Here is a 57,671-nt window from a genome sequence, read left to right on the forward strand (position 1 = left end):
CTTCAGAAGTATTGAGGCGGCCCTCACTTCGGTTGCGCGCAAACGGTTTGGTGAGCATGAGGAAATCAAAATCGTCATCGACCGCAAAACCGGTTTGATTACCGGTTATCGGGGCGAACAATCCATCGATCCGGAACAACTGACACGGATCGGTGCCCAGGCTGCCAAGCAGGTCATCCTCCAGAAAATCCGCGAAGCGGAACGCGACGTCCTCTATGATGAATATCAGGAGCTTCTGGATCAGATTGTGACGGGCACGGTGCAAAAGGTCGAGCCCCGTGCCGTCATCGTCAGCCTCCCGCGGACAGAAGCGATTCTTCCCAAAAGTGAACAGATTCCTGGCGAATCACGCCATCCGAATGAACGCATCCGTGCCCTGGTCACCGAAGTGAAAAAGGTGGGACCGCGGCTTAAGGTGGTTCTCAGCCGCATTCGTCCTACTTTTGTCGTGCGACTTTTCGAGCAGGAAGTCCCTGAAATCAGCGACGGCATTATCGAGATCAAGTCGATTGCGAGGGAACCCGGTTATCGCACCAAGGTAGCCGTCGTCAGTCTGGACCAGCGGGTCGATCCCGTGGGAGCCTGCGTGGGACTCCGCGGCAACCGCATCCGCAACATCGTGGAGGAATTGAACGGGGAACGGATTGACATCATCCGCTGGGACGATGATCTGATGGTGCTGATTCCCAACGCCCTCCAGCCAGCCAAGGTGGAGGAGGTGATTCTCTGCCAGATGCTGGGACGGGCCATCGTCCTGGTTCCGGAAGACCAGCTCTCCCTGGCCATCGGTCGATGGGGACAGAATGTGCGTTTGGCCAGCAAGCTGGTGGGATGGGACATCGAGATCATGACCCGCGACGAGCTCAATGAGCAGCTCGAACAGGCCCTACTCGGCTTCGCTTCCCTGGACGGCGTGTCGGAAGAACTGGCAGACCGGCTGGTGGGGGAAGGTTTTCTCTCCTACGATGACCTTTCCGTGATCGAGCCGGAGGATCTGATGGAAATGGGAGGCCTGACCGAGGAACAGGCCATGCATATCATTGCTCAAGCGGAAGCGAAGGCGGAAGAAGCGGAACAGCTTGCGGCCGAGGAACGGCGACGCCAGCGCCAGCTTGAACGTGAGCGGGCGGCCGCCCAGGCCGAAGGAGCACCCCCCGAGCCACCTGCCCCCTCCCCGGAGGAAATAAGCGAGGGTGACGCGGCTGCCGAAGAAGACTCCACGGCCGAGGGTGTGACTTCCGAGTCAGAGGAGGCATCGGCCTGAGGGGAGAACATGGGGCAGCCTGCCTTTTTGGCTGCTAAACCGCCTTTTTGGGCTGGTCATGGAGCTGCCAAGGCGGAAGGAAAGAAGGCTACCGAAGTAGAGGGTTCCCCTCGCCTACGGAACGGGGCGGGCAAAAAAGCCTCGCGATAACACTCCCCATGGATTTTGGAGCCGGTAAATCGTCTCTCCTGGGCCGATAAACAAAAAGAGGGATACCGGGTAAACTGGATAGGGAAAGGCAACATCCGATCCCACTCCGAGCGCTCCACGGGGTGGGTTGTCTGCGGATCGATCCGCGGTCTGGCGGAGGAGGCTGCCGATGCATAGGTAAAGGTCAAACAGGAGACGGGATTTCGCGAAACATCGCCGAAATCCGGAGGGGTTTACGTGGCGCAACGGATCTTCAATCTCGCGAAAGAGCTCAAAATCGAGACCAAAGAATTGCTGGAGGTCTGCCAGGAGTTGAAGCTCCAGAAGACCTCCGCTTTGGCCAGCCTCACTGACGAAGAAGTCTCTCTTGTCAAGGAGTACCTCAAGCGCGGCAAGGGCGGGCGAGATCGGATGGCCGCCACGGCGGGCCCGACGGCTGGCCCCATTCCGGCCTTTCGCCGGGAAGATTACATTCCCCCGGCAGGCACGGCCCTGGGAAAGGTGCCCGTCCTTGACAAAAAAGTCGAGAAACTAGCGCCGACTCCAACCCAGCGCAAAGAACCTGAGAAACCAGAAAAGAAAGAGGAACCGAAGCCGGTCGCACCTGCGGTACCCACCCCCGTTCCAGAAGAAGTCCCGGTCGCTTCCGTGGCGGTAGAAACGGCGCCACCTCAAGAGACGCCCGAGGTCGCCCCCCTAGCAGAAGCCGTTCCGCCCGAGGCTTCGCCGCCTGTTGTGACTGCGGAAGTGACCGCGGGACCGACAGAGGCAGCAGCTGCGGAGGCACCGCCGCCGGAAATGCCGCCTGTGGCCGAGCCCGTTGTCTCCGTCGAGACAATTCCCCCGGGTGAGGTCCTGGAGAGCGAGCTTGTTGTTGAGCAAGAGAGGGCGACGGCCGCTTCGACTCCCCCGGTCCCCCAGGCCGAGGAGACTACTCCAGCGGGGGCCCAAGTGGAGGTTCCCCCAGCAGGCGCGGACATTGGGGCGGCACCTGCGGTCCCCGTCGCGGAAAGTCAGGCTGAAGCGGTGGCCACGGCTCCCGCGGAACCCTCAGAAAAAGCAGCGGAAGGTCAGCCCCCCTCCGAAACTGCTCCGCCCAAGCCCAGTGTCCCGCCGATCGATCCTGAACGGATCGCCGCGATTCGCCCCATTCCCGAGTTGCGTCGTACCAGACGCGAGGGTACCACTCCGCCCGGTACCCCCAAAAAGGAGAAAAAAGGCAAATCCGAACCGCCTCTTCCGCGGTTAGTTAAATTGGCGCCGATGCCGCAGCCTAAACCGGCGCCAGTGGCAAAACCGAAGGAGCCACCCCCGCAAAAACCGGAGATCCGTCTGCCTCCGGATGCCATTCGGGCATCAAAGATGGGGGCAATGCCGCTGGCAGGGCATCTGCTGCGGCAACAGGAGGAAAAACGAAAGGGCAAGAAAAAAGAGGAAAAGGAGAGCCCCGAGGAAGCCCTGCCGGTCCTCCCCCGGCAAAAGGGACGCCGTGGTAAAGTAGAGGATAAAGAGGAGCTCCTGGAAAAGGAGGCCACGCCAGGCAAGCTCAAGCGTAAGAAAGAGGTGGTCGCGGTCGAGGAGGAGGAAGACCTCGAACCCGAAACGACCACCACGCAACAGACCCGACTCCGTCGTACACGGAGTGTCTCAACGGCCGCACCTCGGAAAAGCAGCGTGGTTTTGGAACTCCCTTGCACGGTTCGTTCGTTTGCGGAAGCCCTGGGCCTCCCCGCTCAGAAGGTCCTCGCCAAGCTCTTTGAAATGGGGACCCTCGCCAACATCAATGCCACTCTGGATCAGGCGACGGCCGAGCTGCTCGCCGCCGAACTGGGAGTGGACGTCACCTTCCGCGCCGAAGCCGATCCGGAAGAAGAAATTGAAGCCATCTGGAACGCCCCTGATCCAGAAGAGTCGCTCCGGCCGCGGCCTCCTGTCGTCACGTTCCTCGGTCACGTGGACCACGGTAAGACATCCCTTCTGGATAAAATCCTGGGCCTCAACGTGGCCGCCAAAGAGAAGGGTGGAATCACCCAGCATATCCGCGCTTATCAGGTGGAAAAGAACGGCCGCCCAATCACGTTTTTGGATACCCCCGGGCATGAAGCATTCACGGCCATGCGGGCCCGCGGTGCCAACTGCACGGATATTGTGGTCCTTGTGGTGGCGGTGGACGACGGGGTGATGCCTCAAACAGAAGAGGCGATCAGCCACGCCCGGGCAGCTGGTGTTCCCATCGTGGTGGCGCTAAACAAGGTAGACCTCCCCGGTACGCGACCGGAACGCGTGATGCAGCAGTTGACGGGTCTGGGATTGGTCCCCACCGAATGGGGCGGCGATGTGGAAATGGTGCGGACCAGTGCCCTCACCGGGCAGGGCATTCCGGAACTGCTCGATACACTGATCACGCTGGGCGATATCTTCGAGTTGAAAGCCAACTACGATCGGCCCGCGTGCGGTACCTGTCTGGAAGCCTCTCTCCAGCCCGGTCGGGGCGTGGTGGCCAAATTCCTGGTGCAGAAGGGAACCTTGCGGCCGGGGGATATCGTGGTCTGTGGCACGGCCCACGGTCGTATCAAGGCGATGTACGACCCACTCCAGCCGCACAAACGGGTTCAGGAGGCCCCGCCTGCGCGTCCTGTCGATGTCATTGGGCTGGATAATGTTCCCGAGGCGGGAAGTCGCTTTGTGGTCCTGGAAGACATTGCGAAAGCCCGCAAAATCGCCGAACATCGGATGGAGATGGCCCGCCAGCGCGAGCTGGCCCAGGTCCGTTCCCATGTCACCCTGGAGAATCTCTTCGAGCGGCTCAGCCAGAAGGAGAAGAAAACGCTGCACATTATTCTGCGGGCGGACACCCGGGGCTCCATCGAGGCCATCCTCAAGGAAATCGCCAAACTGGAGCATCCCGAGGTCAAGATCGAGGTCATCCAGGCTCTGGTGGGTGGAATCACCGTGGCGGACGTCCATCTGGCGGATGCTTCCGACGCCGTCATCATCGGCTTCAACGTGGTTCCGGACGAGGATGCCCGCCAGCTTGCCGAACAGCTCAACGTGCAGATCCGACGGTACGACATCATTTACCAGGTGGCGGACGACCTCAAGGCAGCCCTGGAAGGTATGCTCCAGCCGGAAAAACGCGAGGTCGAACTGGGCCGCGCCCTGATTCAGAAAGTGTTCCGTATCAGCAAGGTGGGAAACGTGGCCGGTTGCCGTGTGCTGTCCGGCATCATCACCCGCGATGCCCGTCTCCGCGTGATTCGCCAGAACCGCATTGTAGGGGACTACCCAATCGAGTCTCTCCGCCGCGAAAAGGACGATGTGCGGGAGGTCCGCGAAGGCTACGAATGCGGTATCAGACTCGCCGGTTTCGACGATATCAAGGAAGGGGATATTCTCGAGGCTTATCGTGTGGAGGAAGTCAAGCGCAGCTTCGAAGCAGTGGGACAATCCGCCTCGTAGTCGGGTGGGTCGTCCCGAAACACCTCCCCGCGTGGCGGACTGTCGTCATTCCCGTTTCCGTAATAATGTAAAGAACACAGGCAATCCGTCCTTTTGCCCGGAGAGGAAATCGCTATGAGCTCGCGACGTGCCCTGAAACTCGCCGAAGCGGTACGACATGTCGTCAGTTCGGCGATCCTCTTCGAATTGAAGGATCCCCGTGTGAGGGACGTCACCGTCACCTACGTCGAGGTTTCAGAGGATCTCCGCTTCGCCAAGGTCCACGTTTCCGTAATGGGAGATGAAAAGCGGCAGCGATTGACACTCCGCGGATTGCAAAGCGCTGCTGGCTTCCTGCAGGCCAAATGCGCAGAAAAGATCGAAACCCGGTGGACGCCCAAGCTGACGTTTGTGCTGGACCAGGGCGTCAAGCATTCCATCGAGATCTCCCGAATTCTCGCCGAGGTTCTTCCGCGACCTGCTGCCGCAGATGAAGGAAAGCCTTCAGCGGAGGAAGAAACCGAAACGGCTCCGGACAGCAATGCGGAGTCGGTGGTACCAGATTCGTCGGCGGATAAGCGCGAAATTGCGGAGGCGAGTTCCGAGCCGGAGTCCCATCCGCAATCGGCGTAAAATCCAACACGGTACCGTTTCGGCAGGGTCTCTTCCCAGGGGTGAGGATGGCCATGGCCCGAGGACAGTCGAGTTCAACCAGGACTTCAGGAAGAATGACCACACCGAGTCGCACCCAGCAATTCACCCGCCTGCATGAACTTTTGGCTCGGCAGTATAAGCCCAGGCCCGCTGATCCAGGGCTGCCCGTTCTCGAACACCTGATGTTTGCAGCCGTGCTGGAAAACGCCCGGCACGCGGTGGCGGAGCGGGTCTTTCAGGTGCTCAAAACCGAGTTTTTCGACTGGAACGAAATTCGGGTATGTACAATTCGTGATCTTTCCGAGGCCGGCGAAGGATTGCCCGATCCCGCGGCCGCGGCGACGCGCATCAAGTATCCTCTTCAGCACATCTTTGAATCGACCTATTCTTTCGACATGGAGGACTTGCGGAAATTGACGCTGGGGCAGGCAATCGAACGGCTGCAGAAAATCGAGGGCGTCTCCCGCTTCATGGTCTCCTATGTGGTACAAAACGCCCTGGGCGGGCATACGATTCCCCTCGATATGGCCAGTTTGCGGGTGCTGAACCTGCTTGGCCTGGCGGACGAATCGGAAGTGGCCTCGGGCACGGTGGCGGGCCTGGAACGGGCAATTCCCAAAAGTAAGGGCGTCGAATTCGCCTGGCTGCTGCATGAATTCGCTGCCGAGTTCTGGGCGGATCATCACGCCCCGGTGGTGGCGAAAGTGTTTAAGGCTCTCGATCCGCAGGCACTGGAGCGGTTGGAGGCCTGGGAGCAGGGACAATTGCAACCGGCAACCACCGCCGCTGCCGAAACTGCGCCGCCTCCCACTCCTGTTGCCCAAGCGGAAGCTACGCGGGTTGTCGAGCCCAAACGCCGGGGACGACCGAAAAAAGTCGAGGGAGCTCCCTCAACGTCGGAACAACCTTCCGAGGCCGAGAAACTGGCCAGCGGGCAGCCGGCCGACGCTATGGGAGCACAGCCAGTGGAAGCGGAACCGGCTGGCGAAGCGGCTGGCTCGCCGCCCAAAAAGGCATCCAGAAAGAAGTCAGAATCCAAGCCCAAAACCGCGCGTGCTAAAAGCGCCAAGACGTCCCGAAGTGCCACTGAGGAAAAAGCGGCAAAAGGCGAAAAAAAGAAAAAGCGTGGCGGAAGCCAGCGCGGTTGAGAAAGCCGATGGACGGAAAAAGCCGCATCATGGCCTTTTCCTGGTAGCCCATGCGCCCGTAGAGATCGCCGTTAAAAACGGGCGGAAACAATCGGGGTAACTTGAGTAGATGCGGGACATACCGTTCCCAGGGAAAAATTGCGGCGATTGCCGTCTACGGCAACTGCAAGTTGTGGGGCAAGAATTCCGATCGCGCAACATGAGGAATTGGCGGCCGATCGCGAAACAGAACCGCAGCAGAAAACGAGATGACGTAACCATTGCTAGGCAAGCAAGTTAAAGGCGAAAAACTCGTATTGACAGGGATTTTGGTGAAAGTATAATGAGCGGCGGTTGGCAAATTCGGTAAAGTCGGCAGGACCGGATGAGCCTGCTGCTCGTAGGCAGCTACGGGAGGTGCAGAGTTTGCGAACTTTCGCGAACTCGCCGCCTGTTTCCCGGATAGTGGTGACACGGAGGACCAGAGACCCGCAGCCAACTGCCGACCATCGGGCTGGGGTTTCGTTGACTTTCCGGCGAGAACCGTGGCGAAGAAAAGGAACAGCCAATCACCGCTCGCAAGCAAGACTGTATTCACGACGGGAGAAGCAGCGAAGATCTGCAAAGTGAGCCAGCAGACCATCATTCGCTGCTTCGATTCCGGTCAATTGAAGGGATTCCGCGTTCCGGGAAGCCGTTTCCGTCGTATTCCCCGCGATGCTCTGATTAACTTCATGCGGGAAAATGGCATCCCATTGGATGCCCTCGAAAACACCAAACACCGCATCCTCATCGTCGATGACGATGAGGAGCTAGTGGAACTCATTCGGGATGTGCTCCTCCGCGATGGTCGCTTCGAGGTCCGCACCGTTAATAACGGATTTGAGGCCGGGATGGCCGTCAAGGAGTATCATCCCGACCTCATCGTCCTTGACATCATGCTTCCCGACATCAACGGGAAGGATGTCTGTCAGGTGGTGCGGTCCGATCCCAACATGAACGATATCCGCATCATCTGCATATCGGGCATGGTGGAAGAGGACCGCATTCAGGAGCTCAAAGCGGTGGGGGCCGACGATTTCCTCCACAAACCGTTTGAGATCGAGCAACTCGTCGATCGCATTTGCCAGTTGCTCGATATTCCCTCGCGGTCCCACGTTTGAACGGTGAACCGGCGGAGCCGGGGCTCTCTTCCCTCGCGGCTGACCGGGGAGGATTTTTCCGCGCAGGGTTCTCAGGTGTATCCCTGATGTTCGAAGTATTCACATGTTCTCCGGCCGAGAGGACCTTCTGGATTGCTGATGCCACCCTCGTGGGGGTCAGTCGCGCGGTGTTTCGCCATGTCGACCGGCTGATCGACGCCGCACCCGCCTGGCGCGAGCTCGGTTCCGATTTTCACCGCCCGCTCGGTGCGGAACTGCTTCATGTCTTGCTCCGCGATCCGCTGGCGCTGGCGGCCGTCCTGAAAGACCTTGCCTCGGACAGTGCGTCTCTTCTCCCGGCAAATCCGACGGACGTGTTCCTCGCTTTAGAATCACGCCTCATCGATGCATTTGTGAGGAGCCTTAAAGACTCACCCGAAGCAACCCCGTTGTTGAGACTCCACCCTGTTCGGTACCGGTCCGGCTACCGAAACATTGAGCAACTGGATCAGCGGTTTCCGGACGAGCTTCTGGTGCAGCGGGTGTTTCTGACGAGCCTGTTGACCCGATTGTGGCTGAAGTCCGAGAATCCGGGACTGCTCCGAGTGGGGGACCTCGCGGTGGCCTTTCTGGCGGCGATCGACACGATCGATGACGGCGAGTCGGATTTGCCGAGTGAAACGCCTCGTTCCCTGAGCGAGGTACTCTCGATTGTTCGTGCCGTGTGGCGTATTGTGTGTTATCTTCCGGAACTAAATTTCACGCTTTTCTGCACGCAGTTAGCGCAGAAGGATTGGCCACGAATTTGGGAACTATTGCTCGAGAAAGCGAGCGTCCTCCCGGAAACCCGAACGTTCATTGGCCGGGTTGTCGGTCAAAAAACTCGGAGAAAAGTTCACGAAGCGACAATTGTCCTTCTTCGGTGGGAAAGCTGGTGGCAGACGATCACTGGGGCCCGCGAGTTGTATCTCACTGCCCTCCATATCCTTCGCAAATCTTTGGCACTTCCAGGCCGATTGGCGGAGGTCCTGGAAACTCTGAAGCTGGACGCCCTGGCCGACTTCGCCGCCGGCGCTGCCCACGAGATCAACAATCCCCTCGCCGTGATCGGTGGTCACGCCCAGCTTCTTCTTCGGGATGCCAAAGACCCGGATACCCGGCGCACCCTCGCGACGATTCTTGCACAGGTGCAACGAGCCCACGAAATGATTGCCGACACACGGCTTTTTGCGCGGCCTCCACAACCGAACACCGCACCCGTGAACCTTGCCGAACTGCTGGAGACGGCGATTGCCGAGTTGACGCCGCTGGCCCAGGAAAGGGGCGTTCGCCTTACTGCGTCGAGTGCGTCGCCGGCGGAAGGAGCAGTAGTGAATGCCGACCGCAACCAATTGCTCATCGCTTTCGAGGCGATTGCCAAGAACGCCATTGAGGCTTGTGGCAACGGCGGGGAAGTCCGATTCGGCTGGGTGAACACATCAGCAGAAGTGGTGATCGAAATCGCGGACACCGGGCCGGGAATTCCCGAGGAACATCGGCCGCACATCTTCAATCCGTTTTATTCGGCCCGGCAAGCGGGGCGAGGTTTGGGAATGGGTCTGCCCAAGGCTTGGCGGATCGTGCATCAACATGGGGGACGAATCGAAGTCTCGTCCCCTCCCAGCGGCGGAGCCCTGTTTCGGATTCATCTGCCATGCTTGAACGAGTTGGCTGAATGATGAGACCGGAAAAACGGGCCATTGCTCGTTTATGAAGCTTCTGATTGACAATCCATTTGCGATGTGCTGTTCGCTGTGCGAGAGGATCTTTGTTTGCCCGCCGAGGATGGGGGAATGGGAAAACTGGCCATCCAACGGGAAAGCAGGGTCCCCGTGAACATGCATCCAAAGGTATAGAGGGCGCAGGGAATGGCGGCCTGCGGCTGATCGGGAAAGAGGCTTAAAGCGAGCGTCGTTCCCAGACCAGCGTTTTGCATACCGATTTCCAGTGTGAGGGCCCGGCGCATGCCCACCGGCAGTCTCGCGGCGATGGCCGCCAGATAACCAGCCGCATATCCGCCGAAATTGATCATCCCCAAAGCTGCCACCAGGATGCCGTTCACAGCGTACAACTGCGTGCGATTAGCGGCCACCACCACGGCGATGATCCAAAGGATGACGAGGTTAGCAATGATCGGCCCGATCTTTTCTGCGGTTTTTCGCCATAACGTTGAAAACTGAGACAGGGCGAACCCCACGGCCACGGGCAAAACCACCATGAAAAGGAGCTCAACACCGGTACGAACGACCGGAAACTTAGCAAATCGGCCCACCGTCAGCCACATGACGAACGGCACAACGAGCGGCGAAAGAAGCGTGGCGCTTGTGGTCAGGCTGACAGAATAGCTGACGTTTCCCCGGGCAATCAACGTCAATACATTGGACGCCATGGCACCTGGCACACAGCCCACCATGAGGCAGCCGATCAGCCAGGGGCCCTTCAGTCCCCACACTTGTGAGGAAAGGTAGGCGAGGGCGGGCATCGAGCTGTACTGAACAGCTGTTCCGAAAAACACGAGCGGCCAGCGTTGAAACACTCCCAAAAGCTCTTCTCGGGCCAGCAACGAGCCGATCGCCAGCATGGTTAATGCGATCAGGTGCGGTAAATAAGGCCTGCTGAGGAGGAAGGGGTCGGGTTGTTGGGCCGACTGTTTGGACCAGACGAAAGCCACCAGGCAAAGCAGGACGAGCCACACGGGGAGAAAACGCTCCAGGTAATGGCGAAGCATAGCAACTCCATTGCGTTGGCGAGAGGAATGCTAGACGCCGAGCCGGCCTAGCAGAAAAACCCGTAGCCTGCCCGCCTGACCCGGCCGTTCCACCGCTCAGAAATAGGCTTTATTGTCAGCGCCGAAAGAAGCAAAGACAAGAACATTCGGCGCCCCCACTCAAGCTGGCCCCGAAGAATCCCAGCATGTTGGAAGATTGCTTACCTGCACAATAAAAATCCGCGCCGGTTTTGACTAGCTTCGCGGCGTGTTCTTTGGATGACTACCGCTGGATGGCGGGATCAGGCTGGGGCGAAAGCCCGGGTTGAACTTCCACGGCATCCATGGTGAGCACCTCACCCTGGCCACTGCGAAGCGGCTGCGGTTCGTTCGGTTGGGCGTGCCAGGGATACTCAAAAAGGTGCCGGTAATTGTAAGGACTGCGATAGTAATATCCGTGGAAAGCGGGATAGCGGTGGATCGTCCGCGGATTGCCCGGATAACAGCCGAACCGCGGCTGGTAGCAGGTTTGCGGCATTGGGCCAAACCAATCCACAATCCAACCGTGACCCGTCGCTGTCGGGCGATGGCCAATAGGCTTCCCGACCTCGATAGGAGATATCTCGGGGACGGTTTCGACGACGACCGTTTCGTTGGGCGGAAGAGGGGCCGCCTGCGATCCTCCCATGGACTCTTGAGATGCCCCCCCACTGAGAATGGAAAATGCCAGGGCGATAACCCACGTATTCATGAAACAGTCCTCATCTTTCTGGTTTGCAACTGGTTGTTGTGTTTCAGAAGCCTCAGGTTGATCGGTTGGCGATGGCTTCGTCCCGCAGATCGAGCGGAGCGCAACATCCTTAACATCCTATCGGGAATCCAGCCCGGGGAAATCGCGGCAGGTTTGCTTCATCCGGCAAAACTTGCCCAATTTGTTCGGCGCCCTCGAGCTTTTTGTCGGATTGAGCTTGAGTATATCCGGCTTTCAACTAAAATGGGCAAGATAGATAAAGAGGATAAACGTATCTGTTTCGCTTGGAAAACGTTCGACGCTCGAGGGAATCGTGGGGCTGTGACAAGGTGGACCTCGTCGGTGTTCCTCTCGTCTTCAACCGACCCCATGATTTCAGCACCCTTGGCCCGTTGTCACGTTGGTTTCCTTTGGTTTGGCGATGTCTATGATGTACCGACCGTCTCTTCTCGTTGTGAGCGGTGACCGCGAATTCATCAGTCAGCTGGAGTCGGCGCTTGCTTGGCGATTCGCCGTGATGCCGGTGGCCAAGATGAGTGATGTTTCCGGAGTCCACAGCGGACCGGAATGTATCGCCGTGGTGCTGCACGTTCACCATCCGGTGATTAACGGCTATTCGGTGAGCGAGTTATCGAAACAGATTCAGCAACTGGCCACGGTGGCGCCGGTTGTGGCGGTGTTTGATCGCGAGGTGCAAGATGCGATCGCGGAGTGCACGCAGCCGTTTTGCCGCAGTATTTTGGACCGCCGGAAAGGTGTGGACGAACTCGTGCGGACGCTGGCCGCCGCTTCCCCCCTGGAGTGGGATCTGGCCGACTTTTATCTCCATCGGCCGCACGCAGTCCTGGCGGGAAAAACCCGCTGCTGGACTACGTTCACACCGGCCGTCTTCCCTATGGTGGAGGAGCTGCGGGTGGCAGCCGCGCATGACGTCACGCTGCTTCTCATAGGCGAAACAGGGGCGGGCAAAACGTTTCTGGCGCGGACGATTCATGAGCTATCCCCGCGGGCGGGAAAGCGTTTTCTCACTGTAGCCTGCGGGGCTTTGCCTCCGGATCTCATCGAAAGTGAACTTTTCGGATATGTTAAAGGTGCTTTCACGGGAGCTGATGTTGACAAACCGGGCAAATTCGCCGCGGCTGAGGACGGAACGCTTCTTTTGGACGAAATCGATGTCCTGGCTCCCGATCAGCAGGCAAAACTCCTCCGCGTCATTGAAACCGGCGAATATGAACCTGTGGGGAGCAACGAGACCCGAATTTCTCGTGCCCGACTTATCGTGGCTTCCAACGTGGATCTGGCCCAACTGGTAGAACAGGGAAAGTTTCGGCGGGACCTGTATTACCGTCTGAACATGCTCAGCTTTTTCATCCCGCCACTTCGGGAACGGCCGTTCGACGTGGAGTACCTGGCGCGGAAATTCGCGATTCAGCAAGCGCGGTCGCTGGGAATCCCGCTCCGCGGTATAGAACCGGCTTTTCTGGCTGCTTTGCGTAATTACTCCTGGCCGGGCAACGTGCGAGAACTCGAGAATATTATTCGACGGGCGGTCCTCTACTGCCGGGATGGGGTGCTCCGGGTCAACGATTTGCCGAGCATGCTTCGGCCTCAGAGTTTCCACGAACTTCCGGTGACCGTTCCCGATATTCCGGTAAGGTGGACCCTGGAAAAGCGTCTCGAAGAGGCGGAACGTCAGATTCTGGAGGAAACGCTTCGCCGACACGGCTATCGGCGAATCGAAACAGCCCGCGAACTCGGCATCAGTCGGATCACTCTGTATCACAAAATGAAGAAGTATGGATTACTCCGGCGGATTCCTGAGAATTCGGTCACGGCTGCTGACTGAGTGCTTGAGGTGTTTGCATCGGTTGTGGTGACCGCGAACGCGGGCAAAGGGGCCGGGCTTTTCTCACCCTGGAAGTATCACGCTAATAGACAGGCCAGGAGAGCGACAAGGCGAGGCCCAAAGATAATCAGTCCGATCACGGCGGAGCCGATGGAGGCCACCAGGACTGCGGCACTTGCTACGTTGAGCGCGGTTTCGATATACCGGTCATACTCCTGGGTAATGGCGGGTGCCAGCCACTCCAGAGCGCTGTTGAAGAGCTCGGCACTCATTACCACCGTGATACTAAGGATGAGGATACACCATTCCGTCTCCCGCACCCGAAAAAGAGCCGCCACCAGAATGACCGTGATAGCCACGGCAAAATGCACCGCGAAGCTACTTTGGCCGACGATGCCGTACCAGAGACCTCGAAAGGCCGCGGAGAATTTTTCCCACCATGAGCGACGTTGTTTTACCGGCGGACGTGCCATAGGTCGAATTTCCTTTTCAAAAAAAGCGTCAACCGGAGGCCGAGATTCCACATCCTTCAGGAAGATGCGAAGCGTTTGGTGGCCTTGATTGTCCAGGGTCCATCGATTGTGAATCCTGTATGGTGTGGTGCCCTCTGGACAGTGGGCACTTCCATGTTGACGCCTCTTTCTTACTGTAGCTCATCTCCCACGGTATCGAATATGTCAAATTGAGAGGATGGAGCGGCTGTAAGGTCTATTGGTGAAGACTGAGCGGTGATTTGTTTTGCGTTACAATGGGACGATGGCCTGTAGTGGCAAAGACCGATGGCACACGGTCTGCGATGAAGACTGCCGACAAGGTTGGAATCGGGATGCAGTCGTCAGCTTTGCCGGGCATAATCAAACTGCCGGTAGTGGTTGGGGGGCGGGGGCATTCGATTAGTGAATACTTACGGAATCGCGCACTGTGATTTACAAAAAGGGGGCCGGGTGATTTCGGACGAACGTGTTCGCCCGGTGGAAAAAGATCATGGCCGTTGAAGACATTGTTCGTAGAATTCATGAAACCCCCTGGCAGACGGTTCTGGTGGCGGCGGGAGGGGGTTCGCAGGCGATTGCCGATCTGCTGAAAGTTCCGGGGGCCTCGCGAACCGTCCTCGAGGCGCGCATTCCATACTCTCCCGCTTCGCTGCAGGATTGGTTAGGCGGTCCGCCCGAACATGCGTGTTCGGAGGGCACCGCGCGGGCCATGGCGATGGCGGCATTTCTTCGGGCCCGTGAGCTGTGTCTTTCCGAGCATCCGGAGGGCGGTAACAACGTGCTGGTGGCCGGGGTCTCCTGCACGGCGTCCCTGGCAACGGATCGGCCTAAAAAGGGTCCCCACCGCATTCACGTGGCGGTCCAGCGAGTCGAATTTACGCGGAGTTATTCACTGGTCCTCAACAAAGGGGCACGGTCGCGGGGGGAAGAGGAAGAGGTGGCCCGTCGGCTGTTTCTCCAGGGCATCGCCGCAGCGTGTGATGTCCAGTTCAATGAAGAGATTCCGCTCCTGACCGGGGAGTCGATCGAACATCGCCAGGCCGAGGCACCACCCGCCTGGGGGTCGCTGTTGCTGGGCGAAGTGGATGCCGTTTCGGTGGGCGTGCCCCACGATTGGGAAAAGGGCCGTCCGCCGCTCATATTTCCCGGAGCCTTCAATCCGCTCCATGAGGGGCATCTCCGGATGGCGCGACTGGCCGAGGCCCGGCTGGGACGCCCCGTCGAATTTGAAATCTCGATACTGAATGTGGATAAGCCGCCCCTGGATTACGTGGAAATGAAGCATCGGGTGGAGCAGTTCTCTCTTCAGGAGCGCGTTTGGCTTACCCGGTTGCCCACTTTTTTGGAGAAAGCACGGCGGTTTCCCGGCTGCACATTTGTGGTGGGGATCGACACTCTTCTGAGGATTGCCGATCCACGTTATTACAGGCATGAACCGGGCCTGCGCGATCGGGCAATCGCGGAGATTTCTCAACTGGGGTGCCGGTTTCTGGTATTCGGACGGGTTGTGCAGGGACGGTTCGTCACTCTTGATGAGGTCGACATCCCGCCGCAACTGCGTGCCTTGTGCGAGGGTCTCCGCGAATCCGAATTCCGCCACGACATCTCATCTACCGAAATTCGCAGGACAGGCCAGAATCCAACGCAAATTCCCGGTGTTTAAACACGCGTTGATGTATTTCTCCGGTTTGAAGGAACGGCGAAAAGGACAGCGTTTCACGTCAGCCCAAGCAAGTTTGTTGGGGAACCAGTCCGGGCGATTGAATGGGCGCCGTTCGACGCGTGAGCCATCCCCACTTTTGTAAAACTCTGAGATGCCGGGGGTGCAACGTGTCGTCGGGGCCATTCATGAATTGCCCCGACCGAAACGCGAGCGAATTGGGGTGGATCATCCAAGTTTGACAGGCGGACGTGACAAGCACGTCCCTCCGAATACGGACCCGACAAGCGGGTCCCTCCGGGCTGAGGTGAACCCGTGTGCACGTCCGCGCCGATTGCCGAGGGAAAACTGGGGAGGTATCAGGGTTCGTCGGAAATGGGCGAGGCGGGTAGCGCATGCTAAAATATCCATTTTAAGGTGGGAATCAGCGTGACTTTTGTTGTGATCAGTAATCTGCTTGGCCCAAAATGTGGGAAACCTTTGCAGGTTACCCGCGCATGTTGCTGGGGCTGCTGGGCGGGCTGCGACATTCTAATTTTTTGAAAGACAAGGCATGGCTGTTGAAAAAATCCGTGAGCCAGAAGAACACATTGTGAAAACCGTCTGGCCGTCGATTGCGGCCTTCCGTCTCGGTCGGTGGATCGGGCGGGTATGGGAACGGGCCGTAAGCAAGGGACCCTGGGCGGCCATTCTCGCCGGAGTCTTTCTCGCGCCTCTGGCAGCGGCGGCCTACTTGTGGCGTTTACGTCCCGGGGGTGCCCGGCGTTACGTGGTCACCGACCGCAGAGTGATCATCATGGAGGGCATCATTCCCAAAGAGGTGGCGGCCGTCGGATGGGACGAAGTTGATCGTATCGACGCCCAGCCGCAGCCGGGACAAGCGGCTCTGCGAGCGGCTGACGTCGTGTTCTTCAAGGGTGATCAGCCTGTCCTGGTGTTGCCAGGCGTGTCGCTGGCCGAAAACTTTGTCCGCTTGTGTCGTCGCACCCGGCAGGCGTTTCTGGATATCGAAGCTCTGCGGCAGCGGGCCGCGTCGTGACCAAAGGCGAGATCATTGACGGGCGTCCATGACCGATCATCACCAGGATAACGCCATTTCTCGTTCCGCGGCGGATACGCCGTCGGGTGGGTTTCCCCCGAAGGAGGCCATCTTGCGTGGCCTCCGGCTCTACTTCGAGGACCTCCAGCGGGCGGGTGTCCAGCACCTGCTGATGCCGGTTTCCTCGGGGGTTGTCGGAGGTTGGACAGGGGAACCTGCCGACTCGAACGCGCAGAGGGATGCGGCGACACCGTCGCCTGGGGAGACCGGCCCGTCAACGTCCGCTGACTCCGCCTCAATCCCAGCACCCGAACCGGTTTCTCCCGCCATGCCTAAAAAACAACGTGCCCGGGAAACAGCGTCCCGCAAAGAACCTCCCGCTGAATCCACAGCGGTGCCGGGAGCGGAACAACTGTCGCTTTTGAGGGGGACTGGGCAGGGATGGCAGAGTGTGCGTTTGCCGGAGGGCAAGTCCCGTGAGGAAATCCTGGCCGAGTTAGCCCGACAGGTTGCTCAGTGTGTCCGCTGCCCCGCACTGGTGGCCAACCGTACGCAGACCGTGTTTGGGGTGGGCAATCCCTACGCGGAGCTGGTGTTTATCGGAGAAGCCCCGGGCTACGACGAAGATGTTCAGGGCTTTCCGTTTGTCGGCCGGGCAGGGCAACTTCTGACGGCAATGATTACAAATGGGATGGGCATGCGTCGGGAGGATGTGTATATCTGCAACATTCTTCGCTGTCGGCCGCCCAATAACCGCACGCCGACCCGCGAAGAGGCGGCTAACTGCCGTCCCTGGTTGGATGCGACCCTGGCGGTCATTCAGCCCAAATTTATCTGCTGCTTGGGTAATGTGGCCGCGCAGAACCTGCTGGGCACTGACCTGACCATCGGACGCTTGCGGGGAAAAGTATGGGAGTATAACGGGGCAAAGGTGATCTGCACCTATCACCCGGCTTTTCTTCTCCGCAATCCGGCGATGAAGCGGGAAGCCTGGGAGGACCTGAAATTGCTCCTCCAGGTGATGGGGCGCCCTATTCCCCGTCGCGCCACCCCCGAGACCTGATGAGAGGGACCGCCAGATGACGCGGGATGACCCGTCGCTGCGATCGCTGGGAGGGAAATCACTTTCCCGCGCGGTGCAGCGGGGAAGCACCGCCATCTTTCTCGCCCAGCTCGTTTCCCAGATTCTTTCTCTGGTCGCGCTTGGGATTCTTTTGCGAAGGCTGGGCCTGGAACCGTATGGCTTGCTGGGTATGGTGTTACCGCTTTTGGCATTTGTTCGAATCTTTGTGTATTCCGGCCTGGATGTGGCGGCCATCCAGCACACGGAGCTCAGCGACGAGCAGGCCTCGGCGCTTTTCTGGACGCAGCAAATCCTGGGTATTGCGGGGGCCATCTTCATCGCCTGTGCCGCACCGTGGATTGCCCGATTCTACGGTCGGCCCGAGTTGCTCACATTAACGCTGGCCCTGTCGGGAACCACGCTGGCCACCACTCTCGGCGCCCAGCACCAGGCCATGCTCCAGCGAAAGATGGCTTTACCCACACTGTCCGCAATTCGTGTCCTTTCCCAGTTGGTGGGCGCTGGAGTCGCCGTGGTGGCGGCTCTCCTGGGGGCGGGTGTGTGGACCCTCATCATTCAGCAATATGCGGAGCCACTGGCCAGTACCTTCCTCGCATGGGGAGTCACCGGATGGCGACCGAAATGGATCCTGCGGCGAACCGGCAGCCGCGAGCTTCTCCGCTTCGGGGGACATTACACGCTCAGCAGTCTCCTTCTCTTTCTTGTCAGTAATGTTGACAAAATCCTGGTGGGACGGTTTCTGGGAACGCAGGCCATGGCCCTTTACGGTCAGGCCTTCAATCTCGCCCAGAAGCCAGTGAGCCTGGTGGTTTCACCCCTGACGGGAATCATGCTGCCGGCGCTGGCCCATGCTCGTTCTCATCCAGAAGAGTACCGTGCCTACGCGGCAGGGTTTTTTCGGTTTCTCGCCTGGAGTATGCTCCCCTGCGGGATCGGGCTGGCGCTTGTCGGGCGGGAAACGATGATCGTGCTGGGGGGACCGCAGTGGGAGTCTGCGGGACCTGTCCTCCAGATCCTCGCCCTTCTTATTCCCGCTCAGGCCATCTTCAACGTGATGGGGAGCCTCTACTCCTCCGTCGGTCGCGCTGACCAGATGGCCCAGGCCTGCATCCCGGTGGCGGCTGTGACTTCCCTGTCCTTTTTGGTGGCGGTTCTTGCCTCCCCGGGAGAACTCAACGGGGTAATCCTCCTTGCGTGGGTGTATCTGATCGTCTTTGGTTTGCTGGTTGTGCCGGCCTACGTTGCGTGGGCGTTTCGCTGTGCAGGCCTGCCCCTGGGCTTGCTTGTGACTGCGGCCCGGCCGGCGATCGGTGGTTCCCTCCTGATGGCCGTGGCCGTCATGGCAGCCGACGTTGGCCTTCGCTATTGGGGAATCTCCTCACCCTGGATCACCTTGCCGGTGAAGATCGTCCTCGGTTGCAGCGTGTACTTCCTCGCCACGCGGAGAGAACTGCTGTACTATGCGAAAGGGGCCATCGGGGGTATTCGGCCCCTCCGTGAACAGCAGCAATCCCCATGAATTTTGCGGGAAATCGCGGGAGGCTTTTTCTGCAAGGACTTCCGGTCAGGCGAGGATCATCCAGAACCACGAGGGAAATTAAAACGGTGGAAAAGATTGGCTGCATTTCAGCCTTGCATCCAGTTTTGTGTGAAAGCGCCTATGGCTGACATTTGGTCGTTGCGGAGTACGACACTGTCGCTCGCCCGTCGGCCGCTTCTGATGGGCATTCTCAACGTCACGCCGGACAGTTTTTCGGACGGCGGACTGTACCTGGAACCGTCGGCGGCAATTGAGCGCGGCCTCCAACTGGCGGAAGAGGGGGCCGACATCATCGACGTGGGTGGAGAGAGCACCCGTCCCGGCGCTCAGCCCGTTTCGTTAAAGGAAGAACTCCGTCGCGTCCTGCCGGTCATCACAGCACTGGTGGAACGCGTGTCGGTTCCCCTCTCCATCGACACCTCCAAGGCGGTGGTGGCGAGAGAAGCTCTGGCAGCGGGCGTGCAAATCGTCAACGATGTGACCGCTCTTCGTGGCGACCCCACGATGCTGGAGGTGGTGACCGAATTTCAGCCGGGCGTCTGCTTGATGCACATGCGGGGCACGCCGCAGACCATGCAGCAGCAAGCCGTTTATCAGGATGTGGTAGAGGAAGTACGGGGATTCCTCCGGGAGCGATGCGAGGCCCTCAAAAAGGCCGGGATTCCCGAAGAGAAGCTGGCCATTGATCCGGGGCTGGGATTTGCCAAAACTCCCCAGCACAACTGGCAGATTATTGGGAGTATTCAGCGGTTTCGAGAATTGGGATATCCGCTTGTGGTGGGCCATTCCCGGAAGCGCTTCATTCGCGAGATCACAGGCGCGGAAGCTCGCAAAGTGATAGAGGGGACTTTGGGCGTTTCCCTATTGCTGGCCGCGGCAGGGGTGGACATCCTGCGGATTCATGACGTGGGAATCACCCGCCGGTTACTGGACTGGCTGTGGAAAGAGTCCAAGCCCGAGCCAGATGTCTGAGGTTCGCAGATCGCAGCCGGATTTTTTCGGAGGGGCACGCTTGTCGTGCCCGGCGACGAGGGATGGGTTATCAAATGGATGTCGGTCGGACCCGACAAGCGGGTCCCTCCGAGAAATTGTTTGGAGGGGCGCGCTTGTCGTGCCCGGTGACGGGGGAATGGATCATCGATCGGTGTTCATTGGACCTGACAAGCAGGTCCCTCCGGAATTTTTTCGGACCGGAAAAGCGGACGTGACAAGCACGTCCCACCGGGCTGAACCCCGGTCCCACGCGAGTCCGTGGAGACGCCCGCGTTTCTATCGGCGCGGGAAAAGTGCGGATGTGTCAGCATCGAAAGCGATTGACGCGGACCGAAAACGGACGTAGAGTAGCAATTGTGTCAAGCAAAATGGATAGAATTGACGTCTTGCGAAAAAACAGGTGCGCTGGTTGGGGAGCGTGCCAAGCGCTCGGTGGGGAGTATTGAGCCGAAGTGAGTCGGGGCTGATGGGGTTACCACCCGGGCTTTTCCGGCGGCCAATTCGGGAGGACACCCGTGGGCGAAGATTCATGGCCCGAGCCGGAATGCGGTGTTGGTGAAGGTAATGGTGCTGGAAGATCGCTGGGGACGCCAGATACGTTATTTGCGCCTTTCCGTCACCTCTCGGTGCGGAATGCGGTGTCTCTATTGCCGTCCTCCGGGCACGATCCTTCCCCAGGCATCCCATGCCGACACTCTGCTGACACTTGGCGAGATCCGCCAGCTTGTCGGTCATCTGGTGGCCCGGCATGGCGTGGAGAAGGTCCGCATCACGGGAGGTGAGCCCACCCTCCGGGCGGATATTGTGGAGATCGTCCGTGAGGTAGCGAGTGTTCCGGGGCTTGCTGATCTGGGGCTGACGACCAACGGTCTCCGATTGGAAGCGCTTGCGGAAAGCCTTGCGGCCGCGGGCCTCCGCCGGATCAATGTCAGTCTGGATACTCTTGATCCTGGGCGATTTCGCCAGATTACCGGAGTCGATGGTTTGGACGAAGTACTTCGTGGACTTGAGGCCGCGCGTCGGGCGGGACTTCTCCCCATTCGGGTGAACTGTGTCGTCATGCGGGGCATCAACGATGATGAATTGGACGAACTCCTTCAGTGGGGATTGGCGAACGGCTGGGAAGTCCGCTTCATCGAGCTGATGCCCATCGGACCTTTAAGTGCCCGATGGAACGAGCTGTTCGTTCCCGTCCAGGAAATGATTTCCCGGCTGACGAGTGTGCGTGAATTTCACGCTGTTTCCGAGAGGAAAGGCGTGGCGCGACTCTATGAGGTGATCCTCCAGGATGGACATACCGGCAGGGTCGGCTTCATCACGCCGATGTCGGAACACTTTTGTGGTCAGTGCGATCGCATTCGTATCACGGCAGAGGGCCGTCTCCACGCGTGTTTGATGACGGACCAACCCGTGGACTTGCTCCCCGCCTTGCGACCGAGGTTTGATTCCGCCCGCTTGGATCTGCTGATAGAACAGGCGCTCCGGCGCAAACAGCCGGTTCACCCAGGCTACGGGATGACGATGATGACTGTGCTGGGTGGGTAGCGGCACGCTGCGAAAGTGCGGTCCTTATTCCCAGCAGCAGGGATCGCGTGAGGAAGACTCGGGTGTTTCAGTACGGCGAACCTCGGGACCCCGTTGACGGCAAGGATATTCCCTGCAATCTTTCTTTTGGCAAATTGGCGAATCCAGGTTGGGAAGCGTTCCATGGACCAGGTCGATCAAATTAAACAGGGAACGTCGGGGTCGCTCCGGGTGCTTCTGTTTGGGGCCGAAGCGACTCTCCTGGGGACCAGCGAGATTTCTGTGCCGGCCGAAGAGGGGATTCGGACGGTCCGCGACTTGCGGAATTGGCTGGCCTATCGTCATGGGAAGTTGGGGCCACTCATGAACCAGATTCGGGTGGCCGTTAATCACCGATTTGCCGCCGATGATACGCCCCTTGGACCGGATGACGAGATCGCGCTCATTGGAAAGGTGTCGGGAGGATGACAGTTCGGGTAGCGATTTGTGACGGTCCACTGGCTGAGACAGCTCGCATTCAGACCACAGGCGATGACGGAGCCGTGGTGGTCTTTGAAGGGATCGTCCGCCGGCTGGAAGAGGGGCGGCCAATTTCGGGGCTGACTTACGAGGTCTACTCTCCCATGGCAGAAAACCTCCTCAAGGAGCTCGCCCAGTCATTGATCCGTGATTTCGGTGTCACGACGGTGGTCGTGGAACACAGCCGGGGATTTGTGCCGGTGGGGCAGTGCTCTTTTCGGCTTGTGGTGAGCGGGTGCCATCGACAGGAGGTATTTCGTGCCAGCCAGTGGTTTATCGATCGGCTTAAGGAAGATGTTCCCATTTGGAAAAAACCTGTCCCAGAAGACACGACGGCCGATGAGGCAGGTTGAGGGGACATTGTTCATCGCGCAGGGAAGTGATCTCCCGTTTCTGATCTGAAGAAAATCAGATTTTGGGTACCGACATCGAGGCGAATGAAAGACGACCTATGAGCACCAACAGGGAACGAACAGACACAGCGAGTCCGGGGGAGACGGTAGCGCGGTGGGCCGATTCACTTTCTCCCGTCGAGGCTGAAGAAGTGGAACTTTCTGAGGCAGTGGGACGTGTGCTGGCGGTGCCGCTGGTCGCCGATCGCGATAGCCCGCCGCTCGATGTCAGCGCCATGGACGGTTATGCCGTACGTTGGGAGGACCTGCAGAATCGTCCGGCTGTGTTGCCGGTGATCGGCGAGGCGCGGATCGGTCAGCCCCCGTTAGAGCTTGCGCCGCACTCCGCGATTCGAATCGTGACCGGCGCGCCCGTCCCCAAAGGAGCGGATACGGTGCTTCGTCGCGAGTGGGTCCGGGAACACGGGACGCACATTGAGGTTCCCGCCGAACTGGGCGTTTCGCGGGGACAGGACATCCGGTTTCAGGGAGAGAACATCTCCGCTGGGCAAACCGTGGTCCCGGAAGGAACGCTCGTGACGGCACCCATTCTGGGGGCGTGCGCGGGCTTCGGGCACAGCCGGGTGCGGGTGTTTCGGCGGGTCAGAGTGGCCCTCTTGGTCACCGGGAATGAGCTGGTGGCCGTCGATGACACAGTCCAACCGTGGCAGCTTCACGACAGCAATTCGTGGTCGCTGCGGGGATTGCTGAGCATGGTGCCTTTCCTGGAATTGCGGCTGCTCCAGCATATCCCGGACGATTTGGACCAAATGGTCGCGGCCCTGACGGGAGCCCTCGATCAGGTGGATTTGGTGTTGATGACGGGCGGCGTTTCGATGGGAGATACGGACTTCGTTCGGCCCGCGCTGGAAAAAATTGGCGCGACGATTGTCTTCCACAAGTTGCCCATCCGTCCCGGAAAACCTCTCCTGGGGGCGATGTGCCACGACAGGCCGGTGATGGGGCTTCCCGGCAACCCCGTCTCCGTTTTGGTCACCGCCTGTCGCTTCGCCGGCATGGTGCTGCGACGTTTGGGTGGGATTTCCCGCTGGCAGCCGCGTCCCACCCTGGTGGAGGTGAATGATCCCGAGGTGAGCAACCCCACGCTGTGGCTGTATCGGCCGGTACGCCTTGTGGAACAGGCCGTCGCGGAATTCCTGCCGACGCGGGGCTCGGGAGACCTTGTGTCTGCTGCCAGGTCTGATGGCTTTGTGGAAATTCCGCCGAATACGGTAGGAACAGGTCTTCGCCATTATTTTCCCTGGAGCCTGCTATGACCGGTGACTCGTCGGTTCAGAGAGAGAATCTTGAATCGCAGAAGAGGCCAAGCCACTGGGCGGACGGCCGGGCGAACATGGTCAACGTGAGCCACAAGCCCGAGTCCCTTCGTCGCGCCTTGGCTGAGGCCCGCGTCCGTGTTTCGCCGGAGCTTGCCGCAATCATTCAGTCGCAGTCGCTGTTCAAGGGCGACCTGTTCACCGTCGCGTCGCTCGCTGGGATTCAAGCCGCCAAACGTACCGGCGAATTGATCCCGCTCTGTCACAACCTCCCCCTGGACTGGGTCGATGTCCGGGTGGAACTTCGGGACCTGACTGTGGTCATCGAAGCAGAAGTCCACACGACGGGTCGCACGGGAGTGGAAATGGAGGCGCTCACGGCCGCCGCGGTGGCGGCCCTCGCCGTCATTGACATGGGCAAGAGTGTGGACCGGGGAATGGTCATCGAATCCGTGCGGCTTCTGGAAAAGAGTGGGGGCCAGCACGGGGACTACCGGGCACCCGATCGACGGGAAGAAGACGCAAAATGATCACGCCGTTTCGCGTTGCCGTCCTCACCTGCAGTGATCGTTGTTCTCGGGGTGAAAGCGAGGATCGCAGCGGTCCCGCCCTGGTGCAGTTTGTTCGAGAGAAGTGGTCGGCGGAAGTCCTCGCGGCGGCCTGTCTCCCGGATGACGCTGATCTGATCTGCCGACAGATTTTAACCTGGGCCGAAGGCGCACCACCCCCGGACCTCATTCTGACCACGGGGGGAACCGGCCTTGGGCCGCGGGATGTCACACCTGAAGCGACTCGCCGCATCCTGGATCGTCCCTGGCCGGCCATCCTGGAACTTGCCCGACTGCGCTGCCTTCCGCAAACGCCTCTGGCCTATTTATCGCGGGGGGAGGCCGGTGTGGTCCGACGATCTCTGGTGATTAACCTTCCCGGTTCTCCCCGGGGCGCGCTCGAGACCCTTGCCGCCATTGCCGATGTTATTCCCCATGCCATTGCCATGCTTCACGGTGAAGGGCATGAACAACGCGCCCACGGCGATCCTCGGTAAGTTTCACGAAGGTACGGCCGGATTGTGAATATTTATGGTCGATCGAATTCCCGTCTATATTCTGGCCGGTGGTAAGAGCAGGCGATTCGGCAGTGATAAAGCCCTGGCGACTCTCGCTGGTGAGCCTCTCCTGGTTCGGCTGGCGCGAATGGTGACACCGTTTGCAACTTCAGTGACCGTGGTGGCTGACAGGCCGGGCAAGTATTCCTCGCTGGGACTGCGGACGATCGGGGATCTATCTCCCGGTCAAGGGCCGTTGGGCGGTCTGATCACCGCCCTGGATGATCTCCGCGAACCCTGGATGCTTCTGTTGTCGTGCGACCTGGTGCTTGTGAAGGCCTCGTGGATTGACCGACTGATGAGCGCGCGTCGCGCCAACTCGCTTGCCGTGGCTTTTCACCACGACGTATGGGAGCCGCTCTGCGCACTTTATTCCCGGGATATTCGTCCTCGTGTGCAGGAGGCAATAACGGCCGGGCGTTGGAGTCTTCAAGAACTCCTCGCGGCGGTGCCCGCGGTGTCGGTGGCCCTTCCGCCAGATTGGCCGCCGATCGTGCAAATCAACACGCCGGACGATTTCCGCCGCGCTGAAGAGTGGTTGAAGATGGCGCGCCAACCGGAAGCGTGAGTCTCGGGCAGTCTTTGTGTTTTATCTATCTTGCCTTGTTCCCCGTCCCCGCCGTCTCGCTCGTTCCCACGTTCTTTCTAAAGGGGACGCGGACCCCACCATGGGTTCGGGAGATTCAACCCGGCGGGACCTGCTCATCAGGTCCACTTTCGGAGGGACCCGCTTGTCGGGTCCGATGAACACCGACTGATGACCCATTCCCCTTCACCGGGCACGACAAGCGTGCCCCTCCGAGAAAATCCCGGAGGGACCTGCTTGTCAGGTCCGATGAACACCGATCATTGATCCATTCCCCGGTCACCGGGCACGACAGGCGTGCCCCTCCGAAAAAATTCCGGAGGGACCTGCTTGTCAGGTCCGCATGTTAACCTTGGATGATCGCCCCCAATTCACTCGCATTCTGGTAGAGGCAAATCATGTACGGGCAATTCATGAATTGCCCCTACAACGCATTGTGCCGTTACACGTAGCTGCTCTTTAAAAAGTGGGGAGGCGTCAGCCCTGCAGTGGGTTGAGAAAAACGACAGAGCAGCTCGCCGCATATCCCGCTCTTCATATCCTTCATATCGTTCGGCATTGAGACTACTACGAGACTGTTATTAGCAACATAGTCACATTTAATTTCCCTGCCGGTATCTATGAAATTTTTTGTTATGGACATCGCGACCACAGCGTAAAAGACGGATGGAAAACAACAAGTTCCCACGAAGAGTCGCAAGAACGTGGAGTCGCGTATGACACTCGGCCATCTCACAAACCGTTTCGTGCGTTTGGGGCTGCTTGTCGCTGTTTTGATCGGGGCAATCCATCAGAAGGCCAACGCGCAGGCTGTCGCAGTGGCCCCATCGGTGGAAGTCACGTCACCGCTCGATTTGGATCTGCCGGCTGTCATCCACAACATTCCTTCTCTCACCGATCGCCGTGAAGACTGGATCCGTGCCACTTTGGAACAACGCAACCCCATTGCAGAAGAGATCGGCGAAGAAGGTGCTCGCGCCTATGCGAAAAGCAGGGGTTATGAGCCGATTTTCGATGGCGTCGGACGAACCATCCCTCAAGGTCTGGACCAGGTCTATCGTGATCCCAGGACGGGTGAAATCGTGGTCATCGAGGCCAAAGGCGGGACGTCTCCGTTGGGTCGGGCATATGGCTATGAGCAGGGCACCGGTCAATGGGCTGTCAAGTCGGCCGAGCGAATGGCCATCAATCCCAAAGCATCAGCGGTTGAGCGGAAGGCCGCGGAAGAGGTACTCAAGGCAGGTTTGAATAATAACCTTCGCGTTGAGGTGGTCCGCACCGAGCACGTGCTGGGCCGACCTGGTCGGGTGATCCTGGAGTCCGTGCACAGGAACTCGGAATGTGCTGAAGAGGTCCGTGCGCTGGCACAGGCGGCCATGGAGCGTTTGCGCCTGACAGGACCCACGGTTGAGGAACTTCCGCGGCGGACAATGGTTTCTCGTGAGAACTCAGAAAAAGTGGGCAGTGTCGCCCGGGGCATGGAAACGCTGACCAAGGCGCTCCCGGAGGCCGGTGAAGAGATTAAGCAGGCTGGTCGCGTGGGGCGAGGTGCGGTGGCGGCTGAGGAAGGGGCCCTGCAAGCGACACGCGGAACTGCCCGGGCAGCGGAAGCCGTGGAAGTGGCGGCGACGGCCTCCAAGGCAGAACGTGCGATGACGGGCCTGGGAAAGGCGGCCAAGGTGGCGGGGCCTGTGGCGGTGGCGGTGGACGTGGGAGTCAGGATTTACCGTTCGCACGAAGTGGAAGAAGCCTATCAGAAGGGCGAAATCACCCGAGAGCAACGCAACCTGGAGCACGCCAAAAATGTGACAGGTTGCGTGGGCGGCTGGGCTGGTGCGTTGGCCGGTGCCGAAGCAGGAGGGAGCATTGGGGCCGCTATCGGCACGGCAATCTGCCCCGGAGTGGGAACCGTCATCGGTGGTGCAGTCGGCGGAATCGCCGGGGCCATCGGGGGTTACTGGGCTGGTGAAAAGGCGGCCGAGGCCGGTACGGAAGCGGTCCTTGGCTCTTCAACAACCTCACGTTAAGGATCATACATGCCATGGAACCAAATGGGATTGACTTGCTTTTTGCTCTGCTTTGGGTCGCCGTGATCTTTTTCAGCAACGATGTTTTGGGACTTCTCGTTGGTTGTATCTTTCTCTACTTTCTGGAATGGGTGACACGGCGCTGACTCATCCCCACACTTTTTATACCGACGCGGACCTCCACATCGGTTCGGGTAGGAGCGAGATTCAACCCGGAGGGACCTGCTTGTCGGGTCCGATGAACACCGACTGATGACCCATTCCCCTTCACCGGGCACGACAGGCGTGCCCCTCCGATCCGGCGGTACGGCCAATTCATGACTTGCCCCTACAACACTGTGCCGTGGCACGTCGCCGGTCTTTGCAAAAAAGTGGGGAGGGGGCAGGCTACCGCGTACTTGACGAGGTCTTTGCGAACGTTATATTGAAGGCGGCACTTTTCAGGATGGCCACACTCGGCGGTAAAACTGCCCATTGAAATATGATTCATGCGAAGGATCATTTGCACCAAGGGGACGTCTATTTTGACCAACAGAAGCGGGCAGCCGGATTTGTCCGCGGGAATAAACTGTCTATCGCCCTGCGGTACTCATCTCATGCAGAGTATGAGCAGGACTCGCCAAGCCGCACGGTGGCAGAGTTCGACGAGAGGTTGCGGGAATTCTTTCCCTGGACGCCTCCCACTAAAAAATCCACACCAAATATGAAGATGCCAGACGAATGGGAGGAATTAACGGCTATCAATGCGGACCTGCCCAAGCGTGTCGCTGCCCTTGAAGAAATTATTCGTCAGTATGAGCAGCAGGAAGCCGAGACGTTATTACAAATGCAGTATTTGCAGGACCAAGTAGCGGAATTAACGAGACACATCGAGCAGTGGCATGTAAAAGCAGAAGATTTAATCCGAGAACAAAAGTACTGGAAACGAATAATCGCAGCCTCCAGCAGGAAATGGAAAAGCTGGGGCAGGCATTCGCGGAAGCCAAACGGCGCTGGTGGCGAAAGCTCTTAGGCCTGCCTGCTTGTTAGCCACAGGCATTAAGACTCGTAATAAATAAAAGAGCAGCGTTGATCACAGTCGTGCATGGATGAATCAGTTATAGAAAGGATCTTTTATGCCGGGATTATGGATTCTCAATTTCAGTCACCCTTTGACACCGGAACAGAAGAAGCAAATTCGTGCGCTCACGGGTCAGCGGATCAGCAAGGTGATTGATCTGAAATGTCAGTTCGATCCACAGCAGCCGTTTGTTGACCAGATGCGCGCGTTGCTGGACCAAATTGAACTCACGTATGAACAATGGCAAACCTTGCCCATCGTGGTGAATCCGCCCTCTTTCGCTCCCATCGCCTGCCTGTTTCTGGCGGAGCTGCATGGAAGGGTGGGGCATTTTCCGGCCATCATGCGTCTGCGCCCCACGAGCGACGTTCCGCCCCAGTTTGAAGTGGCGGAAATCATCAACCTGCAACAGGTGCGCGATCAGGCCAGGGAACGACGCATGAAAGAGACCGCCAGTTGAGTGGCGACGGCTTGACATGATGGAGTCAATATGCCAGAATCACTGGCCAAACGAAGGGAAACATCTGCGGGGTAACAGGAATGACTCATCGACCATCGGCGGGCAGTCGTTTTCGAGGGCAGGTTCTTGAACGAGCCTGGGCTTTCCGTGCCGCTAAGCGAGGATAACACCATGGATGATCGTGCGTTCATTGTTTTTTCCGTCGGGCCGGTCCAGTCCTTCATTTCTGCCGCGCGGACACTGCGGGATCTGTGGACCGGCAGTTTCCTGCTGGCCTGGCTAACCCGTAAGGCCATGGAACCGATCTATTCAAAACACGGGGCGGCGGCTTTTATCGAGCCCGATATGAGCCGCGATCCCATGTCCCCGCAGAACCTGCGCAAGGAGCTTCGCTCCCCCTGCTTGCCGAACCGGTTCCTCGCTGAGGTTCCGGCCAACGAGGCAGAGGCGCTCGCTCAGGCCTGCCGGGATGCTTTCGATAATGCGTGGCAAACTATTGCGGACAATGTGCGCCAGGCATTGCAGACGGAAATCGCCAAACTGAAGGGCGACGGAGCCGTGGAATGGGAGAGTTCAGTCGAGCGTTTGTGGAATGCCCAGGTTGACTCGTTCTTCGACGTGCGGGTGAGCGTTGTGCCCCGGGGAGCGATTCCAGGCGACGCGGTCAGGTCATTGCTCGGTGAGCGGGGAGAGTCAGGAGGCACCTGGGCCCACGCGTCAGCAGAAGACAGGCTGTGGACGGACCAGGCGGAACTGGCCGCCCGCGTCCACGCCACGCACAAGGTGATCAGAAAGGTCACCCGATATTCGCCGACACCGGACGCCCAGGGGATGTATCCCGGCAAGTGCTCTCTGCTCGGAACTTACGAATATCTGGGACCTGCCGAGCTGACAAAGGCCGCCGCGTTCTGGCAGGTTCTCAGCGGCAAGAACGGGGTGAGTATTGGCGGGGTACGAATCCGCCCGGGCGAACGCCTCTGTGCGGTGAGCTTTGTCAAACGGTTTGCCTGGCCGGCCTATTTTGTGAACGAACTCGCGGTTGATCCCCGAAAGATGCGGTTGGAAGACCTGGCAACCGTCGCCGCTGCCGAATGGCTCAGCCACGAGCCGGAGCTTTCTCCCCAAACAGTCCGGGACCAGCATGGCGTTTGGAGTGGCGAATGGCTCCACTGGGAGCGCCCCGAGCAGGATGAGGAGGAAGGGGCCTGTCCTCCGGATGTCTGGAAGCAGATTAAAAAGAAACGGGATAACCAGGGCAAGGCACCGGCCTATTATGCCGTGCTGATGATGGATGGCGACCGCATGGGCAAGCATCTTCGGGCAAAGCCCGGCCGCGAGCATCCCCGAACCATCAGTAAGGCCCTGATGACGTTTGCACTCAATCACGCTCCGAAAATTGTGGAAGACAATCACGGCGTTCTTGTGTACTGCGGTGGGGACGATGTGCTGGCGCTGCTTCCCACAACGAAGGTGATCTCCTGCGCCAGGGAACTCAACAAGGCCTTTCGGGAAGTGTGGGCTCGCGAGGTCCTAAAAGGACAGCCAGGAGACACCGCCACGCTCAGTGCCGGCATCGCCGTCGTCCACTACAAGGAAGACCTCCGCTTTGCCCTGGAAACTGCAAGGCAGGCTGAAAAGCATGCCAAAAACAACGGTCGGGATTTGGTCGCCATCACCGTCTGTCGCCGGTCGGGTGAACACACCGTAGCGCTTTGTCCCTGGCCCTTTCTGGACATCCTTCAGGGGTGGATCTCCGCCTTCACACCCAGCCAAGAGAGTCCGGCGGGGGCATCCGACCGCTGGGCACGCCATCTGTACCGTGACCTGCCTGTTTTGAAGGGGCTTCCCGTCGATGCGATGAAGGCCGAGATCCGTCGGCAGGTGGATCGCGCCGAAGAGTCGACGCGAAAGCGACTGTCACCCGAGGCACCCAAAAAGGCGGGGGCCAAAATCGTGGAACAACTGGAGCTTTTCGGCAGTTTGTGGGACCAGCGCTCACGGTCGCTTCCAAAAGCGGGGGCCACACCGGGCGCATCCGCCGGCCGAAATGGTCAACTTCTGGAAAACTTCCTCACCTTGTGCCAGACGGCATCGTTTTTGGCGAGAAGGAGGGATGAATGAGTCGGCAACTCAAACATTTGGGGGCCCTGCTCGAGCCGCTGGACGTCCTCTTTTTCCGTGATGGTCGCCCATTTGCAGCGGCGACGCGTGGCTCCTCGGGCTTGCCTACCCCTCAAACCACGGCGGGGGCCATCTGGGCGAGTCTCCTTCGGGCCATGGGCTGCAATTTCGACAAAATACGTGATGTTTACATTCGCGCAGCCGAAAATCATCGCCTGGAAGAAAGCGACTATCAGGCGGTGTGGCGCCAGGGCCTCCAGGAAGCCGGAGCACCTGAGTGGTTCTTTTCCATGACCATTCGGGGTCCGTGGTTGGTCAGGAGGCGTGGCGGGGATAGGAAAGACCCTTCGGACGATAAGCCCGATCCTGCGCACTGGGAACTCCTGTTTCCCATGCCGGCCACTGTGTTCTCGTTCAAAAAGAGTGAGCTGGCAGAACGGCCGGAAATCTGGTTGGGGCAACCGCTTTCCCGGAATCAGACCCTGCCCGGCTGGAAGCCTCCTCGGGCCGGCATGCGGCCGATCTGGGTGAGCACTCGAGAAGATGTGGAGACCTGCAAGGGGTTTCTCACCGCGGCCGGGATGCAGAAGTTTCTTCAGAGCAAACCGTCCCAGAACTTCAACAAAGAGGACTTCGTCTCGGAGAGCGAGTTGTTCGGTCACGACAATCGCACCGGAATTGGAATCAATCCTCAGCGACTCACTTCCGAGGAACACCAGATCTACGCGGCGAGCTTCCTCGCTTTGAAACAGGAGGTGGCCTTTTACGTGGAGCTGCATCTGCCGCCCGAGGGCGAATCGGTGTGGAAATCGGTGAGTTTTCTCCGCTGGGGCGGGGAAGGCAAACAGGTGGCGGTCAAGCATTTCGACAAACCGCTCGAATTTCCCAGGGCCGTTCCTCAAAACGGGCAAAAACCCCTGCTCGTGCTGACGACACCTGGAATCTTCGAGGACGGATGGTATCCCCGGTGCCTGGCGGGGGAACTGGTGGCGGCCGCTGTGCCGGGTGAGGTGGCCGTCTCCGGCTGGGACCTCGTGCGCCGGGGACCCAAGCCCACACGTTTTGCCGCCTCGGCCGGTTCCGTGTATTTCCTCGAACGCCTTCCGGAAACACTTTCGGATCCGTTGTCTGATAAGCCTTTGGACCAGCAACAGGGTTGGGGCTGCTTTTTACAAGGAGTTTGGAACGATGTCTGACGCGACAAAAACCACCACACAGGGCGCACTGTTGTTCATCCATGCCCAGACGGCGTTGCATCCCGGCTCGGGAACGGCCCTGGGTACTGTCGATCTTCCCGTCCAACGGGAACGGCACACCGGCTGGCCGAACATCGCGGGCTCAGCCCTCAAGGGTGTCCTCCGCGATGCCTGCCGTGAGAAGATTCATCAGGCCACCGGGCAGCCACGCAAGGTGGTCAACGAGGAACATCCGGACATCGTCACCATCTTTGGACCGGGCAAAGTGGACGAGAGCAGCGCCCACGCAGGCGCCCTCACCGTCAGCGATGCCCGCATTCTCGCCTATCCCGTGCGTTCGCTCCGTGGGGTGTTTGCCTGGGTGACGTGCCGCGGCGTTCTGGAGCGTTTGTGCCGCGACCTGGCCCTGATCGGCATGCCGCTTCCGTCGCTTCCCACAACCTGGCCGGCCGAACACAAGGCCCTCGTTCCCACGAACTCACCGCTCATGGTGGGGCAGTCGAATCAGGCGACTGTGGTCCTCGAGGAGTTTGATTACAAAGTGATTGGCCCAAGCGACGGCGTGGCCGAATGGCTGGCGAATCATGCGGTGGCTGACAAGTTTGCCCAAGAGCGTATGAAGAGCCACCTTGTCGTGCTCTCTGACGATGATTTCACCCATTTTGTCCGTAACGCCACGGAGATCGTTGCCCGAATCGCCCTCGATTACGAACGGAAAACGGTTAAGGAGGGCGCCCTGTTTTATCAGGAATTTCTCCCGGCCGAGACCCTCATGTACTCTGTGCTGCTGGCCAATTCCAGCCGGAACGAAAGAGCTTCCATGGATGCTGCGGAGGTGCTCGGCAAAGTTCGGCAGTGCCTGGAAGATGTCCGCGTGTTGCAGATCGGGGGTGACGAAACCACGGGAAAAGGCCTCTGTGCGGTGCATGTTCTGCAGCAGTGAACCGCTTCACTTATCAGTCAGGCCTATGGAACAAAAAAAGGAGTCAGGGGATATGGCGAACGCAACAAAACCCGAGAAAAAAACGCTCGATCAACGTCGGGCAGAACATGCATGGCAGGCCGTTCAGGCGGTGAATCCGAATAAAAAAGATCAAGAGGCGAAAAAGAAGTTTGAAGAGTTTTGTAGGCAGGCCAAAAAGTTGCCGGTGCGGATCATTGCCTCCGGATTGGGACAGGCCCTGGCGTTTTTGAAAGCAAAAAACTACGCGCCGAAGCTGCTCGTGGCCCTGGGAGATTGGGTGCTCGATAAACGCATCAACCCGGATAGCAAGAAACCAGAACCAGACGACATGGCCCTCTTGAAAGCCGTTGTCGAAGGTGATGCCGAGTTCCTCCGTTGGGCCACCGACGAAGTCCTGGCCTATCTCCAGTGGTTAGTCCGATTCGCGGATGCAGAAGGATCCGAGGGCAGCGCAACGACCGACTGAGGAGAAAATCCTATGGCGATGATCGTTCCCCTCCCCAAATCTGTTCGAGACCTGGTGCGTGAGAACACCCACCTGGGGTTACAGCTCGACAAATACGTCCAGTCATGGAATGAGGAGCTGTTCTCAAAACCTGGGGACGACACCGGGAAGCTCTCGGAGCGGGTCCAAAAGCCTACCGTTGAACTGATCGCCCGCAAGTCCAGAACCGAGCCACCGGGATTAAACTACGCTGGTTTATTCGCGCGGTGGCAGGCCGTCGCGGCGGCGAGGGGAGCAATGACCTTCAAAGCTAAAACCGTCGGGCCGTTGACACTCCATCTCGCCCGGGCATCGGCGCTCGAAAACGCCGGCATTTGTTTGCATCCGATTTATGGGTTTGTCTACTTACCAGGAACCGGCCTCAAAGGAATGGCCCGCGCGTTTGCCGAAACGGTCTGGCTGCCCACGCAAACCGATCAGAAAAAGGCGTGGCAACAGATCGAGGACGTCTTCGGCTGGGCTCCGAATCCCGACCGCGTCAAACAGATCAGGGATCCCCATCATCCTGCCGAAGTCCGCCACGATCCGAGCGACCCCAGAACAGAGATCACAGCCTCGTCAGGACAGATTGTCTTTCTGGACGCCTGGCCCGAGAAATGGACGCCGTTAGTCGTTGATATATTGAATAACCACCATTTCAGTTATTACCAGAATCAGGAACCACCGGGAGACTGGGATTCGCCCCGTCCGGTGTATTTCCTGGCGGTTTCTGCCGGTCACACGTTCTGTTTCGCACTGGCCAAACGCCGGGCGGATGTCCCGGATGAACTCCTTCAACTGGCGACCGAATGGTTGGTGGGCGCCCTTGAGTACGAAGGGGCCGGTGCAAAAACGGCCTCCGGGTATGGATCGTTCAAGCTAACCGAGACGCCAAAGCTGTTCTCCTCGGATAACATCGATAAAACCTGGAAAGGGGCCCTGGCCAAGCAAAAACGGGCAGAATTCACCTGCACGCTGGAACTCGTCACGCCGGCGTTTCTGGCGGGACCCTTGCAAAAGGAGGAGGACTGCGAACTCCGGCCGGCAACGCTGCGGGGCATGCTCCGCTGGTGGTGGCGGACCATGCACGCCGCCCACGTGGACGCCGCCACTCTCTATCGGATGGAATCCGCGATTTGGGGCGATACAAATTCCTGCGGCGCCGTCCGCGTTACGGTGGAGCCGTTAGACAACGTAAAGCCTGTTTTATTCGATAAAAACAAGGTAAGAGACGAAAATAAACTGCCTGCTCCGCCGAATAAAAGGACTACGCAAGGGCTTAATTATTTCACTTTCGGCATGGATGACATGCGCAGGGAGAATGGCCAGCGCCAGCGTTATCAGCGCTATTATATAATGCCGGGTGCAAAATGGCGGGTGACGATGAGAGTTCGTCCGAAGATATATGAAATAAAAAATGATAAAGGCATCGTTATTGAAAAATGGGACCTATCAGTTTCTGATGTCCTGCCCCAGGCTCAGGCGGCGTTGTGGTTGCTCTGTTACTACGGAGGGGTTGGCTCCAAGTCGCGGAAGGGTTTTGGTTGTTTCGATGTGCCCGCCGAACTTTCCAGTTGGAACCTGGAAAAATGTAAAGAAGTCGCCGCGAAGTTTCGCAAGGCATGCAACCGGTCAACTCAAAAAGGGTGCGACGCACCGACTCTGGAAACGATGATTTCGGGTGAGGAGCTCCCGGTTGGCTGGAAAAATGTCTGGTGGATCCTGGACCGTATCGGTGCCGCCGCTCAAGCTTTTGCCCAACAGTACGCGAAAAATGCTCAAAAACTGGCGTTGGGACTGCCGAGAAATGTACGCGGCCGATTTAACCTAGGCGAACACGTTGCAAAGACGAACCGTCACGCATCGCCGCTCATCTTTCATGTGGGACGTCAAAATGGGAATTATGTTGTGCGCTGTGTCGGGTTTCCTTCCCCAGAGTTACCGGCCGATCGCACGCGAAAGGCAAGCCAGAATTTTCTTACTCAGGCGATACAAACAATAACTGCCAATCTGAAAAGTGCGTTTTCGAACTCACAGGGGGCCGCCATGCAGCCGGCGCGGTTCCCCACTGGTCAGCCTGGCCAAAGTCCAGGGGCTGGGGCTCGGCCCACCAGCGCCCCCGCTCCTTCTCTCCCTACTTTGAAAAGTGGCGACGAAGTGGAAGTCACAATCGTGGAAGATCCCAAAGGCAAAGGCAGATTGTTCGCAAAACACGAGGCTACAGGTCTCGTCGGAAATATCATTGATCCGAATAATGTGCCCGATAAAACAATTGGAGCAAAAATACACGTGTTTATTCACTCGATCAACATGAAGCAAAAACAGATTCAATTCAAAGCTAAAAAATAGAAAGCCTGTAACATTTCGGAAAAATGTCCATTCCTTTAAAGCCTGTGAAGAACGTGCGATGTTCGTAAAGCCAAGGCGTTGGCACGAATTGGCGGCTAGGGCTGCGGCGTCCGCCTGTTTCGGTTTGCCCTGGCCGTCTTGTCTGTTAAAGCGACCGAGTATCAAGTTTTTGCAGGGTTCCAGATCGGGCGCATAGGGTATGCAACAGCTACCCAATGCTATGGTCGTCCTCTCCAGTGAACAGCTCTGGCCGAATATCCTCGGTTTGGTCCATTGGCATAAACATGAGGGCGGCGTCAAGGATTTATGCATTTATTACACGAACAATCCTGTCAGATCAAAGCAGCCCGCCGAACGCTTTGCGGCATTTGCCAAAAAGGTTTTTCCACCGATCCATGTTCATCTTCCAGAAGCTCCCGGCGGCACGTTGCCACAGGATGTGTTGGGCCAGATCCTCGCCTGGCAAAAGCAGCTTCCGGCAAGGCGGTGGATCATCAATGCCACGGGCGGACTCAAGCTCATGTTCTATGGAGCCGTTCAGGCCAAGGAGTTGCCGAATACGGAAGTCGTTTACGGAGAGCTTTCCGGTGAATGGTTCCGCTGGAGAAAAACCGCCCACGGTGAACAACTGGAATCGTTGTCAATAGATCGTGCGGAAACCGACTATATTCCCGTCAGATATCTCGTGCAGGCGCAGTCGGGAGTGGCCTTCAACCGTACATGGCAGTGTCAAAAGCCCGAACCACTGCCTGTCGCACAAGTTGTTCAGGACGGAATCGAGACGGGCTGGGACTGGCCTCGGATGTTCGCCAGGATTGGCCGGCCGAATGAGGGTCAGGCAGGATTTCTCTTCGAAAAATTCGTCGCTGCCGTGCTTCTCGAAATGGGTATCCCGCAGGTAGACGTTAATGCGAAGCTCGGCGAAGGCAATGGTCAATCCGTGCAGGAAATAGACGTGATCGCGAACTATCGTGGCCGAATTTTAATCTTCGATTGCAAGCTCCGCGTGGAAAGCGAGGAAGGCCGCCGGGTGGAGCCCCTTGCCGTCCAGATTCGTCAGGCGGCCGCCATCCGCCGCGATATCGGGGGAATCGGGGCGATGCTCCTGATGATCAGGCCGGGTCGAGCATTCCGTGAGCAGGAAAAATTGCTGGCGAGGGAACTGGGAGTGGATATACTCGACAGCGCCGCAACATTGAATTTCTTTCGCGAATTGGCCCGTTTTTGTGGATTGCCAGGAGAACTTCCCGCGTCCTTGCAAAAGGCCCAGGATTTACTCGACGGAGCGAAGTCCCAGGGCTATCAGGAGGCATTGGCAAAATCCAGCTTTTTAGGCGCTACCCCCGGTGCGGAGCCGCGGGGTGTGTTGATCCGCTTGGAAAGTCACCTCAACAAATACATGGAGGAGACAGCTCAGGATTGGGCCGTCTATCAGATGGGACGTCACATCTATTTATACTACAAAATTCCTCCAAACGTTCCCGCCGCGGTATGCCTCAATCGGTGGCAGCAAATCTGCGATGAAGTGGCTGAAATCAAACCTCTCTGGACGGCAAAAGGGGGCAAAGTGGCGCTCGCCAGACTTATTCCCAAGGTCGATACTGACCAACTGAGAATGTTTTTGGGACGCCACCGAGGTCAGAAACTTCTCCAGTAGCCCCTCCATTACGCTGCACAATATCGGAATAACAGACGTTTCATTGTGTTATCATATTGAGTATATTCGAATAAGCCCCGACCATGGCTACTCTAACGGGCAAATGGCGTGGCGCAACGCGCCGGGCAAAATCATTCAAGGCGGTTTCTTTTCGGAGCTGAACACGGCCAATTCGGCCAGACCCACGTTTTGGGTTCCAGGTTTGGTTGCCGTGACTAAAAAGGCCAGCCATTTGACCTCGCCCGGCGGAAAGACGATTCCCCCACCTTGACGCGCATTGTCGAGAAGTTCGGGCGTCTCGATCGTGGTGCCATCGCTGAAAATCAAGAGCCTCCTTGGAATCTGGTCAAGTGAGTTTGGGCGATCGAAGAGCCAGACGCGGTCCACCGCTACTGGTTCGGCCACGGGCGGCAAATAAACGCAGTATCACCTTCTTCGGAAGATGCCCAGGCCCTGGCTGGGCTTTGAGGAAAGCCCGCCACGACGCTGTTGCAGGCGGCCTCGCAGCGGTAGCCTGGATAGCTTGAACTCGCCGCCCCGGATGCTGGCCTGGCGAGGTTGTGCCGGGCGGAGAGCGGAGAATCTGGGCATACGCCTCCAGGAGAAAAGCCGTATTTCTGCAACACATGGCACCACGGCCAAATCGATTGAATCGCGGTAGGGGCAATTCATGAATTGCCCCTACCTGGATCTGAATGTGTTGTACGCCCGGCTCATCAATTGTTGTAAGTGCCACATGTCCAGGTGTGTTCGGACTTCGGAGGGACCCGCTCGTCGGGTCTGTTTTTTCGGAGGGACCCGCTCGTCGGGTCCGCGTAATTGCAAGGACCCGCTTGTCGGGTCCGGTAAACACCGATCGACGGCCCATTCCCTTTCCCCGGGCACGACGAGCGTGCCCCTCCGGAATAATCTCGGAGGGACCCGCTTGTCAGGTCCATTCCAGGTTCTATGCGAGGTTTTCGAGGTTTTCCCTTCTAACCGGCATGCAACGTTTTTCTTCCAGAACAGTGTGGCGAAATCAAAAACCCCGTGAAATCCAGCACTTACGTGGGAAATCACGGGGTTTTCTGATCTTCTGTGGTATTAGGCCCGGAGGGATTCGAACCCCCGACCAAGGGATTATGAGTCCCCTGCTCTAACCGCTGAGCTACGGGCCCATCATGCGCCGGAGGGAGTGTTCTCCGGCTTTGGAGGTATTCAGGAATTCTCTCTGCCCTGTTCCTCCTGTTATACCCCCTCCCGCCTGTTATTCTGGTTCCTATATTTTCCCAATACCACCGCGCAGGGTTATGGGAGCGGCCCAGCATCTTGCCGCCATAGCATCTACGTCAGCACAACAAGTGGTGGGTGCCTTGTGGCGTCTGGGTAATTCTGTGCTGTAGTGCTAATTGGCCTTTGTGCCCGCGCCTATCATTTCACACCAAACTCAATGAGGTGCGGGTAGTCGCATCATATTCCGTTGCCGCAAACTGCATCCATGCGTTCCATAGTTTCTTGAAAACTTTGGGCAACCAGCCGAGGCCCGCGTCGGAAACATGGGTTTGTCGTTTCCGACGACGGGTTGTTTCCGGTTTGCGTGCCATCCGGGCGGATTGTGTGTTTGTACGCTTCAGCACCCCGGTCGCGGTGGCTTGACTGTCGTCTCGGTGATCCGGTCCAAAGTGAGCCACCGCTCCTTTTGGCGTTGCCTTCGCGCACTTCTTATTATAACGGGTGTTCCGGGGGCTCACGACACCAGGTGGACGATGGTCGGGCGTGCTCCGCGGTGTGCTGTCAGCGCGTGCACATCCAGGACCGGAACGTCGCATCTCGGGACCCTTGCAGGACATCCAGGCAGGTGGAGGGGTTCCCACCCGACCACAAAGTTCGGGCGTTTCTTGGCAGCCTTGTTGGAGGTGTGGGGACCACGCTGTTTAATAGAGGAATTGTCATCGAATGGAGCGGTCGCGGGGGACTGATTCGGAACTTGGTGCGTGGAAAACGTGAAGAAAACCGCGCGGCAACCACACATTTCCAACGGAAAGGCGAGGGTATGCGGCTGATTGTGCTTGGCAGCGGTGGTTATCACCCTAGTGAACGGCGTCATACGCTGTGTCACGTGATTCCTGAGGCGGGTGTGATCCTGGATGCAGGAACGGGATTCTTCCGCGTGGGCCGATTTCTGGACGAACAGCCGTGGCACATTTTTCTGACGCATGCCCATCTGGATCACATCATCGGGTTGACCTACTACTGGAGCGTCTCACGGGATCGGTCGCTTGGTCCGATCACGGTTTGGGGAAGTGACAAGACCATCGAAGCGGTGAAACGGCACCTGTTCTCGGAGCCGTTGTTCCCCAAAATGCCGCCGTACGAGTTCGCGCTCATCTTGCCGGGGGAAAAGGTAACGGTGCCGAGCGAGCGGGAATCGGGAGAATTTACTGTGACGAGTTTTCCCCTCAGTCACCCCGGGGGTGCACAGGGCTACCGATTTGATTTTCAGGACCGGTCGGTGGCCTACGTGACGGATACCACAGCGGCCGCCCGGCCAACCTACGTCCAGAAGATCATGTGTGTGGATGTGCTCATCCACGAGGCCTATTTTCCACCGGGTTATGAAGATCTGGCTTTGCAGACGGGCCATGTGTCGTCCGTACAGGCCGCCGAGGTAGCACGGGAGTGTCAAGCCAAAAGGCTACTTCTCGTGCACGTAAATCCCCTGAGCGAAGATTCCGACCCCCTCAGGATTATGGAAGTACGGGCGGTGTTTCCGAATGTTACTGTGGCAGAAGACGGGATGAGTCTAGCGTTCTAATCGGGCGGGCTGAAGTAACCCTTTATTGGGGGATGATGGTTGGTTGACCGGCGGGTCGCTTTTTAGGTACAATTCGGCCAGACTAATATGGCTTAACCTCAAACCGAGGAGGCCCGCCGATGCTGCCCGCCTCGTGCTTTCTGTTTCCCACGTCGTGGTGTTCTGGGGCCGATCATGGCGTACGGGGGTCGCCCGACCAAGCCCGTTGCGGTGCGACGGAGCGAGGCGGCCGTTGTTCCGGGAGTAGTGGAACACGTTTTGGTGCAATTGGGCTAGCGCTCAAGGGAGTTCTTCTCTGTGGAATGCTTCTGTTCGTGAATAATCGCCTGTGGGGCCGTGACGCCGCGACGGTGGATTTCGATCGCCAGGTGCGGCCGATTCTTTCGGATAACTGTTTCACCTGTCACGGTCCGGATGCCGCGGCTCGTCAGGCGGATCTCCGGCTGGACCTGCCCGAGGGCGTTTTCGGTTCGGCCGAGTCGCCCGGGGTAGTGATTCCGGGGAAAAAAGAGGAAAGCGAGCTGTATTTGCGGATTTCGGCGGAAGACCCCGAGGAGCGGATGCCGCCCCCGAGTAGCGGGAAAGAGCTGACGCGGGAACAGATCGAGCTCATCGGTCGGTGGATTGATAGCGGCGCCAAGTGGCAACCGCACTGGGCGTTTGTGACGCCCCAGCGACCGCCTCTTCCGGATGTTTCGCGCCCGGAGTGGTGTCGAAATCCCATTGACCGGTTTATCCTTGCACGATTGGAGAAAGAGGGGCTTGCTCCCTCTGAAGAAGCCGACAAGGTAACGCTTCTCCGCAGAGCGACGTACGATCTGACAGGTCTCCCGCCCACGCCGGATGAGGTAGACCGGTTCCTGCAGGACGATTCCCCCGATGCCTACGAAAAAGTTGTCGATCGTCTTCTGGCATCACCGCATTTCGGAGAGCATCGGGCACGCTACTGGTTGGATGTTGCCCGGTATGGCGATACGCATGGGCTCCATCTGGATAATTACCGTTCCATGTGGCCGTATCGGGATTGGGTCATCCAGGCCTTCAACGAAAACAAACCCTATGACCAGTTTATTATTGAGCAACTGGCGGGGGACTTACTTCCCAACGCAACGCTGGATCAAAAAGTGGCGTCGGGGTTCAATCGCTGCAACGTGACGACCAGTGAGGGCGGGGCCATCGACGCGGAATTTCTCGTCCGATATGCCGTGGACCGCACAAGCACGATGGGCACGGCGTTCATGGGGCTGACGGTGGGCTGCGCGGTCTGCCATGATCATAAGTATGATCCCATCACTCAAAAAGACTTTTACCGCATGTACGCGTATTTTTACAGCATGGCGGACCCGGCGATGGACGGAAATAGCGACCGGACGCCACCCATCGTGAGTCTCCCCACACCAGAGCAGGCAACCAAGAAGGCGGCCCTCGAGGAAGAACGGGCAGCCATCGAAAAGCAGATTCGGGAGGAGTTGGATAAGGTCGATTACCGCGATCCCGATGAGGAAGAAACCGGTCCTGCACCGAGCCCGAGGGAGATCGTGTGGATTGACGATGAGGTGCCCGCGGGCGCTGCGTTGTCGGCGGATGGGCACCCCTGGGAATTTGTGGAAGCCGGTGATCCAGCGGCGTTTTCGGGCAAAAAAGTCATGCGGCGAAAGGCCGAGGGCCTCGCGCAGCACTATTTCACTAAGGCCACCCAGCCACTGGTCGTGGGGGATGACGACACGCTATTCGTCCACGTTTATCTGGATCCCCAGAACCCGCCGCGGGAAATCATGCTCCAGTGGAACGACGGGTCGTGGGAGCACCGGGCATTCTGGGGTGAGGACCTCATTGAGTGGGGGCAGAGTGGCAGCCCCAGCCGAAAACGAATCGGCGATCTGCCGGCCGCCGGACAGTGGGTACGGCTCGAAGTCTCGGCAAAGGATGTCGGTCTGGAGGCGGGTAAACAGATCAACGGCTGGGCGTTCACCCAGTATGGAGGAACGGTTTACTGGGACGCCACGGGTATCGTGACGACGGCCATTCAACCAGGTGAGAAGTTTCGCAGTCTGAAACGCTGGGAAGCAGTCGTGAAGGGGGGCAAACCGGACACCTGGCCAAAGCCGGTGGCTGAAATCCTCAAGAAGTCGGCGGACAAGCGGACCCAGGAAGAGCAGGCCAAACTGCGTGATTACTTTGTGGAGTTTGTCTACGAGGACACGCGGGCGATATTTGATCCGCTCCATGCCCGGCGGGACGAAGTGGACAAGCAGCTCAGGGAACTGGAGAGCCAGATCGCGGTGAGCTTGGTGTCGGCCGACCTGCCGCAACCCCGAGAGGCGTTTGTGCTGGAACGGGGCGACTACGAAAAGCCGCGGGAGAAAGTGGAGCCGGGTGTCCCCAGTGTGCTGCCGCCGCTGCCTCCTGATGCACCACCGAATCGACTCGGCCTGGCGCGTTGGCTTGTCCAGCCCAATCATCCATTGACGGCGCGGGTGGCAGTCAACCGCTTCTGGCAGGAAATATTTGGCACGGGATTGGTGAAGACCTCTGAGGATTTTGGCACGCAGGGTGAACGCCCCAGCCATCCGGAACTTCTGGACTGGCTGGCGGTGGAGTTCATGGAAAGCGGCTGGAATGTGAAACATCTCTTCCGGTTGATAGTGACCTCGGCCACCTATCGGCAGAGTGCGAGGGTCCGTCCTGAGTTGCTGGCGAAGGATCCTGAAAATCGGCTGCTTGCCCGTGGTCCACGGTTCCGGCTGGATGCAGAGGAAATCCGCGATACCGCTTTGTTTGTGTCGGGATTGCTTGTGGACAAAATCGGTGGACCGAGTGTCAAGCCATACCAGCCGGAAGGGCTCTGGGAAGCAGTGGGCTACACGACGAGCAATACCGCGAAGTTCGTCCAGGATCACGGCGAAAAACTTTATCGCCGCAGCCTGTACACGTTCTGGAAAAGAACATCACCTCCACCCGGACTGGTACTGTTTGACGCGCCCAGTCGGGAAGCCTGCGTGATGCGGCGTGCCCGCACGAACACGCCGCTCCAGGCCCTCAACTTGATGAACGATGTCCAGTATGTGGAGGCCGCGCGAAAAATGGCGGAACGTCTCCTCCAGAAAGGATTCAGCGATCCTGGCGACACCGCGAAGTACGGTTTTAAGCTGGTGACGTGTCGCGAGCCTAAACCGAGCGAACTGGCTGTGCTTCTGGAGCTTTACCGGTGGCAGCGTGATTACTTCGAGAAGAACCCACCGGCTGCGGAACAGCTACTCCAGGTGGGAGAATCACCTCGCGATGAACAACTTCCCGCGCGAGAACTGGCCGCCTGGACGATGGTGTGCAACGCGCTACTGAATTTGGACGAAACCATCACCAAGCCGTAGCAGCCGGCTTGGCATAGTGTTGTAAACACGGTCTCTTTTGGCCGGAGAGAACGCCATGGATCCCTTCGAAGAATATCGGCTCCTGGAAACACGACGGCAGTTTTTCGGGCGGTTGGCGCGGGGGCTGGGACCGATCGCGCTGGCTTCTTTGCTCAATGAAAACCTGTTTTCGTCAGTCGCGGGAGCGGTTCCGGAGCGTCAGCCCGGTCGGTCCGGAGTGCTGGAGAAACTCCATTATCCACCGCGGGCCAAACGGGTCATCTACATGGTGATGAACGGGGCCCCGTCGCAACTTGATCTCTTTGACTACAAACCCAAACTGCTTGAAATGTTCGACGCCGATTTGCCCGAGTCGGTCCGAATGGGTCAGCGTTTGACGACCATGACGTCGGGCCAAAAACGGTTTCCGCTGGCTCCGTCGATCTACAAGTTTGCGCAGTACGGGCAGTCGGGAGCGTGGATCAGTGAACTGCTCCCTCACCTGGCCACCGTGGTGGATGAAATTGCCATCATCAAGAGTATGCACACGGAGGCCATCAATCATGACCCGGCGATCACATATCTCTTAACGGGTTCGCAGATACCGGGGCGTCCCAGTCTGGGGGCATGGTTGTCGTACGGATTGGGGTCCCTCAACCGCGATCTACCGACGTTCGTCGTGCTCCATTCCACGTGGAGCGCGAAGCGAGATGCCCAGGCAATCTACGAGCGATTGTGGGGGGCGGGTTTCCTGCCGTCGTACCACCAGGGCGTGAGCTTTCGATCGAAGGGGGATCCCGTGCTCTATCTGAGTAATCCCCCCGGTGTGTCGCCCGAGTCGCGAGAAAAAACCGTTCAGGCGGTCGTCGAGCTCAATCGTGAACTCTACAACGCGCTGGGAGACCCCGAGATCCAGACCCGTATCAGCCAGTATGAGATGGCGTTCCGTATGCAGTTTTCTGTGCCGGAGCTCACCGATCTCTCCCAGGAGCCAGAAGAGACGTTCGAATTGTACGGGGAGGATGCCCGGAAACCCGGCACTTTTGCGGCCAACTGTCTGCTTGCACGGCGGCTTGTGGAACGGGATGTGCGATTCGTCCAGATTTTCCATCGCGGTTGGGACCACCACTACGACCTGCCGCGGGACCTTCCGCTTCAGTGCCGCGATGTGGATCAGGCCTGCCGGGCCCTCATCATTGACCTGAAGCGCCGGGGATTACTGGAAGACACGCTCCTGGTCTGGGGCGGTGAATTCGGCCGGACGGTGTACTGCCAGGGAACTCTCACCAAAACCAACTACGGCCGCGACCACCATCCGAGGTGCTTTACGATGTGGCTGGCGGGCGGAGGTGTTAAACCGGGCATTGTGTACGGAGAAACCGACGATTTCAGCTATAACATCATCAAGGACCCGGTGCACATCCACGATCTGAACGCTACGATTCTCTATCTCTTGGGGATCGATCACACGAAATTGACGTATCGGTTCCAGGGCCGGGAGTTCCGGCTCACCGACGTCGCCGGAAACGTGGTGAAGGGAATCCTCGCCTGACGCCGCTGGTTTCTGGTTACGGTCCGCGGAGGAGCTTCTCCAGGAATTGGAGCGTCTCCTCGGGGAGTTTGCGGTCTGCGTGCGGCGTGATCGTGTGGAGCCAGAGCGCTTTTTCCGCTGCTTTTTGGGCCCCATCGCGATCTCCCAGTGTTCGCAGGAGCTCGGCAAGCCCGGCGTGATACCGAGCCTGGTGGGGATAAAGGTCGATGGCCCGGCGGGCGAAGGTAACGGCTTTCGCGAGGGCTCGCCGGTCGTTCGTTTCCTGGAACAATTGTTGGTAGGCAAGAGCGAGAACCCAGGAAGCGGCATGGTGATTGGCAGCCCGTGGGATAAGTTCAGCGGCGTAGGTGTCAAGCTCCTTCGCCCGCTCCTGAGGAGACGACGGTCTGGGTTTCCGCAGGACGGCGGTGAGGTCAGCCGCATCGGGTTTGCTGAGCAACGATTCCGCGGGCTTTTTCTGGGGATCGGGACCCTCCGCCTGCCACAATTCCACCAGCCGCATCCAGGGCTCGAACGCCCAGGGATCGGCCTCGGCAGCCAGCCGACAGAATTGTTTGGCACGATCGATCGAAAACCGTCGCGCGGCACTGGCCTGAGCGAGAAGGCTGCGGGCCTGAAGCACAGGCGAATAGGCCGTGGTGTAAAACGCCGCGATCAGCAAGCCGAAAAACATCAGGGTGGCAAATCCTGCCCAGGTGGGAAGCGGCACGGAAAGGCCCTGAGGGGAAGCGAGTTGACGAAGTCGCTGCGACCAGCCGCCGGACGCTTGGTTCTCTGATAAGGATTGTCCCGTGAAGTGCCCCGTTGGAACATCGGTCGCCAGCACCCAGAGCAACCAGAAGCTGCCAGCCACACCGGGGAACGTGAGTCCGCCTGCTGCCAGCCAGTTAACGCCAATGGCAACAAGCGCCGCGGCGAGGATTCCAGGGGCCAACGTGCCCGCCTGAATCCACGGCCAGAGTCCCACCCCGATGAGAACAGCCACGGGAAGTCCCACCAGTAAGAACGTCAGGTCCTGGGGGGCCGAGCTGAGCAGTCCCAGCCAATAGCTTGCCGGCCAGGCCAGCAACCATCCCAGTGCAATCGGCCACAGTTGCTCACGGCTGTGAAGAGCTGTCCTTTGCGACGCACCCACGAGTGCTCCCGCCGAGGATGGCCGGGGGCCCGCCGACGAGTTGGTGGTCGAGTCTGATCGCGCGCCCTTGAGGTTCCAGAAAGTGAGCCCAATTGCCAAGAGGAAAAGCACCCCGGCGGGAATGCCTCCCGTGGCGGTCACTTCCAGAAGAAAATTGTGCGGGTCGGAGATCTCCTCGCTCGCTTCGGGAAGTTTGTATCGGGTGTATGCGTAGCGGAAATTTCCCGGCCCACAACCCAACAGGGGCTGATCGGCGATCATGTTTATGGTGGCCCGCCAGTATTGCCAGCGATAACCGAGAGATTTCGTGGCCTCGGATAGGACCTGCCAGTCGATCCCCCGCGTGGTGATGGCCACTGCAAGGGCCAGCGCCAGCAAAACCATCACGGCCATAAGCACTCGGCGTGCCACTGTGCCGCGGAGCGAGGTTCCCAAAGCCAGAAGAATCGCCATGCCACAGACGAGCGCGACGTACGCCGAACGGCTTTTGGTGAGAACCAGGCAGCACAAAAGACCGGCCAGCCCCAGAATGCATAATGCCAGAGCTGCCCAAACCAAGCCGCGCGTGGGTCCCCCCAGAGATCCGTCCCGGGAAGTGTTGTGGGTGCGCGACGGCGAGGTGCCGGAAGCGGTCTCGATGCTGGTGTCAAAAAGAAGTTTCACATTGCCAACAACTGCCGCAAGAAGGACAAGACACCAGGGCAGAAGAAAACCGGCCAGCGAGTTGGTCAGCGCAAACGTGGCCAGGGGTTCCCGACTGAAGAGCCGATTCTCGAACTGTGCCAGACCGACCGGATCCTCGAGCAGGTCGTCCCAGCCAAGCTCCCGGAGGAGTTCGGTGCGGCGAGTCTGGTAAGCCGTCCGTAAATGCGGTAATTCCACGAGATACTGGTACAGCCCGTAAAAGGCCACGCCCACGGCAAGGGCGGCCATTCCCGCCAAAACCGCGCGGCGTTGCCGATCGGTGAGGTTCAACTGCCGAAGAAGCTGCCACAGCACATAGTACCCCACCCACACCCAAAGCATGTTGATCGCGGGGCGGGCCGTCCCTGAGTAAACAGCGCGAAGCGCGGCCAGCACCAGCCACACAACGGTCGCCAGGAAGGCCAGGTCCACACGCTGGAGTTTCACTCGCCACCCAGATCGGCCGAGATTGAACACGATTCCGATGAGGACAGCACCGAAAAGCAACATGGTGGGGGCGACGTCATCGCCCAGATCGGCGCCCTCGCTGGGAAAGAGCGGCCGGGCGACGAGGAGGAGCGTGACCATCGCAAGCAAAAACGCTCGCACACCAGAAGAGGAACGTCTCTCCTGGTTATGCGGCTCGGCAGCTTTCTCGCCCGAATCCTGACTGGGTGTCTCGCGCCTGTGAGGAATCCGCTGTTTGGCCATCGTGAAGGATGCTGAAAAATGGCAAGAGGATGCAATATTTCAGGGCGAGGTGCCCTCTTGCCTCATGGTACACCGACCGGGCAAAAACCCAAAGCGTCTGACCCATCCCCACTTTTCCTCTGCCAACGGGAACCTTCACAGGGGTTCAAATGGGAGCGAGATTCAACCCGGCGGGACCTGCAGAATTTTTCGGAGGGGCACGCTTGTCGTGCCCGATGACGGCGCAATGGATGATCCAACGTCAAACGGCGGACCTGACAGGCAGGTCCCTCCGAGAAATCGTCCGGAGGGGCACGCTTGTCGTGCCCGGCGCAGGCAAATGGAATACCGAACGTTGGTAAACGGACTCCGGGATTTTTCAGAGGGGCACGCTGGTCGTGCCCGATGGCCCTTCCCGCTGCGGCGTCGATAGGGGCGATTCATGAATCGCCCCTATCTAAAACCCACGTGAATTGACAGTGGATTATCCAGGGTCGATAAGCGGACGTGACAGGCAGGTCCCTCCGAGAAATTGTCCGGAGGGGCGCGCTTGTCGTGCCGGTTCGGTTCTCGCTCAGCGTTCTGCCAAACCGGCTCGCAGGGCACCCGTCTGGACGGAACGGGTAAAAGCGAACCCGAACCTGGTTTTGGGTGTCCGTCATCCATGCCGTGTGCTGGACACCGGCCGGATGGTCTGGCCGGGCTCCCCATCACTTGTCGCAATCTCCCCCCAAGGTTAGGATAGCGCTTTTACGGACATACGGACGAGGATGCTATGCGGCACATATTATCGGCTTTAGTGCAGAACGTACCGGGCGTACTCTCCCATATTGCGGGAATGCTCGCCTCACGCGGGTACAATATCGACAGCCTGGCCGTCGGCGAGACAGAAGATCCGCGGCTTTCGCGGATGACTTTCGTCGTGGTCGGGGACGATGCCGTGATCGAGCAGGTCCGAAAACAACTGGAGAAGATCGTCACCGTCGTCCGGGTGGATGACATCAGTTCGCGAGATTATGTGGAGCGCGACCTGATGCTCATCAAGGTGTCGGCCCCGCCGGACCGGCGTGGAGAAATCCGCGAACTGGTGGAAATCTTCCGCGGACGCATTGTCGATGTCGCGCCGGAAAGTATGATAATCGAGATTTCCGGTCAGGAGAAAAAGGTCGAGTCCTTCATCGAGCTGATGCGGCCGTTCGGAATTCTGGAGTTGGCGCGGACCGGGCGCATCGCAATGGTGCGAGGGAGTTCGTCGCTCAGGAATTCTGACAACCACGACGATCAAGCGTTGGCAAATTCTCGTTGCCCCAGTGGTTCCGGTTGATGGGGACCATGGTGCCTGAGGGGCATAGTCCGGGTTTGAATCAGGAGCAAAACCATGCCAGCCAAAATTTACTATGATCAGGATGCGGATCTGTCACTGTTGCAGAAGAAGACGGTGGCCATCATTGGATACGGCTCTCAGGGGCACGCCCATGCCCAAAATCTGAGGGACAGCGGCGTTCGGGTGGTGGTTGCGGAGTTGCCCGGAACCCCGAATTACAAGCTGGCAGTAGAACACGGGTTTCAACCGGTCTCCGCGGAAGAGGCCACCAAACAGGGCGACGTCATTACGATCCTGCTGCCCGACGAAATTCAGCCTGATGTGTTCCGAACCTCGATTCGGCCGCATCTGAAGCCGGGAAACGTCATCGTGTGTTCTCACGGATTCAACGTGCACTACGGGCAGTTCGATATTCCGGAGGGCGTGGCGGCCGTCCTGGTGGCCCCCAAGGGGCCTGGGCATCTCGTGCGCTCGGAATTCGTGAAAGGGGGCGGTGTTCCCTGTCTGGTGGCCAATGGGCCGAACGGCACCGAGGAAACGTTCAAGCTGGCACTGGCCTATGCAAAGGGGATTGGCGGTACCCGGGCAGGCGTCATCGAGACGACCTTCGCCGAGGAAACCGAAACCGACCTCTTCGGTGAGCAGGTGGTCCTGTGTGGTGGTGTCAGCGAGTTGATTTGTGCCGCCTTCGAAACACTTGTCGAGGCCGGTTATCAGCCGGAGCTGGCCTACTTCGAGTGCATGCATGAGCTCAAGCTGATCGTCGATCTCATGTACCAGGGCGGTCTCAGCTACATGCGGTACAGCATTTCCAACACCGCTGAGTACGGCGATTACACCCGCGGCCCACGGATCATCACCGAGCAAACCCGTGCGGAGATGAAGAAGATCCTCAAAGAAATTCAGACCGGCGCATTTGCCAAGGAATGGATTCTGGAGAACAAGGCCAACGCGCCGATGTTTAAGGCCCTCCGAAAGAAAGCACGCGCCCACATGATCGAGGAAGTCGGTCGGAAACTCCGCAAGATGATGAAATGGATCGACGCCAAAGAGGTTTGACGCGTGCTTGGTAATCCCGCGCGTTGAAGATTGAATTTCAGGGGATGTTGCGGGCTTGTTTCACCGGGCACGACAGGCGTGCATTTGCGAACGATTTCTTGGTAGGACCCGCTTGTCGGGTCCGCCTTTCCGGAGGGACCTGCTCGTCAGGTTCGCGTCCCAATTTTGGATGATCCATCCCAATTCACCGGGCACGACAAGCGTGCCCCTCCGACCCCACGGAGGGACCTGCTTGTCAGGTCCGTCGTTCAACGTTTGATCATCCATTGCCTTTTTCCGGTGACTGAAGTCTCGCGCTCCATATGGAGTGCGGCGATTTATCGCCGCTTTCTGGTGAAGGCTTTAGCCTTCACAACGTTGTCGTCGGGCAGGATAGAAACGGAGTGCCGGTCGGGGTGGGACCGAACCTTGCAATCCGTGCAATGTAAGGACGCTTTCCACGGTCCGCTTTTCCGACGTTGGATAAACCATGCTTCCTCACCGGGCACGACAAGCGTGCCCCTCCGACCCCTCGGAGGGACGTGCTTGTCACGTCCGTCGTTTGACGTTGGATCATCCACTGGCGTTTACCGGGGACTGAAGTCCCGCGCGGAAAGCGGTGCTAAAGCCTCGCACTCCACATTCGGCGTTAGCCGGGGATGCGGTCTGAGAAGCCCAAGCCGTATAATGACAAAGCGGCCGAACCACCTGCGTTTTGAGCAAAGGTGGACGCGCGAAAGGCAAGACGGCACACGCGACAATCAAAATATCTTTTCCAAAAGAGGTGAATGTGCCATGGCGGAGGGCTCTTTCAGCGGGAGTGGCTTTCAGTGTCCGTTGCCGCTCAGCTCATCGGACACCATTCAGCTTGCCCACGGCGGGGGCGGCCGACTCATGCGGCAATTGATCACCGAGTTGTTTCTGCCCCAATTTCGGCACACCGGCGAGACCAGCGAGGGCCTTCGCGAGCCGCCGCATGACAGCGCGGAGATCCGCCTCGGCGATGGAACACGGATGGCCTTCACCACCGATTCGTTTGTGGTCAGTCCGCTATTTTTCCCCGGCGGAGACATCGGCAAGCTGGCTGTCTTCGGCACGGTGAACGACCTGGCGATGTCGGGCGCCAAACCGCTGTGGCTGAGTGCCGGATTCATTCTTGAAGAGGGACTGCCCCTGGACACGCTTCGCCGGGTGGTGCAGTCCATGCGCCAGGCCGCCGAGGAGGCAGGGGTCCGCATCATCACGGGTGACACCAAGGTGGTCGATCGGGGAAAAGGGGACGGCATTTACATCAACACGACGGGGCTGGGCTGGATCCCCGAAAACGTGCACATTTCCCCGTCCCGGATTCGGCCGGGGGACAAGATTCTGCTGTCGGGAGACGTCGGCCGCCACGGTATCGCCATCATGTCAGTCCGCGAAGGCTTGCAGTTCGACAATGCCCTGCCGAGTGATTGTGCGCCGCTTCACCGGGTGGTTCGGGCAATGGTGAAGCGCGCCGCCGATGCCATTCATTGCTTGCGGGATTTGACGCGCGGTGGGCTGGCTTCTGCACTCAACGAGCTGGCCATGGACGCCCATGTGGCGATGGTCATCAACGAGCAGGCGATTCCGGTGGAACCTGCGGTGGCGGCCGCCTGTGAACTGCTTGGGCTGGACCCCTATTACGTGGCGAATGAAGGGCGGTTTGTGGCGGTGGTCAGGGCCGACGCGGCTGAGGAACTTCTGGCGGTTTTGCGCGAGCAGGCCGGATGTACCAGCGCCCAGATCATCGGCGAAGTCCAGCCTGCCCCGGCCGGTGTGGTGGAGCTGCGGACGGCCTTAGGGGGTTCACGCGTGCTGGATCTCCTTTCAGGAGAGCAAATGCCGAGGATCTGTTGAAAGCGACATCGCATGCGTGCTGACCCGTGTGGCTTTTCTTAAAGGCAGGCAGTTGCCAAAATAAGGTGGCGATTGTGATCTTGCTTCATTGATGGCGACGATTGCTGGGCGTGTTGCTGTTTGTCGAAAGGAGCTCATCCGATGCGCGCCTGGGTGTTTGGTGTCCTCGGTTTAGCCGGCCTCATGGCAATGGCGGGTACGCAGGTGGCCCGCGGTGAAGGCGGTGACGTGATCTTTGCAGATCGATTTGAAGGAAAGCTGGCTGACGGATGGAAGTGGCTTCGGGAGGAGCCAGGAGCATGGCGGATTCGGGAGGGTGGCCTGGAAATCCGTGCCCTGCCCGGCGATGCCAACACGGTCAAAAACGCGCTTCTCCGACCGGCGCCGGACCGTTCGGCCGGTGCGTTCGCGGTGGAAGTGACGGTTTCCAATCTGACGCCGCCGACCGTCCAGTATGAACAACTGGGAATCACCTGGTACGTGGACGGCAAACCCGTCTTCAAGCTCGTTAAGGAACGGATCGACGGGGGTATTTACATCATTCCTGGACGTAAACCGGTGGAGAACGTGCCCATCCGCCTGCGGCTGATTGTGAAAGGGGACCACTGGATCGCGCAGTATCGCCCGGCGGGAGAGAAAGAATTCCTCACCGCAGCCGAGGGGACCCTTCCCCAACCCAACAATGACGAGGTCAGCCTCCAGTGTTACCATGGGCCGGAAAAGGAAGAGCACTGGATGCGGTTTGAAGACTTCCGCATCGTGCGTTGGCCCCAATAGGGTTAAAACAGGAGAAAGTAAGTAAGCTGCTCCAGTCGGGTTTCGCAGAAAGGTCGCATAACCTGATCGCGTCGTACGGAATTGAATGGCCTCTCTATGCACGGAGAGGGGGTGAGCGAGAAAAATTTCTTGCTGGGCCGACTTGCAAAGGGCCGTCCGGCGTGTACACTATCAGCAGATTTTTCGTTTTGGCCGCGGAGCCATTGCCTGCCTGATTCGAGACGGAGCTGGACTGGCGATCACGGTTAGGATCGCAGGGACAGGACACCGTCACGGTCGTCGGTGCGAAATGGGGCTTCGGGTGAGAGGCACGAGGCTTCCCGCTCGGGCACGCAGAGGGCGATCTAACAGAAAAAGCAGTGTTGGCACATTGAACGGCCGCGGGGCACCGATGCGTCAGCCTGGAGCATCTGGGATGTGGTTCGCCGAGTCTTCCCCACGTAGGATATGCACCTTTGAACTAGGCTGACCGCGGTTTGTCCTCAGGGAAACACCAGGGTTTAGGCGGTAGCACGGCAAGCTCGTCTTCGTCCGTGCGCTGACCCTGCCGCCCAACCCGCTGAGTCGGCAGCTTTGAGTCACCCTTGAGGCGCCCCCGGCCGTCTTATTCTCATCGGCAAGCGCTGTCGCGTTTTTTCTCCCCCGGACTGGCGCGCTGCCCGGTGACAGTGAAACGGTCAATGTCGGTAGGGGCAATTCATGAATTGCCCCCTACCAGGGAGCAGCTTTCGTGATTGCGGCAAAACAACACTCACCGCCAAGGTGGTGAAGGCTAAAGCCTTCACCAAAAAGCGGCGATAAATCGCTGCACTCCATATGGAGCGCGGGACTTCAGTCCCCGGTGAAAGAGAATGGATGATCGAACGTTGCACGGCGGACCTGACAAGCAGATCGCTCCGGAAGAGGTTCCTTCGGCTCGGAGGGGCACGCTTGTCATGCCCGGTGAAACTTTTGGGAGACTGCGTGAACCTCAGCGCAATCGCTTGGGGCGAAGCTGCGCGGCGTTGCGCGAAAGTGTTATCGGCCGCGTTTCTCCTTGCGGCGCCGCTTAAGTTCTTTTTCGCGGAGTTTGCGGAGCTTGGCCTTCTCTTCGGGACGGAGCCGCTTCCCCGTACTGCCTTTCACGCCGCGGAAGATGACGCCGGGGTCTTTCGCTGCCTGGGTCATGAGTTGGTACATCATCTGCATTCGACCGCGGAGCCCCTGGCTGGCCATTTCCCGCATGATCTGTGAGATCGGCTCAAACAGGCGCACGAGCTCGGCGACCTCCTGGGGTTTGACACCCGCCCCAGCAGCGATGCGGCGACGGCGGCTGAGATCGATGATCTCCGGCTTGCGTCGCTCTTCGGGAGTCATGGAGTCGATAATACCGCAGAGTCGGCGGAAAGCGCGGTCCGTGTCCACCTCATCGCCCATGTCTTGGAGCAACTGGGACATGCCCGGCACGAGCTGAATCACCTGGTTGAGTGGCCCCAGTCGGGTGGTTTGCTCCAACAGGCGACGAAAATCTTCGAGAGTGAATTCCCCTTTTTGCAGCCGTTCCTGCTGCCGGAGGGCTTCTTCCTGATCGATTTTCTGCCGGGCCTGTTCGATGAGCGTCATCAAATCGCCCTGGCCGAGGATTCGGCTGGCAATCCGTTCGGGATGGAACTCCTCGAGGGCGTCGGTCCCTTCGCCTGTTCCGATGAATTTGATTGGGACCCCGGTGACGTATTTCACAGAAAGGGCGGCGCCACCTCGCGCGTCGCCATCCAGTTTGGTGAGGATGACACCGTTGAGCGTGAGGGCTTCGTGGAACGCCCGGGCGCTGTTCACGGCGTCCTGGCCCGTCATGGCGTCCACAACCAGATAGACCTGGTCCGGCTGGATGAGGCGGTCGATGGCAGCCAGTTGATTCATGAGGGCCTGATCCACGTGCAGTCGGCCGGCGGTATCCAGAATGGCCACGTTTGCTCCGAGGGCGGGCATCTGTCGGAGGGCGTTGCGGCAGACCACGAGAGGATCGGTGGCGCCTTTTTCGACGTACACCGGCGCACCGATTTTTTCGCCAAGAATCTGAAGTTGTTCGATAGCGGCGGGGCGCTGGAGGTCGGCCGCCACCAGCATCGGTTTGTAACCCCGTTGCTGGAGGTAACGTCCCAGCTTGGCCGCCGTGGTCGTCTTCCCAGATCCCTGAAGACCGCACAACATAATCGTGGACCCCGAGGGCTTGAGATGAAGGTCGTGGTCCACGGGGCCCATCAGGGCAACAAGCTGTTCATAAACAATGGTGAGGAGTTGCTGGGTGGGACGCAGGGACCGCATGACCCGCTCGCCCAGGGCCTCCTGCGAAACTTTTTCGATGAAGGCCTTGACGACCGGCAGGCTCACGTCGGCTTCGAGAAGGGCCTGCTGAACAAGGCGCAGCCCTTCCCGCATGTTGGACTCCGTGAGCTTGCCCTGACCGGCCAGGGTGCGGATCGCTTCGTACAGACCAGCCTGGAGTTTTTCAAACATAAACCCGAATCCTCACCAGTGTGCCCCTCAAAAAACAGATGGAGAAAACCCTGCTCGAGTGATGCGGCCCGACGGGGTGAAAGCGGTCGATCGCCCTTCAGGTCTAGGGGATTCCTTCGCTGCGCGACACGACCACCCCGGGTGCCCCGGTTTGGGATGGTCCCACCGCGTCAACCGCGCACATTCTCAGTTTAAGCTCATCATACTCGGGGCAGGGCCAGGCTGACAATTGGCAAAATGGCTGTCACGCGTGACTTTCATCGGAACCTTTGAATCCGCCACTTTTACATGCTGGATTCTCCCCGTTGTGCGAGAGCGAACCAAATTGGGATTGTCCAAGGTTGGATCGCGGACCTGACAGAGAAATTGGAGGGGCCCGCCTGTCGTGCCCGCTAACCGTAAGTTCAGTCGAAGATCAGTGGGGGTGATTTGTGAATTGCCCCCGACATGAATCCAAACGAATAGCATTGTGCCGCGCGAGTCGCCGTGAAGTGGCGGAGTTGGCAAGCAGGTCCCTGCGGAGCGGGGAGTGGCGATTCATGAATCGCCAATGGATCGCAGGGTGATACGGCCTTTTTTGCCTGCTCTGATGGGACCATCACGAATGGTCCCTACTGACAGGGTATCGACTGGGGGCGCAATCAGAGATTCTCGCCCGACAACGCTTGATTAGGCCTGTATTCCAGCGTAAGATAATGGCAGGGTAAATGAGAATTAATCTCAACAACTAGACTTTATTGAGACATTAACGGTAATGGGGTGCTGAATTGCTGGAATGATTGCGGCGGGCTTGATTTGAGTCGGATATCGGCGTTTGCCGTGTTGCGGAACCGCAATTTTTAAGCCGTCTCCCGTGGCAACAAGTGAATCACGAGGCCGCCATGATTGGATTTGCGTGGAGGAGAGGAAAATTTTGGGGGGATGTTGCCCAGGCTGGTGAGACATTGCTGGCTGACTTGCAGGCCGGGCAGTCCGCGCGCATTACAGCCTTGGACGGGCCTCCGGAGGTAGTTCATCGCTTGCAGGAGTTGGGGCTTCGGCCGGGGACGGTGGTGCGTGTTTTTCGGCCGGGAAATCCGTGTATCGTGTGGCTGGGAGGGAGTAAGCTGGGCGTTCGCATGGACGACGACGTGCGAATCCTCGTGGAAGCATTGCCGGGACATCACGGGCATCCTCACCGGCATCGCCACGGGTGGGGATCGGATCCATCCTCGCAGATGGAATCGGTTGCAACGGCTCCGAAGGCAACTCCCGAGAATTCTTCGGCCGGCACGGCCGGAGAATCGCAGACGCGCTGACCTTCCGACCCGATGCCGGCGGGAAGCCGCGGCATGCCTGTCTCTCCATGGGTGTAGCGTGTTTGCGATTTGATGCCCGTGGCGAAAAAATCTAACCGAGAAATCCCTGCGAAGTCTGCTCGAGGCCGGTTGGCCTGCCATGACACGCGTGACCGCACCCAAAAAGTGTGTTTCGGTTGCCCTGGTCGGGAATCCCAACACGGGAAAATCCACGCTTTTCAGCGCGCTGGTTGGGGTGTACCAACGGGTGGGGAACTATCCCGGCGTGACGGTGGAAAAGCGGACTGGCCGATTCGAGTTCCAAAATCAAACATTCGAGGTTATCGATCTTCCCGGCCTCTACAGTCTTTCTCCCCGCTCTCGGGATGAATTGGTGGCGGTCAATGTGTTGCTTGGCCGAGAGCCGGGCGTGGAGCCCGTCGACGTAATTGTCTGCGTGGTGGATGCCTCCAATCTGGAGCGCAATCTTTACCTGGTAAGCCAGCTTTTGGAGTTGGGGTTGCCCATGGTGGTGGCCCTGACGATGGTCGACGTAGCGGAACGCCAGGGCATTCAGATCGACGTGGAGGAGTTGAGCCGCCGCCTTGGTGTGCCGGTGGTTCCTGTTCAAGCTCATCGCGGAATCGGCGTGGGACGGGTTCGGCAGGTCCTTCACGGATTGATTGAGAAGGGAATACCGCCGTCTCCGCGGTCACCGCTTCCCCGGGAAGTCCAGTTGGAGATTGAACGGATCTTCGAAGATTTGGAGAGTCGTGGCCTGCTTGCCCGAATTTTCGAGCCAGCCAGTGAAGACAGTCGGGCGTCACACTCTCATCGCAGTCCCGCCATTCTCCGGTTCTGGCTGGAGCGGCTCCTTTTGGACGCGGGCGGATTTCTCCGTCAGAATGTCTTGGATGGCAAGCATCCGGATGTGCTGAAACTTTTGGTTGAATCGCAGCAGCGGTTGGAACAGGCGGGCTTCGCCGTTCCGGAAGACGAGACGCATTTCCGCTATGAATGGGTC

The 57,671-nt window shown here is 58.8% G+C and carries 43 protein-coding genes, 1 tRNA gene and 1 pseudogene (2 of these 45 only partly in view); 38 read left to right on the forward strand and 7 right to left on the reverse strand.

Annotation, left to right across the window (positions count from 1 at the left end; translation table 11 throughout):
* The 6 genes from nusA to THTE_RS00885 all read left to right on the forward strand — a co-directional run.
* Positions 1–1,264, forward strand: the 3' portion of a protein-coding gene (gene nusA / locus THTE_RS00860; RefSeq protein WP_168175764.1) for a transcription termination factor NusA. 71 nt of this gene lie to the left of the window's left edge; only the last 1,264 of its 1,335 coding nucleotides appear in the window; the start codon falls outside the window, past its left edge; its stop codon occupies positions 1,262–1,264.
* Positions 1,265–1,651: 387 nt separating this feature from the next.
* Positions 1,652–4,873: a translation initiation factor IF-2 gene (gene infB / locus THTE_RS00865; protein ID WP_095413650.1), complete on the forward strand. Its 3,222-nt coding sequence runs from the start codon at positions 1,652–1,654 to the stop codon at positions 4,871–4,873.
* Positions 4,874–4,987: 114 nt separating this feature from the next.
* Positions 4,988–5,485 (forward strand): 30S ribosome-binding factor RbfA, encoded by a 498-nt coding sequence (gene rbfA / locus THTE_RS00870; protein ID WP_095413651.1) that lies wholly within the window; start codon positions 4,988–4,990, stop codon positions 5,483–5,485.
* 95 nt (positions 5,486–5,580) lie between these two features.
* Positions 5,581–6,654, forward strand: a complete 1,074-nt coding sequence (locus tag THTE_RS00875; RefSeq protein WP_095413652.1) for a hypothetical protein — start codon at positions 5,581–5,583, stop codon at positions 6,652–6,654.
* Positions 6,655–7,178: 524 nt separating this feature from the next.
* The gene (locus THTE_RS00880; protein ID WP_095413653.1) at positions 7,179–7,796 is read left to right on the forward strand and encodes a response regulator; all 618 of its coding nucleotides are present in this window, start codon (positions 7,179–7,181) and stop codon (positions 7,794–7,796) included.
* A gap of 86 nt (positions 7,797–7,882) precedes the next feature.
* Entirely contained in the window at positions 7,883–9,493 is a 1,611-nt protein-coding gene (locus THTE_RS00885) for a sensor histidine kinase (protein ID WP_095413654.1), read from the forward strand.
* A 29-nt stretch (positions 9,494–9,522) separates the two neighbouring features.
* Here the strand turns inward: THTE_RS00885 and THTE_RS00890 are convergent, their stop codons facing one another.
* On the reverse strand, positions 9,523–10,542 hold the full coding sequence (locus tag THTE_RS00890) for a bile acid:sodium symporter family protein (protein ID WP_095413655.1): 1,020 nt from the start codon (positions 10,540–10,542) through the stop codon (positions 9,523–9,525).
* 262 nt (positions 10,543–10,804) lie between these two features.
* Positions 10,805–11,272 carry a hypothetical protein gene (locus tag THTE_RS00895; RefSeq protein WP_095413656.1) on the reverse strand — a complete coding sequence of 156 codons (468 nt, stop codon included), beginning with the start codon at positions 11,270–11,272 and terminating at the stop codon, positions 10,805–10,807.
* Positions 11,273–11,699: 427 nt separating this feature from the next.
* On the opposite strand from THTE_RS00895, the gene THTE_RS00900 reads away from it, so the two are divergent.
* Positions 11,700–13,118, forward strand: a complete 1,419-nt coding sequence (locus THTE_RS00900) for a sigma-54 interaction domain-containing protein (protein ID WP_168175765.1) — start codon at positions 11,700–11,702, stop codon at positions 13,116–13,118.
* A 77-nt stretch (positions 13,119–13,195) separates the two neighbouring features.
* Here THTE_RS00900 and THTE_RS00905 read toward each other — a convergent pair whose 3' ends face one another.
* Complete coding sequence (locus THTE_RS00905) at positions 13,196–13,591, reverse strand: diacylglycerol kinase family protein (protein WP_095413658.1); 396 nt, start codon at positions 13,589–13,591, stop codon at positions 13,196–13,198.
* A gap of 511 nt (positions 13,592–14,102) precedes the next feature.
* Between THTE_RS00905 and THTE_RS00910 the strand changes: the two genes are divergently transcribed.
* The 22 genes from THTE_RS00910 to THTE_RS01015 all read left to right on the forward strand — a co-directional run bounded on the left by THTE_RS00910 (position 14,103) and on the right by THTE_RS01015 (position 37,649).
* A complete protein-coding gene (locus tag THTE_RS00910; protein ID WP_095413659.1) occupies positions 14,103–15,275 on the forward strand; it encodes a hypothetical protein in 1,173 nt (390 codons plus the stop codon).
* 550 nt (positions 15,276–15,825) lie between these two features.
* Positions 15,826–16,311, forward strand: coding sequence for a PH domain-containing protein (locus tag THTE_RS00915; RefSeq protein ID WP_095413660.1), 486 nt, complete (start codon positions 15,826–15,828; stop codon positions 16,309–16,311).
* A 28-nt stretch (positions 16,312–16,339) separates the two neighbouring features.
* Positions 16,340–17,374, forward strand: a complete 1,035-nt coding sequence (locus THTE_RS00920) for a uracil-DNA glycosylase (RefSeq protein ID WP_095413661.1) — start codon at positions 16,340–16,342, stop codon at positions 17,372–17,374.
* 16 nt (positions 17,375–17,390) lie between these two features.
* Positions 17,391–18,914 carry an oligosaccharide flippase family protein gene (locus tag THTE_RS00925; protein ID WP_095413662.1) on the forward strand — a complete coding sequence of 508 codons (1,524 nt, stop codon included), beginning with the start codon at positions 17,391–17,393 and terminating at the stop codon, positions 18,912–18,914.
* A gap of 141 nt (positions 18,915–19,055) precedes the next feature.
* The gene (gene folP / locus THTE_RS00930; RefSeq protein WP_237260176.1) at positions 19,056–19,907 is read left to right on the forward strand and encodes a dihydropteroate synthase; all 852 of its coding nucleotides are present in this window, start codon (positions 19,056–19,058) and stop codon (positions 19,905–19,907) included.
* 576 nt (positions 19,908–20,483) lie between these two features.
* Positions 20,484–21,473, forward strand: a complete 990-nt coding sequence (moaA, locus tag THTE_RS00940) for a GTP 3',8-cyclase MoaA (protein WP_237260244.1) — start codon at positions 20,484–20,486, stop codon at positions 21,471–21,473.
* A gap of 162 nt (positions 21,474–21,635) precedes the next feature.
* Entirely contained in the window at positions 21,636–21,920 is a 285-nt protein-coding gene (locus tag THTE_RS00945) for a MoaD/ThiS family protein (protein WP_095413666.1), read from the forward strand.
* Positions 21,917–22,324, forward strand: coding sequence for a molybdenum cofactor biosynthesis protein MoaE (locus THTE_RS00950; protein ID WP_095413667.1), 408 nt, complete (start codon positions 21,917–21,919; stop codon positions 22,322–22,324). Before THTE_RS00945 ends, THTE_RS00950 begins: the two co-directional genes overlap by 4 nt.
* Positions 22,325–22,422: 98 nt before the next feature.
* Positions 22,423–23,640, forward strand: coding sequence for a molybdopterin molybdotransferase MoeA (locus tag THTE_RS00955; RefSeq protein ID WP_095413668.1), 1,218 nt, complete (start codon positions 22,423–22,425; stop codon positions 23,638–23,640).
* Complete coding sequence (gene moaC / locus THTE_RS00960; RefSeq protein WP_095413669.1) at positions 23,637–24,170, forward strand: cyclic pyranopterin monophosphate synthase MoaC; 534 nt, start codon at positions 23,637–23,639, stop codon at positions 24,168–24,170. Before THTE_RS00955 ends, moaC begins: the two co-directional genes overlap by 4 nt.
* Positions 24,167–24,685 (forward strand): MogA/MoaB family molybdenum cofactor biosynthesis protein, encoded by a 519-nt coding sequence (locus THTE_RS00965; protein WP_095413670.1) that lies wholly within the window; start codon positions 24,167–24,169, stop codon positions 24,683–24,685. The genes moaC and THTE_RS00965 overlap by 4 nt, the downstream gene beginning before the upstream one ends.
* 34 nt (positions 24,686–24,719) lie before the next feature.
* Positions 24,720–25,313, forward strand: a complete 594-nt coding sequence (gene mobA / locus THTE_RS00970) for a molybdenum cofactor guanylyltransferase (protein ID WP_095413671.1) — start codon at positions 24,720–24,722, stop codon at positions 25,311–25,313.
* 734 nt (positions 25,314–26,047) lie between these two features.
* Complete coding sequence (locus tag THTE_RS18250; RefSeq protein WP_207651749.1) at positions 26,048–27,358, forward strand: hypothetical protein; 1,311 nt, start codon at positions 26,048–26,050, stop codon at positions 27,356–27,358.
* 14 nt (positions 27,359–27,372) lie between these two features.
* A complete protein-coding gene (locus tag THTE_RS18505; RefSeq protein ID WP_257789935.1) occupies positions 27,373–27,504 on the forward strand; it encodes a hypothetical protein in 132 nt (43 codons plus the stop codon).
* Positions 27,505–27,839: 335 nt separating this feature from the next.
* Positions 27,840–28,370 carry a hypothetical protein gene (locus tag THTE_RS00980; protein WP_095413672.1) on the forward strand — a complete coding sequence of 177 codons (531 nt, stop codon included), beginning with the start codon at positions 27,840–27,842 and terminating at the stop codon, positions 28,368–28,370.
* Between the two features lie 103 nt (positions 28,371–28,473).
* Entirely contained in the window at positions 28,474–28,878 is a 405-nt protein-coding gene (gene csx15 / locus THTE_RS00985; RefSeq protein ID WP_095413673.1) for a CRISPR-associated protein Csx15, read from the forward strand.
* 171 nt (positions 28,879–29,049) lie between these two features.
* Positions 29,050–30,999 carry a type III-B CRISPR-associated protein Cas10/Cmr2 gene (gene cas10, locus THTE_RS00990; RefSeq protein ID WP_095413674.1) on the forward strand — a complete coding sequence of 650 codons (1,950 nt, stop codon included), beginning with the start codon at positions 29,050–29,052 and terminating at the stop codon, positions 30,997–30,999.
* A complete protein-coding gene (gene cmr3, locus THTE_RS00995; RefSeq protein WP_095413675.1) occupies positions 30,996–32,195 on the forward strand; it encodes a type III-B CRISPR module-associated protein Cmr3 in 1,200 nt (399 codons plus the stop codon). Before cas10 ends, cmr3 begins: the two co-directional genes overlap by 4 nt.
* Positions 32,188–33,138: a type III-B CRISPR module RAMP protein Cmr4 gene (gene cmr4, locus THTE_RS01000; protein WP_095413676.1), complete on the forward strand. Its 951-nt coding sequence runs from the start codon at positions 32,188–32,190 to the stop codon at positions 33,136–33,138. The genes cmr3 and cmr4 overlap by 8 nt, the downstream gene beginning before the upstream one ends.
* A gap of 52 nt (positions 33,139–33,190) precedes the next feature.
* Positions 33,191–33,625, forward strand: coding sequence for a type III-B CRISPR module-associated protein Cmr5 (gene cmr5, locus THTE_RS01005; RefSeq protein WP_157731580.1), 435 nt, complete (start codon positions 33,191–33,193; stop codon positions 33,623–33,625).
* A 12-nt stretch (positions 33,626–33,637) separates the two neighbouring features.
* Positions 33,638–35,992 carry a type III-B CRISPR module RAMP protein Cmr6 gene (cmr6, locus tag THTE_RS01010; RefSeq protein WP_095413678.1) on the forward strand — a complete coding sequence of 785 codons (2,355 nt, stop codon included), beginning with the start codon at positions 33,638–33,640 and terminating at the stop codon, positions 35,990–35,992.
* Positions 35,993–36,191: 199 nt separating this feature from the next.
* Positions 36,192–37,649, forward strand: coding sequence for a PDDEXK family nuclease (locus THTE_RS01015; protein WP_157731582.1), 1,458 nt, complete (start codon positions 36,192–36,194; stop codon positions 37,647–37,649).
* 135 nt (positions 37,650–37,784) lie between these two features.
* On the opposite strand, the pseudogene THTE_RS18600 reads toward THTE_RS01015, so the two are convergent.
* Positions 37,785–38,275, reverse strand: a pseudogene (locus tag THTE_RS18600) (DUF7402 domain-containing protein).
* Between the two features lie 458 nt (positions 38,276–38,733).
* Positions 38,734–38,806, reverse strand: a tRNA-Ile gene (locus THTE_RS01025).
* Between the two features lie 875 nt (positions 38,807–39,681).
* Here THTE_RS01025 and THTE_RS01035 point away from each other — a divergent pair.
* The 3 genes from THTE_RS01035 to THTE_RS01045 all read left to right on the forward strand — a co-directional run bounded on the left by THTE_RS01035 (position 39,682) and on the right by THTE_RS01045 (position 45,345).
* The gene (locus THTE_RS01035; protein WP_157731584.1) at positions 39,682–40,443 is read left to right on the forward strand and encodes an MBL fold metallo-hydrolase; all 762 of its coding nucleotides are present in this window, start codon (positions 39,682–39,684) and stop codon (positions 40,441–40,443) included.
* A gap of 302 nt (positions 40,444–40,745) precedes the next feature.
* Positions 40,746–43,814, forward strand: a complete 3,069-nt coding sequence (locus THTE_RS01040) for a PSD1 and planctomycete cytochrome C domain-containing protein (RefSeq protein WP_095413683.1) — start codon at positions 40,746–40,748, stop codon at positions 43,812–43,814.
* Between the two features lie 55 nt (positions 43,815–43,869).
* Positions 43,870–45,345 (forward strand): DUF1501 domain-containing protein, encoded by a 1,476-nt coding sequence (locus THTE_RS01045; RefSeq protein WP_095413684.1) that lies wholly within the window; start codon positions 43,870–43,872, stop codon positions 45,343–45,345.
* A gap of 16 nt (positions 45,346–45,361) precedes the next feature.
* On the opposite strand, the gene THTE_RS01050 is transcribed toward THTE_RS01045, so the two are convergent.
* Positions 45,362–47,875: an O-antigen ligase family protein gene (locus THTE_RS01050; protein ID WP_095413685.1), complete on the reverse strand. Its 2,514-nt coding sequence runs from the start codon at positions 47,873–47,875 to the stop codon at positions 45,362–45,364.
* A 754-nt stretch (positions 47,876–48,629) separates the two neighbouring features.
* Between THTE_RS01050 and ilvN the strand changes: the two genes are divergently transcribed.
* The 4 genes from ilvN (at position 48,630) to THTE_RS01075 (ending at position 52,874) form a co-directional block, all read left to right on the forward strand.
* Positions 48,630–49,178, forward strand: coding sequence for an acetolactate synthase small subunit (ilvN, locus tag THTE_RS01055; protein WP_095413686.1), 549 nt, complete (start codon positions 48,630–48,632; stop codon positions 49,176–49,178).
* 54 nt (positions 49,179–49,232) lie between these two features.
* Positions 49,233–50,237: a ketol-acid reductoisomerase gene (ilvC, locus tag THTE_RS01060; RefSeq protein WP_095413687.1), complete on the forward strand. Its 1,005-nt coding sequence runs from the start codon at positions 49,233–49,235 to the stop codon at positions 50,235–50,237.
* Between the two features lie 774 nt (positions 50,238–51,011).
* Positions 51,012–52,097, forward strand: a complete 1,086-nt coding sequence (gene hypE, locus THTE_RS01070; protein ID WP_095416716.1) for a hydrogenase expression/formation protein HypE — start codon at positions 51,012–51,014, stop codon at positions 52,095–52,097.
* A 141-nt stretch (positions 52,098–52,238) separates the two neighbouring features.
* A complete protein-coding gene (locus tag THTE_RS01075) occupies positions 52,239–52,874 on the forward strand; it encodes a hypothetical protein (protein ID WP_095413689.1) in 636 nt (211 codons plus the stop codon).
* A 1,017-nt stretch (positions 52,875–53,891) separates the two neighbouring features.
* Here the strand turns inward: THTE_RS01075 and ffh are convergent.
* Positions 53,892–55,370 (reverse strand): signal recognition particle protein, encoded by a 1,479-nt coding sequence (gene ffh, locus THTE_RS01080; RefSeq protein WP_095413690.1) that lies wholly within the window; start codon positions 55,368–55,370, stop codon positions 53,892–53,894.
* Positions 55,371–56,251: 881 nt separating this feature from the next.
* Between ffh and THTE_RS01085 the strand changes: the two genes are divergently transcribed.
* Together THTE_RS01085 and feoB are read left to right on the forward strand one after the other, a co-directional pair.
* Positions 56,252–56,668, forward strand: a complete 417-nt coding sequence (locus THTE_RS01085) for a FeoA family protein (protein ID WP_095413691.1) — start codon at positions 56,252–56,254, stop codon at positions 56,666–56,668.
* A 139-nt stretch (positions 56,669–56,807) separates the two neighbouring features.
* Positions 56,808–57,671 carry the 5' end (the start) of a ferrous iron transport protein B gene (gene feoB / locus THTE_RS01090; protein ID WP_095413692.1) on the forward strand. It continues 1,443 nt past the right edge of the window, so 864 of the gene's 2,307 nt are visible here — the first part of the coding sequence; it begins with the start codon at positions 56,808–56,810; its stop codon lies beyond the right edge, outside the window.

Origin of the sequence: Thermogutta terrifontis, from assembly GCF_002277955.1 — a bacterium.
In the GTDB taxonomy this organism is placed as follows: domain Bacteria; phylum Planctomycetota; class Planctomycetia; order Pirellulales; family Thermoguttaceae; genus Thermogutta; species Thermogutta terrifontis.

Coding starts and splice junctions, on each gene's coding strand:
- THTE_RS00900 (WP_168175765.1), top strand. CDS start 11,700: ATGATGTACCGACCGTCTCTTCTCGTTGTGAGCGGTGACCGCGAATTC.
- THTE_RS00945 (WP_095413666.1), top strand. CDS start 21,636: ATGGACCAGGTCGATCAAATTAAACAGGGAACGTCGGGGTCGCTCCGG.
- THTE_RS01040 (WP_095413683.1), top strand. CDS start 40,746: ATGCTTCTGTTCGTGAATAATCGCCTGTGGGGCCGTGACGCCGCGACG.
- THTE_RS18250 (WP_207651749.1), top strand. CDS start 26,048: ATGACACTCGGCCATCTCACAAACCGTTTCGTGCGTTTGGGGCTGCTT.
- hypE (WP_095416716.1), top strand. CDS start 51,012: ATGGCGGAGGGCTCTTTCAGCGGGAGTGGCTTTCAGTGTCCGTTGCCG.
- THTE_RS00910 (WP_095413659.1), top strand. CDS start 14,103: ATGGCCGTTGAAGACATTGTTCGTAGAATTCATGAAACCCCCTGGCAG.
- cas10 (WP_095413674.1), top strand. CDS start 29,050: ATGGATGATCGTGCGTTCATTGTTTTTTCCGTCGGGCCGGTCCAGTCC.
- cmr3 (WP_095413675.1), top strand. CDS start 30,996: ATGAGTCGGCAACTCAAACATTTGGGGGCCCTGCTCGAGCCGCTGGAC.
- THTE_RS01045 (WP_095413684.1), top strand. CDS start 43,870: ATGGATCCCTTCGAAGAATATCGGCTCCTGGAAACACGACGGCAGTTT.
- THTE_RS00875 (WP_095413652.1), top strand. CDS start 5,581: ATGACCACACCGAGTCGCACCCAGCAATTCACCCGCCTGCATGAACTT.
- THTE_RS00965 (WP_095413670.1), top strand. CDS start 24,167: ATGATCACGCCGTTTCGCGTTGCCGTCCTCACCTGCAGTGATCGTTGT.
- moaC (WP_095413669.1), top strand. CDS start 23,637: ATGACCGGTGACTCGTCGGTTCAGAGAGAGAATCTTGAATCGCAGAAG.
- mobA (WP_095413671.1), top strand. CDS start 24,720: ATGGTCGATCGAATTCCCGTCTATATTCTGGCCGGTGGTAAGAGCAGG.
- ilvC (WP_095413687.1), top strand. CDS start 49,233: ATGCCAGCCAAAATTTACTATGATCAGGATGCGGATCTGTCACTGTTG.
- THTE_RS01050 (WP_095413685.1), bottom strand. CDS start 47,875: ATGGCCAAACAGCGGATTCCTCACAGGCGCGAGACACCCAGTCAGGAT.
- rbfA (WP_095413651.1), top strand. CDS start 4,988: ATGAGCTCGCGACGTGCCCTGAAACTCGCCGAAGCGGTACGACATGTC.
- THTE_RS00980 (WP_095413672.1), top strand. CDS start 27,840: ATGATTCATGCGAAGGATCATTTGCACCAAGGGGACGTCTATTTTGAC.
- THTE_RS01035 (WP_157731584.1), top strand. CDS start 39,682: ATGCGGCTGATTGTGCTTGGCAGCGGTGGTTATCACCCTAGTGAACGG.
- THTE_RS01075 (WP_095413689.1), top strand. CDS start 52,239: ATGCGCGCCTGGGTGTTTGGTGTCCTCGGTTTAGCCGGCCTCATGGCA.
- csx15 (WP_095413673.1), top strand. CDS start 28,474: ATGCCGGGATTATGGATTCTCAATTTCAGTCACCCTTTGACACCGGAA.
- THTE_RS00915 (WP_095413660.1), top strand. CDS start 15,826: ATGGCTGTTGAAAAAATCCGTGAGCCAGAAGAACACATTGTGAAAACC.
- ffh (WP_095413690.1), bottom strand. CDS start 55,370: ATGTTTGAAAAACTCCAGGCTGGTCTGTACGAAGCGATCCGCACCCTG.
- THTE_RS01085 (WP_095413691.1), top strand. CDS start 56,252: ATGATTGGATTTGCGTGGAGGAGAGGAAAATTTTGGGGGGATGTTGCC.
- THTE_RS01015 (WP_157731582.1), top strand. CDS start 36,192: ATGCAACAGCTACCCAATGCTATGGTCGTCCTCTCCAGTGAACAGCTC.
- cmr4 (WP_095413676.1), top strand. CDS start 32,188: ATGTCTGACGCGACAAAAACCACCACACAGGGCGCACTGTTGTTCATC.
- THTE_RS00890 (WP_095413655.1), bottom strand. CDS start 10,542: ATGCTTCGCCATTACCTGGAGCGTTTTCTCCCCGTGTGGCTCGTCCTG.
- THTE_RS00895 (WP_095413656.1), bottom strand. CDS start 11,272: ATGAATACGTGGGTTATCGCCCTGGCATTTTCCATTCTCAGTGGGGGG.
- THTE_RS00955 (WP_095413668.1), top strand. CDS start 22,423: ATGAGCACCAACAGGGAACGAACAGACACAGCGAGTCCGGGGGAGACG.
- cmr6 (WP_095413678.1), top strand. CDS start 33,638: ATGGCGATGATCGTTCCCCTCCCCAAATCTGTTCGAGACCTGGTGCGT.
- THTE_RS00925 (WP_095413662.1), top strand. CDS start 17,391: ATGACGCGGGATGACCCGTCGCTGCGATCGCTGGGAGGGAAATCACTT.
- folP (WP_237260176.1), top strand. CDS start 19,056: ATGGCTGACATTTGGTCGTTGCGGAGTACGACACTGTCGCTCGCCCGT.
- THTE_RS00920 (WP_095413661.1), top strand. CDS start 16,340: ATGACCGATCATCACCAGGATAACGCCATTTCTCGTTCCGCGGCGGAT.
- THTE_RS00885 (WP_095413654.1), top strand. CDS start 7,883: ATGTTCGAAGTATTCACATGTTCTCCGGCCGAGAGGACCTTCTGGATT.
- THTE_RS00905 (WP_095413658.1), bottom strand. CDS start 13,591: ATGGCACGTCCGCCGGTAAAACAACGTCGCTCATGGTGGGAAAAATTC.
- cmr5 (WP_157731580.1), top strand. CDS start 33,191: ATGGCGAACGCAACAAAACCCGAGAAAAAAACGCTCGATCAACGTCGG.
- ilvN (WP_095413686.1), top strand. CDS start 48,630: ATGCGGCACATATTATCGGCTTTAGTGCAGAACGTACCGGGCGTACTC.
- THTE_RS00950 (WP_095413667.1), top strand. CDS start 21,917: ATGACAGTTCGGGTAGCGATTTGTGACGGTCCACTGGCTGAGACAGCT.
- THTE_RS18505 (WP_257789935.1), top strand. CDS start 27,373: ATGGAACCAAATGGGATTGACTTGCTTTTTGCTCTGCTTTGGGTCGCC.